This is a genomic window from Actinophytocola algeriensis (genome assembly GCF_014203735.1).
Lineage (GTDB): Bacteria > Actinomycetota > Actinomycetes > Mycobacteriales > Pseudonocardiaceae > Actinophytocola > Actinophytocola algeriensis.
The window spans coordinates 57,672-115,342 of sequence record NZ_JACHJQ010000010.1 but is presented as its reverse complement, the minus strand read 5'-3'; the positions used below and the strand labels follow the sequence as shown (position 1 = coordinate 115,342).

At 74.3% G+C, this 57,671-nt stretch carries 9 protein-coding genes and 2 pseudogenes (2 of these 11 cut by a window edge); 7 read left to right on the top strand and 4 right to left on the bottom strand.

All coding sequences use genetic code 11. From position 1 onward, the window contains the following. The 3 genes and pseudogenes from FHR82_RS38340 to FHR82_RS38330 all read left to right on the top strand — a co-directional run. Positions 1 to 4,491, top strand: partial view of a type I polyketide synthase gene (locus tag FHR82_RS38340; protein ID WP_184815556.1) — the 3' portion only. Its footprint begins 18,297 nt before the window's first position; the window shows 4,491 of its 22,788 coding nt (coding positions 18,298-22,788); its start codon lies beyond the left edge, outside the window; its stop codon occupies positions 4,489 to 4,491. Further along, positions 4,488 to 16,595 (top strand): type I polyketide synthase, encoded by a 12,108-nt coding sequence (locus tag FHR82_RS48295; RefSeq protein ID WP_446471860.1) that lies wholly within the window; start codon positions 4,488 to 4,490, stop codon positions 16,593 to 16,595. The genes FHR82_RS38340 and FHR82_RS48295 overlap by 4 nt, the downstream gene beginning before the upstream one ends. A 47-nt stretch (positions 16,596 to 16,642) precedes the next feature. Continuing rightward, positions 16,643 to 22,369: pseudogene (locus tag FHR82_RS38330) on the top strand (SDR family NAD(P)-dependent oxidoreductase); the annotation flags it as partial. 199 nt (positions 22,370 to 22,568) lie between these two features. Here the strand turns inward: FHR82_RS38330 and FHR82_RS38325 are convergent. The 4 genes from FHR82_RS38325 to FHR82_RS38310 are packed head-to-tail and all read right to left on the bottom strand — an operon-like array spanning position 22,569 to position 27,380. Continuing rightward, entirely contained in the window at positions 22,569 to 23,705 is a 1,137-nt protein-coding gene (locus tag FHR82_RS38325; RefSeq protein ID WP_184815554.1) for a cytochrome P450, read from the bottom strand. A 15-nt stretch (positions 23,706 to 23,720) separates the two neighbouring features. Continuing rightward, complete coding sequence (locus tag FHR82_RS38320; protein WP_184815553.1) at positions 23,721 to 24,908, bottom strand: cytochrome P450; 1,188 nt, start codon at positions 24,906 to 24,908, stop codon at positions 23,721 to 23,723. A 19-nt stretch (positions 24,909 to 24,927) separates the two neighbouring features. Then, positions 24,928 to 25,986 (bottom strand): DegT/DnrJ/EryC1/StrS family aminotransferase, encoded by a 1,059-nt coding sequence (locus FHR82_RS38315; RefSeq protein WP_184815552.1) that lies wholly within the window; start codon positions 25,984 to 25,986, stop codon positions 24,928 to 24,930. Continuing rightward, on the bottom strand, positions 25,983 to 27,380 hold the full coding sequence (locus tag FHR82_RS38310) for a glycosyltransferase (protein WP_184815551.1): 1,398 nt from the start codon (positions 27,378 to 27,380) through the stop codon (positions 25,983 to 25,985). Before FHR82_RS38310 ends, FHR82_RS38315 begins: the two co-directional genes overlap by 4 nt. Before the next feature lie 242 nt (positions 27,381 to 27,622). Here FHR82_RS38310 and FHR82_RS47800 point away from each other — a divergent pair, with 242 nt between their 5' ends. The 4 genes and pseudogenes from FHR82_RS47800 to FHR82_RS38290 form a co-directional block, all read left to right on the top strand. Then, positions 27,623 to 32,182: a type I polyketide synthase gene (locus FHR82_RS47800; protein ID WP_184815550.1), complete on the top strand. Its 4,560-nt coding sequence runs from the start codon at positions 27,623 to 27,625 to the stop codon at positions 32,180 to 32,182. Positions 32,183 to 32,220: 38 nt separating this feature from the next. After that, positions 32,221 to 38,547 (top strand): annotated as a pseudogene (locus FHR82_RS38300) (type I polyketide synthase); the annotation flags it as partial. Beyond that, a complete protein-coding gene (locus FHR82_RS38295) occupies positions 38,540 to 57,367 on the top strand; it encodes a type I polyketide synthase (RefSeq protein ID WP_184815548.1) in 18,828 nt (6,275 codons plus the stop codon). The pseudogene FHR82_RS38300 and the gene FHR82_RS38295, both read left to right, overlap by 8 nt. Positions 57,368 to 57,389: 22 nt before the next feature. Next, positions 57,390 to 57,671, top strand: partial view of a type I polyketide synthase gene (locus FHR82_RS38290; RefSeq protein WP_221464824.1) — the beginning only. Its footprint extends 15,132 nt past the window's final position; only the first 282 of its 15,414 coding nucleotides appear in the window; it begins with the start codon at positions 57,390 to 57,392; its stop codon lies off the right edge, out of view.

Below are 57,671 nucleotides of genomic sequence, written 5' to 3'. Positions count from 1 at the left end.
GCGACCGGGCTGCGGCTGCCCGCCGCACTGATCTTCGACCACCCGACCCCGCGCGCACTCGCCGCGCACCTGGCGGCCGAACTGTCCGGCGACACGCCCGCGGGCCGGACCCCGAACACGACCACGGCGACCGACGAGCCGATCGCGATCGTCGGCATGGGCTGCCGCTTCCCCGGCGACGTGTCCTCGCCGGAGGACCTGTGGGCGCTGCTCGCCGACGGCCGCGACGGCATCACCGGGTTCCCCGCCGACCGCGGCTGGGACCTCGCCGCGCTCACCGAGCGGTCCGCCACGCCGCGCGGCGGGTTCCTCTCCGGTGTCGCCGACTTCGACGCCGGGTTCTTCGGCATCTCCCCGCGCGAGGCCCTCGCCATGGACCCGCAGCAGCGGCTCCTCCTCGAGACCACGTGGGAGGCCCTCGAGCGCGCCGGTGTCGACCCGGTGTCGTTGCGCGGCAGCGACACCGGCGTGTTCGTCGGCACCAACGGCCAGGACTACGTGACCGTGCTGCGGAAGGCGGCCGAACTCGCGGACGGGGACGACGCGGACGCGCTCGGCGGCTACGTCGCCACCGGCAACACCGCGAGCGTCCTGTCCGGCCGTCTCGCCTACGCGCTCGGCCTCGAAGGGCCCGCGGTCACCGTCGACACCGCCTGCTCGGCGTCGCTCGTGTCCCTGCACTGGGCGGTGCGGGCGCTGCGGTCCGGCGAGTGCTCGCTGGCGCTCGCGGGTGGCGCGTCGGTGATGTCCGGCCCCGACTCGTTCGTCGAGTTCAGCCTGCAGGGCGGGCTCGCGCCCGACGGCCGCTGCAAGGCGTTCGGCGCGGGCGCCGACGGCACCGCGTGGGCCGAGGGCGTCGGCGTGCTGGTGCTGGAACGCCTGTCCGACGCGGAACGCGACGGGCACCGCGTGCTCGCGGTTGTCCGCGGCTCGGCCGTGAACTCCGACGGCGCCTCCAACGGGCTCACCGCCCCGAACGGGCCGTCGCAGCAGCGGGTCATCCACGCCGCGCTCGCCGACGCCGGACTGTCCACAGCGGACGTCGACGTGGTCGAGGCGCACGGCACCGGCACCACCCTCGGCGACCCGATCGAGGCGCACGCGCTGCTCGCCACCTACGGTCGCGACCGGGAGACCCCGCTGCTGCTCGGGTCGGTCAAGTCCAACCTCGGGCACACGCAGGGCGCCGCCGGCGTCGCGGGTGTCATGAAGGTGGTGCTGGCGCTGACCCACGACGCGCTGCCGAAGACACTGCACGCCGACGAACCGTCGCCGGAGATCCACTGGCAGGACGGCGCCGTCGCGCTGCTCACCGAACCGAGGGACTGGCCAGAGCACGGCAGGCCGCGCCGGGCGGCCGTGTCCGCGTTCGGCATCAGCGGCACCAACGCCCACGTGATCGTCGAACAGGCCCCGACGGCGCCGGTACACCGTGGCGTGGAGTTCCCCGTCGAGCCGTGGGTGGTGTCCGCGCGCGGCGCCGGAGCACTGGACGCCCAGCTGGACCGGCTCACCGCCTTCCGCGCCCGGCGGCCGGAACTGTGCCGCACCGACATCGCCCGGACGCTCGCGACCAGCCGGGCCGCGCTGCCGCACCGGGCCGTCCTCCTGTCCAGTGTGGACGGTGTGGTCGAGGTGGCGCGCGGGGTCGCCGCCGACGACCCGGGGTGTGCGTACCTGTTCTCCGGTCAGGGCGCCCAGCGGATCGGCATGGGCCGCGAGCTGTACGACCGGTACGACGTGTTCGCCGACGCGCTCGACGAGCTGCTCGCCCACCTCGACGACGGCCTGCGGGACGTGCTGTGGGGCGACGACCCGACGGCGCTGGAACGCACCGGGTGGGCGCAGCCCGCGTTGTTCGCGGTCGAGGTCGCGTTGTTCCGGCTCCTGGAGTCGTGGGGCGTGCGGCCGGGCCACCTGTTCGGCCACTCGATCGGCGAACTGGCCGCCGCGCACGTCGCCGGTGTGCTGTCCGTGCGGGACGCGTGCGCGCTCGTGTCGGCTCGCGCCCGGCTGATGCAGTCGCTGCCGTCCGGGGGCGTGATGGTCGCGGTGGCGGCGAGCGAGGACGAGGTCACGCCGTTGCTCGACGGACAGGTGTCGATCGCTGCCGTCAACGGGCCGGAGGCGGTGGTGCTCGCCGGTGCCGAGGCGGCCGTGCGGCCGATCGCGGACCGGTTCGGCGCGCAGGGCAGGCGCACCACGCGGCTGCACGTGAGCCACGCCTTCCACTCGCCGCTGATGGACCCGGTGCTCGTCGACCTGCGCGCGGTCGCGGCCGGACTGACCTACCACCCGCCCGCCATCCCGGTGGTCTCCGACGTCACCGGCGCGTTCGCCACCACCGAGGAACTGTGCTCGCCGGACTACTGGGTCCGGCACGCCCGCGAGGCGGTGCGGTTCGCCGACGGCATCACCACCCTCGTCGCGGCCGGGGTGCGGACGTTCGTCGAGCTGGGCCCGGACGGTGCGCTGTCCGGCATGGCGCGGGGGCAGCTGCCCGCCGACGCCGTCACGATCCCGTTGCTGCGCAAGGACCGCGGCGAGGAGACCGCGCTCGTCACGGCGCTCGGCACCCTGCACACCAGGGGCCTGCCGGTCGACTGGCACACCTACTTCGGTGACGGCCCGGTCGTGGACCTGCCCACGTACGCGTTCCAGCGGACCCGGTTCTGGCCCGACGTGCCCGCCGGTGCCGCGCGGGCGGCGACGGAGCCGGTGGACGCCGAGTTCTGGACCGCCGTGGAGAGCGCCGACATCGACGGTCTGGCGTCCACTTTGGACGTCGACGGCGCCGCGCTCGCCGATGTCCTGCCCGCGCTCGCGTCGTGGCGGCGCGGGCACCACGAACGCGCCGCGGCGGAGTCCTGGTGCTACCGGACCACGTGGACACCCGTGCCCGTTCACTCCACTGAGCTGCCCGGCACCTGGCTGGCGCTGGTGCCGGAGGGCTGGACCGGGGACGCCTGGCTCACCGCCGCGGTGGCGGCGCTGCACGGCGCGGTCCTGCCCGTCGAGGCGCTGACCGCCGAGGTGGCGGGCAGCTACGAGGGCGTCGTGTCGTTCACCGGCGCCGATCCGGGCGAACTGCTGGAGTCCTTGTCGGAGAACGGGATCACCGGTCCGCTGTGGTGTGTGACCCGCGGTGCGGTGCAGGTCGCCGACGAGGCACCCGACCCGGTGCGGGCCGCGCTCTGGGGCGCCGGGCGCGTCCGCGCACTGGAACACCCGGACCGCTGGGGCGGCCTCATCGACCTCACCGACACCGCCGACGGGCTCACCGCCGCCCTCACCGCGACGGGCGAGGACCAGCTCGCCGTCCGCGCGGACGGGGTGTTCGCACGCAGGCTCGTCCGCGCCAGGACCGGCACGGAGACGTGGACCCCGCGCGGCACGGTCCTCGTCGCGGGCGGCACGGCGCCACTGGTGCGCTGGCTCACGGACTGCGGCGCGGAACGGGTCGTCGTCACCGACGAGGCCGACCTCGAGGACCTGCCCGACGCCACCGCCGTGGTCGTCACCTCGGCCGCCGGGACCGCGACCGCGGCACGGCTCGACGAGCTGACCGGCGACCTCGACGCGTTCGTCGTGTGCGGCTCGATCGCCGGGGTGTGGGGTGCCGCGGGCCGTGCGGACGAAGCGGCGACCAGCGCCTACCTGGAGGCACTCGCGCTGCGCAGGCGGGCCCGGGGCCTGCGCGCCACCGCGATCGGTTGGGGCGCCTGGGAAGACGACGACCAGGCGAACCACCTCCGCCTGTCCGGCCTCCCCGGCATGGCCGCCGGTCCCGCGCTCGGCGTCGTGGGCCGGGTCATCGCGAGCGACGCGGCGTCGACCGCGGTCGTGGACGTGGCCTGGGACCGGTTCGTCCCCGCGTTCACCGCCACCCGGCCGAGCCCGCTGCTTACCGGGGTGCCGGAGGCCCAGGCCGCGGCAGCCGCGGCGGAACGGGCACGCGAAGAACGCCGCACCGCCGCCGAAGCGTTGCGGGACCGGATCGCGGACCTGCCCGCCGCCGACCGGCCCGGCGTGGTGCTCGGCATCGTGCGGGACGAGGTCGCGGCCGTGCTCGGCCACGCGAACGCCACGGCCGTCGAACCGGACCGCGCGTTCTCCGACCTCGGGTTCGACTCGCTGGCCGCCGTGGACCTGCGCAACCAGCTCGCCGGCCGGACCGCGCTCGACCTGCCCGCGACGCTCGTCTTCGACCACCCGACCCCCGCCGCGCTCGCCGACCACCTCCTCGAACTGCTGGTGCCCGGCACGGCCGGGCCAGACGGCGAGGAGGCCGAACTCCGGGCACTGCTCGCGTCCGTGCCGCTGACGCGACTGCGGGACATCGGCGTGCTGGACGCGCTCCTCGATCTCGCGGCGGTGGAACGGCACGGGCACGCCTCCGACCAGGCCGGCACGGGCTCGATCGACGCGATGGACGTCGACGACCTCGTCCGGGCCGCGCTGAACGGCGACTCCGGCCAGTCGCCCGACTGAAGGGTTCGACCATGACCGCACCGAGCGACGAGGTCGTCGGGGCCCTGCGTGCCGCGCTGAAGCAGGCCGACGCCCTCCGCAAGCAGAACCGGCGCCTCGTCGCCGCCGCGACCGAGCCGATCGCGATCGTCGGCATGGCCTGCCGGTACCCGGGCGGCGTCCGGTCCCCGGAGGACCTGTGGCGCCTGGTCACCGACGGAGCCGACGCCGTCGGCCCGATGCCCGACGACCGCGGCTGGGACCTGTCCAGGCTGGACGCGTTCGGTGACACCGTGCCGCGCCAGGGCGGGTTCCTCGACGACGTGGCCGGGTTCGACCCGGCGTTCTTCCGGATCTCGCCGCGTGAGGCGCTGGTGATGGACCCGCAGCAGCGGCTGCTCCTCGAGGTCGGCTGGGAGGCCCTCGAACGGTCCGGGCTCGACCCGACCGCGTTGCGCGGCGGCGACACCGGCGTGTTCGTCGGTGGCGGCACCGGCGACTACCGGGTGCCGTTGTCCGGCATGGACTGGCAGACCGCGCAGTCCGGCAGCCTGCTGTCCGGGCGGCTCGCGTACGTGCTCGGGCTGCGCGGCCCGACCCTGTCGGTCGACACCGGTTGCTCGTCGTCGCTCGTCGCCATGCACCTCGCCGCGCAGGCCCTGCGCGCGGGGGAGTGCGGACTCGCGATCGCGGGTGGCGTGACCGTCATGTCCAGCCCCGCCGGTTTCGTCGAGTTCGCGGCACAGGGCGCGCTGTCCCCCGACGGCCGCTGCAAGGCGTTCGCCGACACCGCCGACGGCACCGGCTGGGCGGAAGGCGCCGGCCTCCTCGTCCTCGAACGGCTTTCCGACGCCCGCGGGCACGGGCACCGCGTCCTCGCGCTGTTCACCGGCTCGGCCGTGAATTCCGACGGCGCCTCCAACGGCCTGACCGCGCCGAGCGGACCCGCGCAGCAGCGCGTGATCCGCGCGAGCCTGGAGAACGCGCGCCTCACCGCGGCCGACGTGGACGTCGTGGAGGCGCACGGCACCGGTACGAAGCTCGGCGACCCGATCGAGGCGCAGTCGCTGCTCGCGACCTACGGCAAGGACCGGGAGCGGCCCCTGCTGCTGGGGTCGGTCAAGTCGAACATCGGGCACACCCAGGCCGCGGCCGGCGCCGCGGGCGTGATCAAGATGGTGCAGGCGCTCCGCCACGGTGTCGTCCCGAAGACGCTGCACGCCGACACCCCGTCGTCCCATGTGGACTGGTCCGCCGGTGCCGTGTCGCTCGTGACCGGGCAGGTCGAGTGGCCCGAGGTGGACCGGCCGCGCCGCGCCGCCGTGTCGTCGTTCGGCGCCAGCGGCACCAACACGCACGTCATCCTCGAACAGGACACCGAGCCGCTGCCCGCCGACACCACGGCCGAGGTCACGCCCGGCGTTCTGCCGCTGGTCCTGTCCGGGCACCGGCCCGACGCGCTGCGGGCCCGCGCCGCCGACCTGCTGCCGCTCGCCGACCGCCCGTCCGCCGATCTCGGGTTCTCGCTCGCCACCACGCGTGCCGCGTTCGAGCACCGGGCCGTCGTGCTCGCACGGGACGCGTCGGGCGTCGCCCGGTCACTGGCCGCGCTGGCCGACGGCGACCGCGATCCCGACACCGTCACCGGCACCGCGGGGACCGGCCGGGTCGCGTTCGTGTTCTCCGGCCAGGGCGCGCAACGCCTCGGCATGGGCCGCGAACTGCACGCGCGGTTCCCTGTGTTCGCCGAGGTTTTCGACGTCGTCGCCGACGAGCTGGACCGCCACCTCGACGGCCCGCTCCGCGACGTCGTCTGGGGAGTGGACCCCGGCCCGCTCGACGAGACCCGGTGGACCCAGCCCGCGCTGTTCGCGATCGAGGTAGCCCTGTACCGGTTGCTGCGGTCGTGGGGAATCCGCCCCGACTTCCTGATCGGCCACTCGGTCGGCGAGATCGCCGCCGCCCACGTCGCCGGGGTCCTGTCGCTGCCGGACGCGTGCGCACTGGTCGCCGCCCGCGCCCGCCTGATGGGCGACCTGCCGCGTGGCGGCGCGATGGTCGCCGTCCAGGCAACGGAGGACGACGTCGCGCCGCTGCTCGGTGACCGGATGTCGGTGGCCGCCGTCAACGGCCCGGACTCCGTGGTGCTGTCGGGAGAGGAGGACGCGGTGGTTGCCGCCGCGGCCGACCTCGCCGCCCGCGGCCACCGCACCAGGCGGCTCACCGTGAGCCACGCGTTCCACTCGCCGCTGATGGACCCGGTGCTCGACGCGTTGCGCGCGGAACTGGACCTCGGTGCCACCGGCGAGCCCGAGATCCCGGTCGTGTCGTGCCTGCCCGGCAGCGACATGTCCACTGTGGACCACTGGGTGGCCCACGTGCGCGCACCGGTCCGCTTCGCCGACGGGATGCGCACCCTCGCCGATGCCGGGGTGACCCGGTTCGTCGAGGTCGGGCCCGGCGCCACGCTGTCGTCGATGGTGCACGCCACCACGGCGGACGCCGTCGTCGTGCCCGTGCTGCGCGACGGCCGGGCCGAGGAACACGCCGCGGTCCACGCGCTCGCCGAACTGCACGTCGCGGGCGTGGAGCTGGACTGGCACAGCGTCTTCGCTGGCACCGGCGCGTCCACTGTGGACCTGCCGACGTACCCGTACCGGCGGGAGCGGTTCTGGCCGGTGGCCGGGGTGCGTTCCGGGGACGCCGAGGGGCTCGGCCTGGTGCCGCTGTCCCACCCGCTGCTCGGTGCGGCCGCCGTGCCCGCCGCGGGCGGCGCCGCGTTGCTGACCGGTGCGCTGTCGACCGCGACCCACCCGTGGCTCGCCGACCACGTGGTCGGCGGCGCGGTGCTCTTCCCCGGGACCGGGTTCCTGGAGCTGGTGCTGCGCGCCGCGGACCAGGTCGGCTGCGACCGCGTCGAGGAGCTGACCCTGTCGGTGCCGCTGGTGCTCGGTGATCGCGAGCAGGTGGCCGTGCAGGTCTGGGTCGGCGAGGAGGACGGCGCCGGCACCCGGCCGGTGCGCGTGTTCTCCCGGCCCTCCCGGCACCCGGACGGCGCGTGGACCGAACACGCCGCCGGCCTCCTCGGCCGCGGCGCACGGGTGTCCGAACTGGACACCACGCGGTGGCCGCCTGCCGGTGTCACCGCGATCGACATCGACGGCCACTACGACACCCTCGCGGACAACGGCCTCGTGTATGGGCCGGTGTTCCGCGGCCTGCGGTCGGTGTGGCGCGGCGCCGGGGAGATCGTCGCGGACCTCGCGCTGCCCGAGCGGCTCGCGAGCCGCAGCCAGGAGGCGGGCGATTTCGGCCTGCACCCGGCACTGCTGGACGCGGCACTGCAGGCGAGCGCGTTCCTGGACGCCAACGAGGGCCGGAACCTGATGCCGTTCTCGTGGCGCGGCGTGAGCCTGCACGCGTCCGGCGCGTCCGCGCTGCGGGTCCGCTGGACCGGTGACGAACGCGGTGCGGCGCTGTCGGCCGTGGACAGCCAGGGCGCGCCGGTGATCTCCGTGGAGTCGCTCGTGCTGCGCGCCCCCACGCGGCAGGTGACCGCGCCCCCTGGGGTGCGGGACGCGATGTTCCGCGTGGACTGGCCGGTCGCGCCCCCGGTCACCGGAGCCGACCGGTCGGCGGCGGTGGTCGACGGGCTGCCCGACGGCACACCCACCGACGTGGTGGCGGTGCCGGTATCCGGCGGCGACCCCGCCGACACGCGTGCGGTCACCGCCCGCGTGCTCGGCCTGATCCAGGACTTCCTCGCCGACGACCGGTTCGCGGCGTCCCAGTTGGCGTTCGTGACCCGCGGTGCCGTCACCGGCGCTGATCTCGGTGCCGCCGCGGTGTGGGGGCTCGTGCGGTCCGCGCAGTCCGAGCACCCCGGCCGGTTCGCGCTGGTGGACACGGAAACCGATGCCGACCTCGCGGTGGCCGTGCCGCTGCTGCACGACGAACCGCAGGTGCTGGTCCGGGACGGCGCCGCCCGCGTGCCGCGCCTGTCCCGGCTGCCTGCCGGGGAACTCACGGTGCCGGACGGGCCGTGGCGACTCGAACCCGGTGCGGGCGGCAGCCTCGACGGCCTCACCCTCACACCGGCCGAGCGGGAACCGTTGCGGGGTAACGAGGTCCGGCTTCGGGTCACGGCCGCGGGGGTGAACTTCCGGGATGTCCTGACCGCGCTCGGCATGTACCCGGGCGAGGTCGGGGCGCTGGGTGCCGAGGCGGCGGGCGTGGTCGTCGAGGTCGGCCAGGACGTGTGCACGGTCGCGCCCGGCGACCGCGTGATGGGCGTCGTGCCCGGCGGGATGGCCGCGGAGGCGGTCGTGCCGCACGAACGACTGCTGACGGCGGTGCCCGACGACTGGACCGACGAGACGGCGGCGTCGGTGCCGCTGGTGTTCCTGACCGCCCTGTACGCGTGGACCGACCTCGGCTCCGTGCGGCCCGGTGACAAGGTTTTGGTGCACGCGGGTGCCGGTGGTGTCGGTATGGCGGCCATCCAGCTCGCGCACTGGTTGGGTGCGGAGGTGTTCGCCACCGCGAGTGAGTCCAAGTGGGAGACGCTGCGGGAGCTGGGGGTGGCCGACGACCACATCGCGTCGTCTCGCACGCTCGACTTCGAGCAGGCGTTCGGTGGTACGCGGATGGACGTGGTCCTGAACTCGCTCACCGGTGAGTTCGTCGACGCCTCGCTCCGGCTGCTGGCCCCGGGCGGCCGGTTCCTGGAGATGGGCAAGACCGACCTGCGCGACCCCGCCACGGTCGACGGCACCTACCGGGCGTTCGACCTCGTCGAAGCCGGACCGCATCGCATCGGCGAGCTGTTCGACGTGCTGGGGTCGCTGTTCGCCGCGGGTGACCTCCGCCCGCTGCCGCTGCGCACCTGGGACGTGCGCCGCGCGGCGGAGGCGTTCCGGTTCATGAGCCAGGCCAAGCACACCGGCAAGCTCGTGCTCACCACGCCACGCACCTGGGACCGGGACGGCACCGTGCTGATCACCGGCGGCACCGGCGGACTCGCCGGGTTGCTCGCCCGCCACCTGGCAGGCCGAGGGCAGCGCGGCGTCGTGCTGGCGAGCCGCCGTGGCCCCGACGCGCCCGGCGCCCTCGCGCTCGGGGAGGAACTCGCCGAACTGGGCACCGAGGTGTCGGTCGTCGCGTGCGACGTGTCCGACCGGGACGCCGTGCACGAGCTCGTCGGCGGGATCGACGACCTCACCGCCGTCGTCCACACGGCCGGCGTCGTCGACGATGGTGTCCTCGAGTCGCTGACCCCGGAGCGGCTCGACACCGTGCTGCGCCCCAAGGCGGACGGCGCCTGGCACCTCCACGAGGCGACCGAGGGCCGCGACCTGGCCGCGTTCGTGCTCTACTCGTCTGCCGCGGGCGTCATGGGCAGCCCTGGTCAGGCGAGCTACGCAGCGGCCAACACGTTCCTCGACGCGCTCGCCGCCCACCGGCGCGACCTCGGCCTGCCCGCCACGTCCCTGGCCTGGGGACCGTGGGAACAGGAACACGGCATGACGGGAGCACTCACCGCCACCGACCTGCGCCGAGCCGACAGCCACGGCGTCGCCCGCCTCGGCGCCAAGCAGGGCCTCGCGCTGTTCGACGCCGCCACCGCCACCGACCAGGCCCTCGTGGTCGCCACTGCGGGCATGGTGCCCGCCGCCGCCACCGACCGCTCCCTGGTCGTCGCCGCTGCGGGCGTGCCCACCACCGCGGTCCCGCCGATGCTGCGGGACCTGGTCCGCGCCGGCAGGCGCACCGCGGGCAACACGACCACCGCCGCCCAAGCGGACCTCACCGCCCGGCTTGCCGGGATGCGGGCCGCCGATCGCGACGGGTTTCTCACCGACCTCGTCCGCGCCGAGGCGGCCGCCGTGCTCGGCCACCCGTCGGCCGATGCCGTCGGGTCCCGTCAGGAGTTCCGCGACCAGGGCTTCGACTCGCTCACCGCGGTCGAGCTGCGCAACCGGCTCGCCGCCGCCACCGGTCTGCGCCTGCCCGCGACGCTGGTGTTCGACTACCCGAACCCCGCCGTACTGGCCGGTTTCCTGCTCGGCGAACTGGGCGACACCGCCGGGAAACCGGTCGCGCCCGTCGCGACGGCCCGCACCGACGACCCGGTCGTCATCGTCGGCATGAGCTGCCGCTACCCCGGCGGCGTGCGGTCCCCGGAGGACCTGTGGGACCTCGTGCTCGCCGAACGCGACGCGATCACCGGCTTCCCGGCCGACCGCGGCTGGCAGGTCGGCGACCATGCCGCGGCCCGCGGTGGGTTCCTCCACGACGCCGCCGACTTCGACGCCGCGTTCTTCGGCATCTCCCCGCGCGAGGCCGTCGCCATGGACCCCCAGCAGCGCGTGGTGCTGGAGGTCGCGTGGGAGGCGGTCGAACGCGCCGGGCTCGACCCGCGCTCCCTCGCGGGTACGGCGACCGGCGTGTACCTCGGTGCCGCCGACGCCGACTACGCGACCCTGCTCGGCGCGTCCGCCGAGGGCTTCGTCATGACCGGCACCACCGCGAGCGTGATCTCCGGTCGCGTCGCCTACGCACTCGGGCTGGAGGGTCCCGCGGTCACCGTGGACACGGCGTGTTCGTCGTCGCTCGTCGCGCTGCACCTGGCGATGCAGGCGCTGCGGCTCGGCGAGTGCTCCCTCGCGCTCGCCGGTGGCGTGTCCGTGCTGTCCTCACCCGCACCGTTCCTCGAGTTCGCCAAGCAGGGCGGGCTCGCGGGCGACGGGCGCTGCAAGGCGTTCTCGGACGCCGCCGACGGCACCGGCTGGTCAGAGGGCGCCGGGGTGCTGGTGCTGGAACGGCTCTCCGACGCCGAACGCAACGGGCACCGCGTGCTGGCGGTGGTCCGCGGGTCGGCGGTGAACTCCGACGGCGCGTCCAACGGGTTGACCGCGCCCAACGGGCCCTCGCAGCAACGCGTGATCCGCCAGGCGCTCGCCAACGCGCGGCTCACCTCGTCCGACGTGGACGTCGTCGAGGCACACGGCACCGGCACGCGGCTCGGGGACCCGATCGAGGCACAGGCCCTCCTCGCGACCTACGGCCGTGACCGGGAGACACCGCTGCTCCTCGGGTCGGTCAAGTCGAACCTCGGGCACACGCAGGCCGCGGCCGGGGTCGCCGGCGTGATCAAGATGGTGCAGGCGCTGAACCACGGCGTCGCGCCGAGGACCCTGCACATCGACACCCCGTCCACGCACGTGGACTGGGAATCCGGCGCCGTGGCACCGCTGACCGAGCGGACCGAGTGGCCACCGGTCGACCGGGCCCGCCGCGCCGCCGTGTCGTCGTTCGGGGTCAGCGGCACCAACGCGCACGTCATCCTCGAACAGGCCGCCCCCGCCGCCGACCGGACGGCCCCTGCCGAGATCCTGGTGCCGCTGCTGGTCTCCGGCCGCACCGAGGCCGCGCTCCAGGCCCAGCTCGACCAGCTGCCCACACACGCCACAGTGGACACCGCGTACTCGCTCGCCACCACCCGCACCGCGTTCGAGCACCGCGCCGTCCTGCTCCCGGCCGAGGACGGCACGGTCGAGGTGGCCCGCGGTGTGGTGGCGGACGGCAAGCTCGCGTTCCTGTTCTCCGGCCAGGGATCGCAACGGCTCGACATGGGCCGCGGCCTCTACGCGCGGTACCCCGCCTTCGCGGCCGCGTTCGACGAGGTCGTCGCCGAGCTCGGCGAACCCGTGTGGCGTGAGGACGTCGATGCGCGTGACACCGGCTGGGCGCAGCCCGCGCTGTTCGCGATCGAGGTCGCCCTGTACCGGCTCGTCGAGTCGTGGGGCGTCGTCCCGGACCAGCTCGTCGGGCACTCCGTCGGCGAGATCGCCGCCGCCCACGTCGCCGGGGTCCTGTCCCTGTCCGACGCGTGCGCGCTGGTCGGCGCGCGGGCCCGCCTGATGCGGGCCCTGCCGCCCGGTGGCGCGATGATCGCCGTTGCCGCCACCGAGCACGAGGTCACCGCGCTGCTCACCGACGGCGTCGCGATCGCCGCCGTCAACGGCCCCGACGCGGTCGTGATCGCGGGGGAAGAGGCGCCCGTCGCCGAGCTGGCCGCGATCCTCGCCGCCCGCGGCCGCCGCACCAGGCGCCTCGACGTCAGCCACGCGTTCCACTCCCCGCTGATGGCACCGATGCTCGCCGAGTTCGCTCGCGCGCTCGACGGCATCACCTTCGGCGAACCGGCCATCCCGATCGTGTCCACGGTGACCGGCGCGCCCGCGGGGCCCGAGTTCCGGACCGCCGACTACTGGGTCACGCAGGTCCGGCACCCGGTCCGGTTCGCCGACGCGCTGCAGGGCCTGGCCGGTGCCGGGGTGACGGCCGCGCTGGAGCTGGGCCCGGACGGTCCGCTGTGCGCGGCCGCGCTCGACGTGCTGCCCGCCGGCGCGGTCGCGGTGCCCGCACTGCGTGCCGACCGGCCGGAGGAGATCGCGATCCTCCACGCGCTCGGCGCGCTGCACGTCACCGGTGTCCGCATCGACTGGCGCGCCTGGTTCGACGGCACCGGCGCGTCCACAGTGGACCTGCCGACGTACGCGTTCCAGCACGAGCGGTACTGGCCCAAGCCGGGACAGCGTGGTGCGGACGCGGCCGGGCTCGGGCTCACCGCGGCCGGGCACCCGCTGCTCGGCGCCGCGGTGCCGCTCGCTGACGGCTCCGGGGTGGTGCTGACCGGACGGCTCTCACCCGCCACCCAGCCGTGGCTCGCCGAACACCGGGTCGGCGGCACTGTTCTGGCGCCCGCGACCGGCCTGCTCGAACTGGCGGTCCGAGCGGGTGACGAGGTGGGGCGTTCGGTCGTCGAGGAGCTGATGCTGCTCGCGCCGCTCGTGGTGCCGGACCAGGGCGTGCAGGTGCAGGTCCGCGTCGCCACCGGCGACCACATCGTGAGTATCCACTCGCGACCGGACGACCATGCACAGTGGACCATGCACGCCACCGGCACGTTGAGCGCCGACGGCGTCCCGCCGACGGTGTTCGCGTGGCCGCCGGAGGACGCCGAGACGGTGGACCTGACCGGCTGCTACGACCGGTTCGCCGACGCGGGGTTCGGCTACGGACCGGCTTTCCACGGTCTGCGTGCGGTGTGGCGCCGCGAAGGCGAGCTGTTCGCCGAGGTCGCGCTGCCGCAGGCGGTCGCGGACGACGCGGGCGCGTTCGCGCTGCACCCGGCGCTGCTGGACTCGGTACTGCACGCGCTGCTCGCGACCCGGCCCACGGACGGCGCGATGCGGTTGCCGTTCGCGTGGGAGGGCGTGTCGCTGCACGCGGGTGGCGCGTCCGCGTTGCGGGTGCGGCTCGTCGAACACGGGGAGTCCGTCAGCATCGAGGCCGCCGACCCGGCCGGACACCCCGTGCTGTCGGTGCGGGCACTGCGCGACCGGGTGGTCACCGACGTGCCCGCGGCGACCGTGTCCACCGACGCCCTGTTCACCGTCGACTGGCCTGCCACCACGACCGAACCGGTCGCGCCGAGGACGGTCGCCGTGCTCGGCACCGGTCTCGGCGGCGTCCCCGGTGCCCGCGCCGCGACGCTCGCCGACCTGCCCCCGGCCGACGTCGTCCTGTGGGCCGCGACCGCGGACGGCGACGGGCCCGCCGCCACCCGCGACCTGGCCGCGCGGACACTCGCCGTACTGCACGACTGGCTGACCGACGATCGCGACGGCCAGCTCGTGGTCCTCACGCGCGGCGCGGTCGCCGAGTCCGTGGTGCACGGCCTGGTGCGGTCCGCGCGGTCCGAGCACCCGGGCCGGTTCGCGCTCGTCGACATCGAGTCCGATGTGGACGTCGCGGTCGCGTTGCCGGTGCTGCACGACGAGCCGCAGGTGCGGGTCCGCGACGGCGTCGCCACGGTCGCCCGGCTCGGCAGGCGCGCCGACGCCGGTGAGCTGGTGCCGCCACCCGGTCCGTGGCGGCTCGACGCGCCGGAACGCGGCAGCGTCGACAACCTCGCGCTCGTCCCCGCGACCGAGGAACCGTTGCGGGGCGCGGAGGTCCGGCTGCGGGTCACCGCGGCGGGTGTCAACTTCCGGGACGTCCTCAACACGCTCGGCATGTACCCCGGCGCCGCCGGGGCCCTGGGCGCCGAAGCGGCCGGTGTGGTCGTCGAGGTCGGCCCGGAAGCCCGCACGCTGCGACCCGGTGACCGCGTGATGGGCATCGTGCCGGGCGGCATGGCGTCGACAGCTGTCGCACCGGACGAACGCGTGCTCGCCGTGATCCCCGACGGCTGGTCGGACGAGACCGCCGCGTCGGTGCCGCTGGTGTTTCTGACCGCCCTGTACGCGTGGACCGACCTCGGCTCCGTGCGGGCGGGCGACAAGGTCCTGGTGCACGCGGGTGCCGGTGGTGTCGGCATGGCGGCCATCCAGCTCGCACACCACCTCGGCGCCGAGGTGTTCGCCACCGCGAGTGGGTCCAAGTGGGACACGCTCCGAGACCTCGGGGTGGCCGACGACCACATCGCGTCCTCCCGCACGCTCGACTTCGAGCAGGCGTTCGGTGGTACGCGGATGGACGTGGTCCTGAACTCGCTCACCGGTGAGTTCGTCGACGCCTCGCTCCGGCTGCTGGCCCCGGGCGGCCGGTTCCTGGAGATGGGCAAGACCGACCTGCGCGACCCCGCCACGGTCGACGGCACCTACCGGGCGTTCGACCTCGCCGACGCCGGACCGGACCGCGTCCGCGAACTCCTCGCGCAGCTGCTGGACCTGTTCGCACGCGGCGAGATCCGGCCGCTGCCCGTGCGGTCGTGGGACGTGCGCCGCGCACCCGAGGCGTTCCGGTTCATGAGCCAGGCCAAGCACACCGGCAAGCTCGTGCTCACCACGCCACGCACCTGGGACCGGGACGGCAGCGTGCTGATCACGGGCGGCACCGGCGGGCTGGGCGCTGTCCTGGCCCGGCACCTCGCCGCCCGCGGCCAGCGCCGCCTCGTCCTCGTCAGCAGGCGTGGACCGGACGCGCCCCGCGCCGCCGACCTGGAGAAGGAGCTGACCGGGCTCGGCGCCGACGTCACCGTCACCGCCTGCGACGTCCGCGACCGGGACGCCGTACACGCGCTCGTCGGCGGGATCGACGACCTGACGGCCGTCGTGCACGCGGCCGGTGTGCTCGACGACGGCGTCCTGGCATCCCTGACACCCGAACGACTCGACGCCGTGCTGCGGCCCAAGGTCGACGCGGCGTGGCACCTCCACGAGGCGACCGAGGGCCGCGACCTCGCCGGGTTCGTGCTGTACTCGTCGGTCGCCGGTGTGATGGGCAGCCCCGGCCAGGCCAACTACGCGGCCGCCAACACCTACCTCGACGGGCTCGCCGCCCACCGCCACAGCCTCGGCCTGCCCGCGACCTCGCTCGCGTGGGGCGCGTGGGCCGAAGGCATGAGCGCCGACGGAACCGGGCTCCGGCGGATCGGCGTCGAGCAGGGCCTCGCGCTGTTCGACACCGCGACCGGCACCGGGCACGCGCTCCTCGTACCGCTGCTCGTGCCGTCGGGCCCCGCACCCGGCGAGGTGCCCGCGATCCTGCGCGGCCTGCACCGCGCCGCCCGGCCCGACGCCGCCGCACAGGCCGATGTCACGGGCCGGTTCGCCGCGCTGCGTGGCGAGGACCGGCGCCGGTTCCTGCTCGACCTGGTGCGGGAGTCGGCCGCCGCCGTGCTCGGCCACGGTTCGGCCAGGGAGATCCGACCCGAGCGCGAGTTCCAGGCACTCGGGTTCACCTCGCTGACCGCGGTCGAACTGCGCAACCGGCTCACCTCGGCCACCGGGCTGCGGATGGCGGCCACCATGGTGTTCGACCACGCCACCCCGGCCGCCCTCGCCGACCACCTGCTCACCGAGCTGTCCGGCGACGAGGTGACCGCGAGCCCAGCAGGCACGCTGCTCGCCGAACTGGACCGCATCGAGGCGAACCTCGCGACCGCGGACCTCGACGACGTGACCCGCGGCGGGGTCGCGGCCCGGCTGACCCGGCTGCTCGCCGGCGTGCACCGCCAGGAGGAGAACGGCCGCGTCGCCGACCGGTTCTCGGCGGCGAGCACCGACGACATCCTCGACTTCATCGACAACGAGCTCGGCCGGGCACGCGGCTGACCCGGCACGAGCACAGGAAGGGCATCGCGATGGCGGAGGACCGCAACCTCGTCGACTACCTCAAGTGGGTGACCGCGGACCTGCACGAGACCCGCAGGCGGCTCGCCGAGGCCGAGTCCGGCAGGCACGAGCCGGTGGCGATCGTCGGCATGGCCTGCCGCTTCCCCGGCGGAGTGCGATCCCCGGAGGACCTGTGGGACCTCGTCGCGCAGGGCCGCGACGCCATCGGCCCGTTCCCCGCCGACCGCGGCTGGGACCTCGACACCCTCAGCGGTGCGGGGCGCGGCACGTCCACGACCCTCGAAGGCGGGTTCGTGGACGGCGTCGCCGACTTCGACGCCGCGTTCTTCGGGATCTCCCCGCACGAGGCGCTCGCCATGGACCCGCAGCAGCGGCTCATGCTGGAGACCGCGTGGGAGGCCCTCGAACGCGCCGGCATCGGCCCGGCATCGCTGCGCGGCAGCCGCACCGGGGTGTTCGCGGGCACCGACGGCCAGGACTACGCCAACCTGGTCCTGATGTCGGCCGACGACACCGACGCGCACGCGGGCACCGGCGTCGCCGCCAGCGTCCTCGCCGGCCGGGTCGCGTACGCGTTCGGGCTCGAGGGACCCGCGATGACCGTCGACACCGCGTGCTCGTCGTCGCTCGTCGCGATGCACGTGGCCGCGCACGCGCTGCGGGCGGGGGAGTGCACGCTCGCGCTCGCCGGTGGCGTGACCGTCATGTCCACCGCACTGCGCTTCGCCGGGTTCTCCCGGCAGGGCGTGCTCGCCGCCGACGGCCGCTGCAAGTCCTTCGCCGACGCCGCCGACGGCACCGGCTGGTCCGAGGGCGCCGGGGTCCTGGTGCTGGAGAAGCTGTCCGACGCGCGGCGCAACGGCCACCGCGTGCTCGCGGTGCTGCGCGGCTCCGCCGTGAACTCCGACGGCGCCTCCAACGGGCTGACCGCGCCGAACGGGCCGTCGCAGCAACGGGTCATCCGGTCCGCGCTCGCGTCCGCCGGGTTGTCACCGTCCGATGTGGACGTCGTGGAGGCGCACGGCACGGGCACCACGCTCGGCGACCCGATCGAGGCGCACGCGCTGCTCGCCACCTACGGCCAGGACCGCGAAACCCCGCTGCTGCTCGGGTCGGTCAAGTCGAACCTCGGGCACACGCAGGCCGCGGCGGGCGCCGCCGGAGTGATCAAGATGGTGCAGGCCATGCGGCACGGCGTCGCGCCGAGGACGTTGCACGTGGACACGCCGTCGTCCCACGTGGACTGGTCGGCGGGCGCGGTCGAGGTACTGGCCGACGCGGTCGACTGGCCGGACACGGGCAGGCCCCGGCGTGCGGGGGTGTCGTCGTTCGGGATCAGCGGCACCAACGCGCACGTGATCCTGGAGCAGGCCCCGGTCGAGGAGATTCCCGAACCCGCGCCCAGTTCAGGTGTTGTCCCGTGGGTGCTGTCGGCGCGGTCCGCGCGTGGACTGGACGCCCAGCGGGACAGGGTGCTCGCCGCCGCCCCGGGAGTGGATCCCGTGCGGGTCGGGTTGTCGCTCGCCACCGAACGGTCCGCGCTGGAACACCGCGCGGTCGTCCTCGCGGGTGACCCCGTCGAGATCGCGCGTGGTGTCGTCGGCGACGGGCGTGTCGCGTTCGTGTTCGCCGGGCAGGGCGCCCAGCGGCTCGGCATGAGCCGCGAGTTGTACGAGCGGTACCCGGTGTTCGCGGCCGCGTACGACGTCGTGGCCGCCGAACTGGGCGTGGTCGTGTGCACCGACGGCGACCCGAGGGACACCGGCTGGGCACAGCCGGCGCTGTTCGCGCTGGAAGTGGCGCTGTACCGGCTGTTCGAGTCCTGGGGTGTGCGGCCCGACCTGCTCGTCGGCCACTCGGTCGGTGAGGTCGCCGCCGCGCACGTCGCCGGGATGCTGTCGCTGGCCGACGCGTGCACGCTCGTGTCCGCGCGGGCCCGGCTGATGGCCGCGCTGCCCGAGGGCGGCGCGATGGTCGCCGTCCGCGCCGCCGAGGAGACCGTGCTTCCCCTGCTGGGCAACGGTGTCGCGGTCGCCGCGGTCAACGGGCCCGACGCCGTGGTGCTGTCCGGTACCGAGGACGAGGTGACGAGGACCGTCGCCGCGCTGGTGGCGCGCGGCCACCGCTGCACCCGGCTCGACGTGCACCACGCCTTCCACTCGCCGCTGATGGACCCGGTGCTCGCCGACCTCACCGCCGCGATCGCCGGGATCACGGTCAAGGCCGGCGACCTCCCGGTGATCTCGACGATCGCCCCGGACGCCCGGTTCGACGCCGACGGCTACTGGGTGCGCCAGGTGCGGGAGCCGGTCCGGTTCGCCGACGCGGTCCGCGCACTGGCCGACGCGGGCGTCACCCGGTTCGTGGAGCTGGGGCCGGACGCGTCGCTGTGCGCCGCGGTCACCGAGACGGTGCCGGACGCGCTCGCCGTGCCGGTGCTGCGCCGCGACGAGCCGGAGGAGACCACCGTCGTCCGCGCGCTCGCGACCCTCCACGTCGCCGGGGTGGCCGTGTCGTGGCGCGACTACTTCCCCGACGTGCCCACCGTGGACCTGCCGACGCAGGCGTTCGAACGCACCCGCTACTGGCCGCGGCCGGTCGACCGCACCGACGCCGCCGGCCTCGGCCAGTCCTCGCCGCGGCACCCGCTGCTGGGCGCGGCGGTGTCCCTCGCCGACGGCGGCGGCGCCGTGCTCACCGGCCGGATCGGCCTCGACACCCACCCCTGGCTCGCCGACCACGCCGTCGGTGGCATGGTCCTGTTCCCCGCGACCGGGTTCCTCGAGCTCGTGCTGCGCGCGGCCGACCAGGTGGGCTGTGACCGGATCGCCGAGCTGACCCTGCCCGCGCCGCTCCCGCTCGACGCACGGTCCCGCGTCGCGGTCCAGGTGCTCGTCGGCGCGGCGGACGACCACGGCCGCCGCGAGGTCGGCGTGTACTCCCGGCCCGCCGGCGCGCTCGAGGAAGCGTGGACCCAGCACGCCACCGGGGTCCTGGACTCCGACACCTCGCCCGTCCCGGAGGGTATGGGGGAGTGGCCACCACCCGGAGCGTCCACAGTGGACATCGACGGGTTCTACGCGACGCTCGCCGAGAGCGGCACCGGCTACGGGCCGGTGTTCCAGGGCCTGACCGCCGTGTGGCGGCGCGGCAGCGAGTACTTTGGCGAGGTCGTGCTGCCCGAACAGGCCCGCGACGCCGCCTACGGCGTCCACCCCGCGCTGCTCGACGCCGCCGTGCAGGCCGCCGCGTTCGTCGACGGCGAGCCCGGCCGAGGGCTGCTGCCCTTCTCGTGGCACGGCGTGCGACTGCACGCGACCGGCGCGACCGTGCTGCGCATCCATTGGACCGAGGGTGCCGACGGCATCGCCCTGTCCGCCACCGACACCCGGGACAACCCGGTGTTCGAGATCGACACTCTGGTCCTGCGTGCCGCCGCCGTCCGGCCCCCGGCCCGCCGCCGCTCGCTGCTGCGCGTGGACTGGGTGCCCGCCGACGGCCCGGTGGTACCCGTGCCCAGCCCGGTCGCGTACGACGAGCTCGGACCAGGACCGGCGCCCGAACTCGTCCTCGTTCCCGTGCCCTCGGGCGGGCCCGGAGCGGTCCGCGCCGCCACCACCCGCGCGCTCGCGATCGTGCGCGAGGCACTCGACGACGACCGGTTCAGCGCGTCCCGGTTCGTGTTCACCACCTGCGGAGACGATCCCGCCGCTGCCGCCGTGCAGGGCCTGGTGCGGGCCGCGCAGGCCGAACACCCGGACCGGTTCGTCCTGGTCGACCTCGATCCCGCACAGCCGTTCCCCGCCGAACTGCCCGTCGGTGAACCACAACTCCGGATCCGTGACGGCGTCGCCGAGGTCGTCCGCCTCGCCCCATTGTCCACAGCGGACGAACCGTGGCCGTGGGACGGCACCGTTCTCATCACCGGCGGCACGGGCGGACTCGGTGCCGTCCTCGCCCGGCACCTCGCAGCCCGGGGCCACCGGCTCGTCCTCGCGAGCCGCCGCGGCCTGGCCGCGGCCGGCGCCGCCGAGTTGGCGGAGCTGGGCGCGGACGTGTCGGTCGTCGCGTGCGACATGACCGACCGGGACGCCGTGCACGCGCTCGTCGCGGGCATCGAGGACCTGACCGCGGTCGTGCACACCGCCGGAGTCCTCGACGACGGCGTGGTCGAGGCGATGACACCCGAACGGTTCGACACCGTGCTGGCGCCCAAAGTGGACGGTGCGTGGCACCTCCACGAAGCCACTCGCGACCGCGACCTCGCCGGGTTCGTCCTGTACTCGTCGGTCGCCGGTGTGCTCGGCAGCCCCGGCCAGGCCAACTACGCCGCCGCCAACGCCTGCCTCGACGCGATCGCCGCCCACCGCCACGGGCTCGGCCTGCCCGCGGTGTCGATCGCGTGGGGTCCGTGGGCGGGGCCCGGCATGGCGAACGCACTGCGTGGCGGCATGGCCGTGCTGGAGCCCGAGCAGGGCCTGGCGATGTTCGACGCCGCTGTCAGCGCCGGGCACCCGCACGTCGTGGCGCTCCGCGTGCGGGCGGGCGACCACGCCGAGCTGCCGCCCCTGTTCCGGGGTCTGCTGCCGCCCGTGCGCCGTGCCGCCGCCGGCGCGCCGGAGGTGTCGGCCGAGGACCTGCTCGGGAGGCTCCGCGGCCGTGGTCCCGCCGAGCAGGACCGCGTGCTGGGTGAGGTCGTCGCGGACCTCACCGCGTCGGTACTCGGACTGCCGGACGCCGCCACCGTCGAACGGGACCGCGAGTTCCTGGAGATGGGTTTCGACTCGCTGCTCGCCGTGCGGCTGCGCAACAGGCTCACCGAGCTGTGCGGGCTGCGGCTGCCCACCACCGCGATCTTCGACCACCCCACCCCGAACCGGCTCACCCGGTGGCTGCGTGACCAGCTCCCCGACCAGGTCGGGGCGGCTGACGGCATCGGCAAGCTGTTCGTCGACGCGGTCCGGGACGGCAAGCCCGTCGAGGCGCTGACCATGCTGAAGGCGGTCGCCGCGTTGCGGCCTACGTTCGCCAATCCGGCCGAGCTCGCTGAGCTGCCTGCTCCGGTCGTGCTCGCCGAGGGGTCTTCGGAGCCGCGGTTGATCTGTGTCAGTTCACCGGTGCTCGCGGGTGGGGTGCACCAGTACGTGCAGATCGCCGCCCAGTTCCGGGGGGCTCGGAAGGTGGTCGCGTTGCCGCTGCCTGGATTCGGGCCCGGCGAGCCGCTGCCCGCGACCGCCGAGGCCGCCACGCGTGTGGTGGCCGAGAGCGTTCTCGACGCCACCGACGGTGCGCCATTCGTGCTTGTCGGGCACTCGACCGCGGGAGTGATCGCGGCTGCCGCGGCTGGGCTGCTGGAACACAACTGGGGTGTCCGGCCCGCTGGGGTCGCGCTGTTGGACACGCTCAGCCTGCGGTACTCGGCTGGCGACAGCACCGACTACATCGGGATGGTGGAGCAGGTGATGGCTCGGTTCGACCTCGACGAGGGGATGACCGACAGCACCCGGTTGTCGGCGATGGCCTGGTGGCTCAACCGGTTGCCGGACATGGTCGTGCATTCCTCTGGTGCGCCCAAGGTTCTGTTGCGCTGTGGGTCTGCTGACCTGCCGCCGGAGCAGCGGGACCTTCTTGGGCCTGGTGACCAGGTGATGCCTCTTGACGCTGATCACTACTCGCTCGCCCGGGAGCATGCTGATCGGACTGCGGCTGCTTTGGAGACCTGGTTGCGGGAGGCGGTGCCGAGTGGGGTTTGACCGGGTTGCCTTCAGCGGCTCCTCTTGGGGAAGGGTAGCTTCCGGAGGCTCGCTTTGTTCGGGTTTCCCTCCGGGGCTCCACGCCGGAGAGGCAGGTCTCCGGGATGGCAGGCAGACAGCTCGTGGTGTGGGCTGTGCGCCCTGGCCCGCACTGCGGAGCGGCCGGGGCTGTTGGCTCCGGCCGCTCTCGTTGTCTTCTTTACCAGGTCACCGGCAGCTTCTCCGGTAGTCCTCCGGTCAATGGGCCGCTGCGGTGTTCCAGTGCGCCCGCCGGGCGCAGCTCGGTCGTGAGCATTGTGGCGACCACGGTTCGCAGCAGGACTCTCGCCAGTGGGGCGCCCAGGCATGTCCACACGCCGTGGCTGAAGGTGAGGTGTCGGTTCGGGGTGCGGTCCAGTCGGAAGTCTTCCGGGCTGTCGAAACCGTCGGGGTCGTAGTTCGCCGCCGTCAGGTCCAGTAGTACCAGGTCGCCGTCGCGGACGGTTTCGTTCGCGATCTCTACGTCGGCTCGTGCGTAGCGGGGCAGACTGAGGCTGCCCGACAGCCGCAGCATCTCCTCCACCGCGTCCGGTACCAGGTCTGGGTTCGCCTGCAGTGCTGCTCGCTGCTCAGTGTTGCCGGCCAGCAACAGGAAACCGTACGCGATCTGCTTCACCGTGGCGCCCAGGCCCGCGAACTGCAGCAGCATCGCTACCTGCACGACCTGTTCGTCCGGCGCACCGGACGCGGTGAGTTTCGACAGCAGCGACTCGTCCGGTTCCGCGCGCAGTCGTACGATCAGCTGACCGAAGTACGCCGCGAGTCCCATGACGTCGCCGCTCTCGACTCGGCGCATCAGCTCCACGCACTGGTCCTGGTCCTCCTCGGGCACCCCCAGCAGTTCGCAGATCACCCGCAGTACCAACGGGATGGAGAAGTCCTCGTTCAGGTCCGCCGGTGCTCCGGCCGTGTGCAGACGGATCACCTGGTCGTCCACCAGCTCCTGCAGCCGGGGTCGCATGGCCAGCATGCGGCGCGCGGTGAAGTGCGGCGCCAGCGCCTCGCGCAGCAAGCCGTGCAGTGCGTCGGCCATCGTGTGGTCGGTGGCGGTCACCTGGTCGTAGCCGGGGTTGCCAGCGTACTGGGCGCGCTCGTCCGGCTTGGGGTGCGAGCGGCCGACCCGGTCGTCGGTCAGCAGTGCCCGTACCTGGGTGAACCCGGACACCAGCCAGGCCTCGTCACCCGCCGGGGTGCGTACCCGCTGCACGGGTGGCGCCTCGCGCGGTGGGCGCAGGTGCGGGCACATGCGCAACTCGAACGGCAGGTCGGACGCCATCAGCACCCGGTCGTCGGTCATCGCTCTCCTCACGGGCTACCAGGCGACCGGCAGCGCGTGCAGCCCGAACAGCGTGCCGTCGTACTTGAACGGGAGGTCGGCCCCGGGGCTCGCGAGCCGCAGCGTCGGCACCCGTGCGAACAGCGTCTCGAACACGGCGTCCATCTCCGCGCGCACCAGGTTCTGGCCAAGGCACTGGTGCACGCCGAACCCGAACCCGACGTGGTTGCGCGCGGTGCGGCCGGGATCGAACCGGTCCGGCTCGGTGAACGCGCACTCGTCGTGGTTGGCCGACGCGATCAGCGGGATGATGCCCTCCCCGGCGCGGATCAGCGTCCCGCCGATGGTCACGTCCTCGACCGCGGTCCGCATCGCGACCAGGTCGGCGACCGAGTGCAGCCGCACGATCTCGTCCACCACCCGGTCCGCGCCGATCCACTCCGGGTTGGCGAGCAGCGTCACCACCCCGAGCGCGATGTTGTTCGCGGTGGTCTCGTGCCCGGCGATCAGCAGCAGCAGCACGACCCCCGCCAGCTCCTCGGGGGTCAGCACCCCGGTGGCGAGGATCCGGCTGATCAGGTCGTCACCCGGCCACTTGCGCTTCACCCCGATCAGCCGCGCCGTGTAGCGCTGCAGCTGGCGGGCGGCGTCCGCGCGCTCGGACTCGGTGGTGGTCGCGATGCTCACCAGCACCTGGGTCTTGGCCTCGAAGAACTCCCGGTCCGCCGGTGGCACCCCGAGGATCGCGGAGATCACCCGCGACGGCACCGGCAGCGCGAGGTCGGCCACCAGGTCGGCGTGGCCGTCCAGTGCGAGCAGCTCGTCGATGCTCTCGTCCACGACCCGCTGGATCGTCGGCACCCACGTGCGGACGCGCCGCACGGAGAACTCGGGGATCAGCACCTTGCGGAACCGGTCGTGGTCGGGCGGGTCGAGGCCGACGAACCAGCCGGGGATCTCCTCCTGCGTCGGCACCCCGCCGGTGCGGGCCACCTTCGGGAAGCCGGGGTTCGCCGGGTTGGCGCTGATCCTCGGGTCGGTGAGCAGCGCGCGCACGTCCTCGTGCCGGGACACCAGCCACACCGGCTGCCCGCTCGGCAGGAGCGTGCGCACGAGTCCTTCGCGTGCACGGAGCCCCGCGTACTCGCACGGCGGGAACGCGGCGCCTTCCTTGCGCAGCGGGAAGTCCACCGTCTCCGCGCCGGACTCCTCGGTGGTCGTCATGTCGGCGTTCCCTTCGCGGTCAGGCGGCTCCGCAGAACTGCCGGACCTTCCCGATCACGTAGTCCTGGTCGGACGCGGTCAGCCCGACGTAGGTCGGCAGGTACAGGCCGTGGTCGCTGAACCGGGTGGCGTTCAGCGACGGCCAGGCCGGGTCGAAGTACTCGGGCTGCTGGCTCATCGGCCGGAAGAACGGCCGGGTCTCGATGCCCTCCGCGGCCAGGAAGTCGCGCAGGTCGTCGCGCCGGTCGGCGAGCAGGTCGTACACCCACAGCACGTCGCGGCCCGGCATCAGCGTCAACCCGGGCACACCGACGAGGCCTTCGTCGTAGCGGCGCTCGATCTCCCTGCGCTCGGCGAGGAACGCGTCCAGCGACTCGGTCTGCGCGAGCGCGACGGCCGCCTGCATGTCGGTCATCCGGCAGTTGTAGGCGAGCTTGCGGTGCAGGAAGTCGTGCTTCTCGGAGAAGCCCATGCTGCGCAGGTGCCGCAGCTGGTCGGCGAGGCGGGGGTCGTCGGTGACGCAGACGCCGCCCTCGCCCGCGGTGATGATTTTGTTGGCGTACAGGGAGAAGCAGGCGATGTCGCCGACCGGCGGCACCCCGTGCGCCTCCGCCGAGTCCTCCACGACACGCAGGTTGTACTCGTAGGCCAGGCGCATGATCCGGTCCATGTCGCACCGGCGCCCGTAGACGTGCACCGGCATGATCGCCTTGGTGTGCGGGGTGATCTTGCGTTCCAGTTCGCCGGTGTCGATGTTGAGGTCGTCGCGGCAGTCCACGAACACCGGTGTCGCGCCGACATAGGTCACCGCCCACGCGGAGGCGACCATCGTGAACTCCGGCACCAGTACCTCGTCGCCCGGCCCGATCCGCAGCGCCCGCAACGCCAGCATCAGCGCCGAGGTGCCGGACGAGCACGCGACGCCGTGCCGTTTGCCGTTGTAGTCGGCGAACGCCTTCTCGAACATCTTCACGTGCGGTCCCTGCGACGAGATCCAGCCGTCCTGGATGCCGTCGGTGACGTAGTCGAGTTCGCGGCCCGTGAGGCTCGGCTTCGCGACCAGGTACTTGAAGCTCATGGGTTCCCTCGATTCGTGGTGAGCGCCGGGAGTGCGAGGAGCAGGTCGGCGGCGGCCGCGACACCCCCGGCGTCGCGCAGCGCCCGCGAGAGGTGCTCCGCGCGTGCACCGAACGCGGGATCACCCGCCACCGCGCGGAGTTTGGCCGTCACGTCGTCCGCGTCGACGGTGTCGGACCGGTCCAGCTGCAGGCCGACCCCGGCGTCCACCGCACGGACCGCGATGTCGTGGCAGTCGACGAACAGCGGCCACAGCACCTGCGGTTTGCCGAAGTAGAGGCCCTCGTGGAAGGAGTTGCTGCCCGCGTGGTTGAAGAACAGCCGCACGTTCGGGTGGGCGAGCACGTCCAGCTGGGAGGGCAGCCAGCTCTCGATCCGCAGGTTCGCGGGCAGGTCCGGGGGCAGCAGGTGCTGCTGCTCGCGCGGCAGTTTCCACAGCACGTGGTGGGTGCCCTCGAGCCGGCGCGCGACGTCCACGAGGGCCGCGACCTCGGCCGCGGTCATCCGGATCAGCGTGCCGAACGCCTGGTACACGATGGAGTCGTGGGCGTCGAGCCACGCCTGCAGACCGGGGTCCGGGTCGGCCTGGGGGAGGGGCGGGATCAGCGGGCCGACGGTGTGGAACCGCTCCGGTGTCTCGAACGGGTAATCCAGGTCGGTGATCGAGTAGCAGAGCGTCAGCGCGGCCCGGTCGACCTTGGCGACCGACCCGCGGACCGACTCGGTGATGCCCAGTGCCCTGAGGAGTTCCTTCTGCCTGCGCATCCTGCGCGTCATGTCCGGCCGGAGGAAGGTCGTGACCGTGCGCAACCGGAAGAGCCGGTTCGTGATCCGCTGGCGCACGGTCATCGTCCCGGGCAGGCCTGAGCGCGGGGTCGGGAAGCCGCGCGGGGTGTATGAGCGGGCGAACGGGATCGCGGTGGAGAGCATGTTGCTCGGCAGGAACGCGATGCCCATGACGTAGGGGATGCCCTTGGCGATCGCCACGTCGAGCGCGGGGTCGCACAGCCCGTCGACGACCATCAGCGCGGGTTTGACCTCGTCCACCGCGGCCGCGATGCGCTCGTACTTGGGCGCCATCGTCGTCGGGTCGTCGCCGAGGCGCAGCCACGCGCGGAACGACCTGATGCGCGACTTCTCGTTCATCACGGCGCGGTAGGTGGCGTCGTCCCAGCTCGACGGGGACAGGCCGGGCGTGGCCTCGCCCAGTGACACGAACCCCACCTTGCTCACCGAGCTCGTGGCCTCGACGTCGTCGCGCCGGTGCTCGTCGGTGGCGAACACGACCCCGTCCACGCCCCGCCGGGCGAGCTCGCCCGCGAGGACCAGCAACGGGTTGAACAGACCACTGTCCGGGTAGGAGGCGAACATGATGGGCCGCCCGGGTTCCGTCATGGTTCGGACACTGGCCGATCGGCGCTGCACATTCCCTTAGTCCTTCGCCGCCCGGGTTTGCCTCCGGCGGCTCCTCACGGGAGGGGCAGGTCGCTGGGATGGCAGGCGGACGGTGCGTCTGTGGGCTTGCGTCCGACTCCCCGCCGCGTTCCTTCACCGCGTTCCTCGGCTCGCACTAAGGGAATGTGCAGTCCACCGTGCGTACGTTCGGCCCCGAGCGGCGACGGGAACGAGGTGGTCGAGTGCGTACTGGTCCTCGCGTGGGTGCCGACCGGGTACGGGACGCGGTGGCGGAGTTGCTGGGTGTGTCCCGCGACTCCGTGGCCGTGGACGTGCCGTTCCGCGAGCTGGGTGTCGACTCGGCCGGTGTGGCGGGGCTCGCCACCCGGCTCGACGTGCCCGTGTGGGCGGTCTGGCAGTGCCCGACGGTAGCGGCGTTGGGCGCGTTCCTCGACGGTGACGAGACCACGCCGCCACCGACCGGGGCGGCGCGGCGGTCCGGGGTGGAGCCGGTCGCGATCGTCGGGCTCGGGTGCCGGTTACCCGGTGGGATCAGCTCGCCGGACGGGCTGTGGTCCGCGCTTCTGTCGGAAGTGGACGCCGTGGGGCCGGTGCCCGCCGGGCGCTGGGACGCCGACGAGTGGTTCGACGCCGACCCCGCCGCGCCGGGGAAGACGACCACCCGGCGTGGTGGTTTCCTCGACGACGTCGCCGGGTTCGACGCCGACTTCTTCCGGATCTCGCCCGCCGAGGCGGAGCGGATGGACCCGCAGCAGCGGATCGCGCTGGAGGTGGCCTGGTCCGCGCTCGAGGACGCACGCGTCGTGCCCGGCGAGTTGGCAGGCACCCGCACCGGTGTGTTCTTCGGGACGATGTGGCAGGAGTACCACCTCGCCACCGGCGCGGACCCGGCCACGGTCGGACCGCAGTCGGCGGTGGGCTGGGACACCTCGATCGTGCCGTCGCGGATCGCCTACGCGCTCGGGCTGCAGGGGCCGGTGCTGTCCGTCGGTTCCGCGTGCAGTTCCTCCCTCGGCGCGGTGCACCTCGCCGCGCACAGCCTGCGGCGCGGCGAGTCCGACCTCGTGCTCGCCGGCGGGGTGAACCTGATGCTGCACCCGCACACCACGGTCGCGATGACCAAGTTCGGCGGGCTGAACCCGGCCGGGCAGTGCCGCGCGTTCGACGCGGGTGCCGCGGGCTACGTGCGCGGCGAGGGCTGCGCGGTCGTGGTGCTGCGCAGGCTCTCCGACGCGCTGCGCGACGGCGACCGGATCTACGCGGTGCTCCTGGGCAGCGCGGTCAACAACGACGGCGCCTCCAACGGCCTCACCGCCCCCAACCCGCGGGCCCAGGTCGACGTGCTGCGCTCGGCGTGGCACGAAGCCGGGGTACCTGCCCACCGGGTGTCCTATGTGGAGGCACACGGCACCGGAACGCCGCTGGGCGACGTGATCGAGGCCTCCGCGCTCGGCGAGGTGTTCGGCCCGGACCGCACCGAGCCGCTGCGGGTCGGTTCCGCCAAGACCAACTTCGGGCACCTCGAACCCGCGGCCGGCGTGCTCGGCGTCCTCAAGACCGCGCTCGCGCTGTACCACGGTGAGCTGCCCGCGAGCCTGCACTTCGACGTGCCGAACCCGGGGATCGACTTCGCCGCACTGAGACTGTCCGTGGTGGCAGGCAGGCAGGCGTGGCCCGCGGGCTTCCGGTACGCGGGCGTCAGCGGTTTCGGGTTCGGCGGCACCAACGTCCATGTCGCGCTCGCGCAACCGCCGTACCGGCGGCGCGTCCCCGTGGCGCTCGCCGAGGACTCGGCCGAGGCACTGGCCGCCCGCGTCGCGGACCTCGACTGGTCGGTGCCGACCCTGCCCACCCGTACCGGTCCGCACCGCGCGGTCGCCTGGCACGACGGTGGCGCCACGACGATCCGCACCGGCTCCGGTGCGCGGCGGCCGGTCGCGTTCTGCTTCTCCGGGCACGGCGCCCAATGGGCGGGCATGGGGCGCGACCTGCTGGCCGAGCCCGCGTTCCGGGCCGCGCTGACCGAGGTGGACGCCGCGCTGGCGCCGCTGACCGGGTGGTCCGTCGTCACCGAGCTGCTCGCCGAGCAACCGAGGTTCGACCGCACCGACGTGGTGCAGCCCGCACTGTTCGCCGTGCAGGTGGCGCTGACCCGCACGCTCTCCGCGTGGGGTGTCGTGCCGGACGTGGTGTTCGGGCAGAGCGTCGGTGAGGTCGCCGCCGCCGTCGCCGCCGGGGCGCTCACCCTCGACCAGGGTGCGCGACTGATCACGGTCTGGTCGCGACTCGTCGCCGAGCGCGCCGACGGCACCGGCACCGTGCTCGTCTGCGCGATGTCCGAAGTGGACGCGGCCCCGCTGGTGCGTGGCAGGCTCACCACCGCCGCGATCCTCGCCGACGGCTGGACCTGCCTGTCCGGGCCCAACGACGCGATCGCCGACGTGGCCGGTGATCTCACTGACGCGGGCGTGCGCGTGCACCGGGTCGACATCGGCTACCCGGCACACAGCGGCGGCCTCGCCGCGCTCGTCCCGGAGCTGGTCGAGCGGCTCGGCGACCTGCGTCCGACGCCCGCCGCGGTGCCGTTCGTCTCGACGGTCACCGGCGCGTTCGTCGCGGGCACGGGCCTCGACGCGAAGTACTGGGCGCGGAACATGTGCGCACCCATGCTCGTCGCGGACGCCGTCCGCGCCCTCCCGACCGGCTGCCGGATCGTCGAGATCGGCCCGCACCCGGTCCTGCGTGCCCAATTGGCCGGCATGACCGACGACGACGTGCTCGCCACCTGCCACCGCGAGAAGGCCGGCAGGCAGACCATGGAGGACCTGGTCGCCGACCTGTGGCTGGACGGCGCCACCGTCGACTGGCCCGCCGTCGCCGGGGTCACCCCTGCCGCCGACGCGGTCCCGCTGCCGCTCTCGGCCGCCACCGAAACTGGTCTGCGGGCCCAGGCGGCCGCGGTGCGCGCGCACCTGCGTGCCCACCCGGAACTGTCGCCCGCCGACATCGGGTACTCGCTCGCCACGACCCGCACCGCGTTCGACCACCGCGCCGTCCTGCTGGCCCGCGACCACACCGACGCCGGCCTCGCGCTCACAGCCGTCGCCGACGGCACGACCGGACCCGGCGTCATCACCGGCACGAGCACCACCGTGGACGACGCGGGCCCGGTGTTCGTGTTCCCCGGCCAGGGCTCGCAGTGGACCGAGATGGCCCGCGACCTCCTCGATGCCGAGCCCGCGTTCGCCGCCCGCTTCGCCGGATGCGCGGACGCGCTCGCCGAGTTCGTCGACTGGGACCCGGCCGCCGCACTCGCCGACGACGACCTGCTCGCGCGCGCCGATGTCGTGCAACCGGTGCTGTGGGCCGTGATGGTGTCGCTCGCCGCGCTGTGGGAGGCGCACGGCGTGCGGCCCGCCGCCGTCGTCGGCCACTCGCAGGGCGAGATCGCCGCCGCGACCGTCGCCGGTGGACTGTCCATCCGGGACGCCGCGCTCGTGGTCGCGCTGCGCGGGAAGATCATCGCGCGGGAGCTGTCCGGGTCCGGCGGCATGATGTCGGTGCCGCTGTCGAGGGACGAGATCGCGTGGCGCCTCGCGGACTGGCACGCCGGGCTGTCCGTCGCCGCCGAGATCGGCCCGCGCGCCACCGTCGTCGCGGGCAGTGCGGCAGCGCTCGCGGTGCTGGTCGCGCGCTGCCACGCCGAGGGGATCACCGTCCGCCGCGTCGCCATCGACTACCCGTCCCACTCGGCCGGGGTCGACCCGGTCGCCGACGAGGTCGTCACCACGCTCGCCCCGATCAGGCCGGGCGAAGGCCACGTCCCCTACCTGTCCACCGTCACCGGCGCGCCCCTGGCGACCACCGCACTGGACGCTGCGTACTGGTACCGCAACCTCCGCGCCCCCGTGGAGCTGCGCGCGGCGGTCGAGCAGCTGATCGCCCTCGGCCACCGCGTGTTCGTCGAGGTGAGCCCCCATCCCGTGCTGACCGCGGGGATCGCCGACACCGGTGCCGCACTCGGCGTGGACGTGGTCACCGTCGGCACGCTGCGGCGCGGCGCGCCGGGCGTGGCCCGGTTCCGCACCTCGCTCGCCGAGGCGCACGTGCGGGGCGTCGCCGTCGACTGGCGGCCCGCGTTCCCGGCGGCGCACACCGTCGACCTGCCCGCGTACTCCTTCCAGCACCGCAGGTACTGGCTGGGCGGCAACCGGCCCGCGGCTACCGCGGACACCGATTTCTGGGACGCCGTCGAACGCGGCGACCTCACCGGTCTCGGCTCCGCGCTGGACCTGCCCGCCGACGCGACGCTCGCCGACCTGCTGCCCGCGCTCGCCGAGTGGCGGCGCCGCACCCGGCCGGAACCGCCACACCAGGAAGCGGAGGAGGCCGGTCCGGGATTCGCCGAGCGGCTCGCCGAACGCCCACCCGGGCAACGCCACGACCTGGTGCTCGACGTGGTGCTGCGGCACATCGCCGCCGTGCTCGGCTACGGCCCCGGCGAGTGGCCCGACGCCGACCGCGCGTTCCGCGAGCTGGGCTTCGACTCGGTCACCGGCGTGCAGCTGCGCAACCGGCTCGGCGCCGAGCTGGGCATCGAGCTGCCGTCCACCCTCGTCTACGACCACCCCGCCCCGGCCGCCCTCGCCGACCACCTGCTGACCGGGCTCGGGTTCGGTGTGCGGCCGGCCGAGCAGGCGCCGCCGGAGCGCATCGAGGACGCCTCCGACGACGAGCTGTTCCAGTTCATCGACAACATCACGAGCAGGAGGGCCAGTTGAGCAGCACCGAGCAGAAGCTGCGGGAGTACCTGCGGCGGGTGACCGCAGAGCTCAACGCCACCCGCGACGAGCTCGCCCGCGCCGAGGCGGGCGCCCGCGAGCCGGTCGCGGTGGTCGCCATGAGCTGCCGGCTGCCCGGTGGTGTCACCTCCCCGAACGAGTTCTGGCGGCTGCTCGCCACCGGCACCGACGCGATCGGCCCGCTGCCCGCCGACCGCGGCTGGGACCTCGACGGCCTCTACGACCCCGACCCCGGCCACCCCGGCACCGCCTACGTGCGCGAGGGCGGGTTCATCGACGGCATCGCCGACTTCGACGCCGGGTTCTTCGGCATCTCCCCGCGGGAGGCCCTCGCCATGGACCCCCAGCAGCGGCTCGTGCTGGAGGAGACGTGGACCGCGCTGGAGCGCGCCAGGATCGACCCGACCACGTTGCGCGGCAGCGACACCGGCGTCTACCTCGGCACCAACGGCCTGGACTACGGCGCGCTCGTCGAGGGCGTCGAGGGGGCGGAGGGCCACACGCTGACCGGTGGCGCGGCGAGTGTCCTCGCGGGCCGGGTGTCCTACGTGCTCGGGCTGACCGGCCCCGCCACCACCGTGGACACCGCGTGCTCGTCGTCGCTCGTCGCGATGCACAACGCGGTCCGCGCGCTGCGCGGCGGCGAGTGCTCACTCGCCATCGCCGGTGGGGTCAACCTGATGGCCACCCCGACGCTGCTGGTCGAGTTCTCCAGGCAGCGGGGTCTCGCGCCGGACTGCCGCTCGAAGGCGTTCGCGGAGGCCGCGGACGGGCTCGCGGTCGCGGAGGGCGCCGGGATCGTCGTGCTGGCGAAGCTGTCCGCCGCACGTGCCGCCGGGTACCCGGTGCTCGCCGTGATCCGCGGCAGCGCCATCAACTCCGACGGCGCCTCCAACGGTCTCACCGCGCCGAGCAGGCAGGCGCAGCAGCAGGTGATCATGGCCGCGCTCGACGACGCCGGGCTCACCACCGCGGACGTGGACGCGGTCGAGGCGCACGGCACCGGCACCGCGCTGGGCGACCCGATCGAGGCCCGCGCGCTGCTCGCCACCTACGGTCAGGACCGCGAGACCCCGCTGCTGCTGGGGTCCGCGAAGTCGAACATCGGGCACACGCAGGCGGCCGCGGGGGTCACCGCCGTCGTGAAGGTGGTCCAGGCGTTGCGGCACCGGGAGCTGCCCCGCACCCTGCACGTCGACACCCCGACGTCCCATGTGGACTGGACGACGGGCAAGGTCCGGCTGCTCACCGAACCGCGGCCGCTGCCGGACGCGGACCGCCCGTACCGGGTCGGGGTGTCCGCGTTCGGGATGAGCGGCACCAACGCGCACATGATCGTCGAGGCGCCGCCGCCCGCCGACCCGGTGCCCACCACCAAGGACGCCGCGAGCCGATCCAACACAGTCGCGATCCCGTGGGTGCTCTCCGCCCGGACCCCGGTCGCGCTGCGGGAGCAGGCCGCGCGGCTGCGTGCGCACGTGACCGGCCTGCACCCCGCCGACGTGGGCCGTTCGCTCGTCACCACCCGCACGGCGTTCGAGCACCGCGCGGTCGTAGTCGGCGCTGACCTCGCCGAGCTGACCGGCCGGCTCGACGCGGTCGCGGCGGGCGAGGACGCGCCCGGTGTCGTCACCGGCACGGCCGGCCGCACCGGCGGGGTCGTGTTCGTGTTCCCCGGGCAGGGCGCCGAGTGGGTCGGCATGGCCAAGGACCTGATGGCGTCCTCGACCGTGTTCGCGGACTCCGTCGCCGAGTGCGCGGCCGCCCTCGCGCCGCACCTGGACTGGTCGGTGCTGCGGGTGCTCGCGTCCGACGACCCGGAGTCGCTGTCCCGCGTGGACGTCGTGCAGCCGTTGTTGTGGACGGTCATGGTGTCGCTCGCGGCGCTGTGGCGGTCCCACGGCGTCGAACCGGCCGCGGTCGTCGGCCACTCGCAGGGCGAGATCGCCGCCGCCGTCGTCGCCGGTGGGCTCTCGCTCGCCGACGCCGCCAGGATCGTCGCCACCCGCAGCCGCATGATCACCGAGGACCTGCCGACGGACGTGCGGATGGCGTCGATCCGGCTGCCGCTCGCCGACGTGGAGGCCCGCCTCGGCGCGGACGTGTCGGTCGCGGCGGTGAACGGGCCGTCCGCCGTGACCGTCGCCGGGCCGCTCGACGCGGTGCGGCGCCTGGTCGACGAGTGCGCCGCCGACGGCGCCCGCGCCAGGATGATCGCCGCCGACCGCGCCACCCACTGCGCCTCGGTCGAGGTCCTCGAGGCCCCGCTCGCCGCCGCCCTCGCCCCGGTGCGGCCGAGGACCGGGACCGTGCCGTTCTACTCGACCGTCACCGGCGCCGAGGTGGACACCGCGTCGCTCGACGCCGGGTACTGGTACCGCAACATGCGGCACAAGGTCGACTTCCGGGCGGCCGTGACCGCGCTCGCCGCGGCCGGGCACCGGTGTTTCGTGGAGGTCAGCCCGCACGCGGTACTCACCGGCTACGTCGGCGACATCCTCGACGAAGCCGGGGTCACCGGGGTCGTCACCGGCACGCTGCGCCGCGACGACGGCGACACGCGACGCTTCGTCACGTCCGCGGCACACCTCTGGGCACACGGCGTGCCGGTCGACTGGACCCCGCGGTTCCCCGCGGCGTCCACAGTGGACCTCCCGACGTACCCGTTCCAGCGCACCAGGTTCTGGCCCTCGACGCGGCGCCGCCCGGCCGAGGTGGGCACGCTCGGCCACCCACTGCTCACCGGCGCGGTCGAGCTGGCCGGTGACGGGGGTGTGGTGTTCACCGGACGCCTGTCCGCCGACAGCCCGGAGTGGCTCGCCGACCACCGCCTCCGCGACCGGAGCCTGTTCCCCGGCACCGGGTTCGTCGAGCTGGCGCTGCGCGCCGGGGACGAGGTCGGCTGCGGGACCCTCACCGACCTGACGTTCTCGACGCCGCTGTTCCTGCCCGGGCACGGCGGTGTTCGGCTCCAGGTCCGGGTCGAAGCTCCCGACGACGACGGCAGGCGCGCCGTCACCATCCATTCGCGCCCCGACGCGGAACCGGGCTGGACCGCGCACGCCACCGGCACGCTCGCACCCGGCACACCCAGCGCGGACACCGGGTTCGCGAAGACGTGGCCGCCCGCGGGAGCCACCGAGGTGGACCTGACCGGCTGCTACGACGCCTTCGCCGAGTCCGGCTACGGCTACGGCCCGTCCTTCCAGGGGCTCCAGCGCGTGTGGCGCCGCGACGGTGAGCTGTTCGCCGAGGCGGTGCTTGCCGACGCCGTGCCCGAGGACGACCACGGCGTCCACCCGGCCCTGCTCGACGCCGTCCTGCACGCGCTCCTGGTGTCCGGGCTCGACCTGCCGCCCGGCGCGCTCCCGTTCTCCTGGAACGAGGTGGGCCTGCACGCGTCCGGCGCCCGCACACTCCGCGCCCGGTTGTCCACAGTGGACGAAGGCGCGGTGTCGCTGGTCGCCGCCGACCCGGCGGGCGACCCCGTGCTGACCGCCGCGTCCGTGCTGCACCGCGCCGCTCCCGGCACACAGCTGTCCCGGCCGGTGGTCGACCCCGGCGGCCTCCACACCCTCGAATGGGTGCCCGTCCCCGCGCCGGAACCCGCGCCGGAAGGCGAGGTCACGGTCCTGTCCGGCACCGATCTCGGCGACCTGGACACCGTCCCGGACGTCGTCCTGGTCCCGGTCACCGGTGGCGAGGACGTCGTCGCGTCCACCCACGACCTCACCGCCCGCGTACTCGGCCTGCTGCGCGACTGGCTCGCCGACGACCGGTTCGCGGGCTCGCGGCTGGTGTTCGTGACCCGCGACGCGGTGGGCGCGGGTGACCTGCCCGCGTTCGCCGCGTGGGGCATGGTCCGCAGCGCCATCTCCGAGAACCCCGGCATGTTCGGGCTCCTCGACGCGCACGACGACGACCTCCCGGCCGCGGTGCCGCACCTGCTCACCGGGCACGAACCGCAGCTGTCCGTCCGCGACGGCGTGGTGTTCGCCGCCCGGGTCGCTGCCGACCCGGCCACGCTGACGGTGCCGGTGGCCGGGCACGACTGGCGCCTCGGCGTCGTCACTCCCGGCACGGTCGACGGGCTCGGCATCGTCCCGGCCGACCACGCCGACCCTGAGGACAGGCAGGTTCGGGTGGCCGTGTCCACCGCAGGCCTGAACTTCCTCGACGTGCTCGGCACGCTCGGCTACGACAAGGTCCGCGACGCGTCCGCCCGCTACCACGGCGCGGGCGGCGGGCTGGGAGTCGAGGTCGCCGGTGTCGTCACCGCCGTCGGACCCGACGTGTCGTCGGTCGCGGTGGGGGACCGGGTGATGGGACTGGTCACCGGCGGGTTCGCGCCCGTCGCCGTGACCGACGAACGCCACCTCATCGCCGTCCCGGACGGCTGGTCCGACGAGATCGCCGCGGGGGTGCCGTCGGCGTTCCTGTCCGCGATGTACGGACTCGTCGACGTCGCCAAGCTCGGCGAGGGCGAGCGGGTGCTGATCCACTCCGCCGCCGGCGGGGTCGGCATGGTGGCCGTGCGACTCGCCCGGTGGCTCGGCGCGGAGGTGTTCGCCACCGCGAGCGAGTCCAAATGGGAGACGCTCCGTGCGCTGGGGGTCGCCGACGACCACATCGCGTCCTCCCGCACCCTCGACTTCGAGCAGGCCTTCCGCGAGGTCACCGGCGGCCACGGCGTCGACGTCGTGCTGAACTCACTGACCGGCGACTTCGTCGACGCGTCACTGCGACTCCTCGCGCCCGGCGGCCGGTTCGCCGAACTCGGCAAGAACGACGTCCGCGACGACCTGGGCGACACCTACCGCGCGTTCGACCTGACCCAGGTGGCGCCGGACCGGGTGCGGGAGATGCTCACCGAGCTGACCGACCTGTTCGCCCGCGACGTCCTGCGACCGCTGCCGACCCGGTCCTGGCCGATCCGCCAGGCCACCGCGGCGTTCCGGCACATGAGCCAGGCGAAGCACACCGGCAAGATCGTGCTCACCGTCCCGAAGCCGTGGGACCGCGACCGGCCGGTGCTGCTCACCGGCGGCACCAGCGGCCTCGGCCGCGAACTGGCGCGGCACCTCGCGCGCCAGGGTTTCCGACACCTCGTGCTCGCGAGCAGGCGCGGCCCGGCCGCCGACGGCATGACTGAACTGGTCGCCGACCTCGTCGCACAGGACTGCCGCGCGGACGTCGTCGCCTGCGATATGACCGACGCGACCGCGGTGCGGGACCTCGTCGCGGGCCTCGACCTGACCGCGGTCGTGCACGCCGCGGGCGTCCTCGACGACGGCACCGTCGAGAACCTCACCGCCGCGCAGCTGACCGGCGTCCTGCGCCCCAAGGTTGACGCGGCCTGGCACCTCCACGAGGCGACGAAGGACCGCGACCTCGCCGGGTTCGTCGTCTACTCGTCGGTCGCGGGGGTGCTCGGCACGACCGGGCAGGCGAACTACGCGGCCGCCAACGCGTTCCTCGACGCGCTCTGCCGCCGCCGCAGGGCCGACGGGTTGCCCGCGGTCGCGCTGTCGTGGGGGCTGTGGGACCACGCGACCGGCATGACCGGCGGCATGTCCGACGTGGACCACGCCCGCATCCGGCGGCAGGGGCAGCGGCCCATCCCGCTCGACCGCGGCCTCGCGCTGTTCGACGCCGCCGTGGCGAGCGACGCCGCACAGTCGGTGATCATGCTCGTGGACCAGCCCGCGCTGCGCGCCCGCGAGGACCTGCCCTCGATCCTGCGGGGCCTCGTGCCCACGGGCGGGAGGCGGGTCGCGAGCCAGGCCACCGCCTCCGCGCGCTCCCTCACCGAGCGGCTGCCCGAGCTGCCGCCCGCCGAGCGCCGCGACGTGCTGCTGGACGTGGTGCGCCGCCAGGTCGCCGTCGTGCTGGGCTTCGGCGACCCGGACGCGATCGACGCGAGCAGGCCGTTCAAGGAGCTGGGCTTCGACTCGCTGACCGCGGTGGAGCTGCGCAACAAGCTCGGTGCCGCGCTCGGCACGAAGCTGTCCGCGACGCTGGTGTTCGACTACCCGACGGCGTCGGCGCTCGTCGACCACCTCCTCGGCACGCTCGTGTCCGCCGGGGACACCGGACCCGCGGCGCTGCCGGACGTGCTGGACCGGCTCGAGGCCGCGCTGTCCGGCCCCGTGTCCGCCGACGAGCGCCGCGACGCGCTGACGCGGCTGGCGGACCTGACCGCGCGGCTGCGCGGCGCCGAGGACGAGCGGAGCGGTCCGTCGGAGGACGACATCAACTCGGTCTCCGTCGGCGACCTGTTCCGGCTCATCGACGACAACTTTTCCGCTCAGGACCGAAGGATGGGTCGCAGCAGCCATGGGTGAGGATTCGGACCAGGTCGTCGACTACCTCCGTCGGGTCACCGTCGACCTGCGGCGGGCGCGGCAGCGGGTGGCGGAACTGGAGTCCCGGCAGCACGAGCCGATCGCGATCGTGGGCATGGCGTGCCGGTACCCCGGCGGGGTGACCTCCCCGGAGGACCTGTGGCGGCTGGTCGCCGACGGCCGCGACGCCGTGTCGCCGTTTCCCGCCGACCGCGGCTGGACGTACGAGGAACCCGGCGTCGGCGGCTTCCTCGACGGCGCCGCCGACTTCGACCCCGGCTTCTTCGACATGTCCCCGCGCGAGGCGATGTCCACCGACGCGCAGCACCGGCTGCTCCTCGAAGTGTCGTGGGAGGCCCTCGAACGCGCGGGCATCCCGCCGAACTCGTTGCGCGGCAGCAGGACCGCCGTGTTCACCGGCGTGGTCTACAGCGACTACGGCGACCTGCTCGACCCCGACGAGTTCCGCGGCTACCAGGGCATCGGCAGCAGGCCCGGCATCGCGTCCGGCCGCGTCGCCTACGCGCTCGGGCTCGAAGGTCCCGCGGTCTCGGTGGACACCGCGTGCTCGTCGTCGCTCGTGGCACTGCACCTCGCGGCCCGCGCGCTGCGCGACGGCGAGTGCTCGCTCGCCCTGGCGGGCGGAGTCACCGTCCTGTCGACGTCCGCGCAGTTCGCCGAGTTCGCGCGGCACGGCGGGCTCGCCGCCGATGGCCGCTGCAAGGCGTTCTCGGCCGACGCCGACGGGGTCGGCTGGGCGGAGGGCGTCGGCGTCGTCGTGCTGGAGAAGCTGTCCGACGCGGTCCGCGACGGCCACCGCGTGCTCGCGGTGCTGCGTGGCTCGGCCGTCAACTCCGACGGCGCGTCCAACGGCATGACCGCACCCAACGGTCCCGCGCAGCAGAAGGTGATCCAGGCGGCGCTGGCCGACGCGCAACTGTTCCCGTCCGATGTGGACGTCCTGGAGGCACACGGCACCGGCACGCGGTTGGGCGACCCGATCGAGGCGCAGGCGGTGCTGCGCGCCTACGGCCAGGACCGCGCGCACCCGCTGCTGCTGGGGTCGGTCAAGTCGAACCTCGGCCACACCCTCGGCGCCGCCGGGGTCGCCGGCGTCATCAAGATGGTGATGGCGCTGCGGCACGGCGTCGCGCCACGCACCCTGCACGTGGACACCCCGTCGTCCCATGTGGACTGGTCGGCGGGGGCGGTGGAGCTGCTGCGCGAGGACACGCCGTGGCCCGAGGTCGGCAGGCCGCGGCGTGCCGCGGTGTCGTCGTTCGGCATCAGCGGCACCAACGCGCACGTGGTCCTCGAACAGGCCCCGGAACCAGAACCCGCCCCGCCCGGCGAGATCACGCCCGGCGTCGTGCCCCTGGTGTTGTCCGCGCGCACCGAGACCGCGCTGCGCGACCAGGCCCGGCGCCTCGCCACCGACTCCGTCTCGTTGTCGGACCTTGGTTTCTCCCTCGCCGCCACGCGGGCCGCGCTGGAGCAGCGGGCCGTTGTGCTCGCCGACAACCCGGCGGACGTGACCCGTGCGCTCGCCGCCGTCGCCGCGGGTGAACCGGACGCCGCGGTCGTCCGCGGCACCGCCGTCGACGGCAAGACCGCGTTCGTGTTCTCCGGTCAGGGCGGCCAGCGCCTCGACATGGGGCGCGAGCTGTACGAGCGGTTCCCGGTGTTCGCGGTGGCGTTCGACGAGGTCGTGGCCGCGCTGGGCACGCCGGTCTGGTGCGACGACGTGGACCCGGCCGACACCGCGTGGGCGCAGCCCGCCCTGTTCGCCGTCGAGGTCGCGCTGTACCGGCTTGTCGAGTCGTGGGGCGTGCGCCCGGACGTGCTCGTCGGGCACTCGGTCGGTGAGATCGCGGCCGCCCACGTCGCCGGGGTGCTGTCGCTGGCCGACGCGTGCACGCTCGTCACCGCACGGGCCCGGCTGATGGGTGCGCTGCCCGCCGGTGGCGCGATGGTCGCTGTCCGCGCCAGCGAGGACGAGATCGCTCCGCACCTCACCGTCGGCGTGTCGATCGCCGCCGTCAACGGGCCGGACGCCGTGGTGCTGTCCGGCGAACGGGAAGCCGTCGAGGCGGTCGCCGCGCGCTTCGCCGAGACCACGTCCGTGCGGACCAGCCACGCGTTCCACTCGGCGCTGATGGACCCGGTGCTCGACGAGTTCGCCCGCGCCATCGCGGGACTCACCTTCACCACACCGCGGATCCCCGTGGTGTCCACGGTCGGCACCACCGAGCGGATCGACAGCGCCGCGTACTGGGTGCGGCAGGTCCGCGAGCCGGTGCGGTTCGCGGACGCCGTCCGCGCGCTCGGTGCCGTGCGGGTCCTCGAACTCGGTCCGGACGGCGCCCTGTGCGCGGCGGTTCGCGAGACCCTGCCGGACGTCAGCGCCACTCCAGTGCTGCGCCGTGGCCAGCCGGAGGAGGCCACCGCCGTCCGCGCGCTCGCCGCGCTGCACGCGACCGGCGCGGGCGTCGACTGGGCGGGGTTCTTCGCGGGCACCGGCGCGACGACTGTCGATCTGCCGACGTATCCGTTCGAGCACCAGCGGTTCTGGCCCGCCGCCACGGTCCGCCGTGCCGACGCGACCGGTCTCGGGTTGGACATCGCCGGGCACCCGCTGCTCGCGGCGCGCGCCACGATGGCCGACGCGAACGGTGTCCTGTTCACCGGTCTGCTGTCGACGGCCACGCACCCGTGGCTCGCCGATCACGTGGTGGACGGGCAGGTCGTCGTCGCGGGCACGGCGGTGCTGGAGCTGACGATCCGCGCCGCGGACGAGGTCGGCTGCGCCCGCGTCGCCGACCTGACGCTGCTGACCCCGCTCGTGCTGCGCGACGACGGTGTCCAGCTGCACGTGTGGGTCGGCGCCGCGCAGGACGACGGGACCCGCCCGGTCGCCGTGTACTCGCGGCCCGCCGACAGTCCGGGCCAGGACTGGACCCGCCACGCCACGGGGCAGCTGGCCACCGACGAGCGGTACGCCGAGACGGGCGTGGGGGAGTGGCCGCCACCGGGCGCGACCGCACTCGACGTGAGCGACTTCTACGACCGGAACGCCGAACCCGGCTTCGACTACGGCCCGGTGTTCCGGGGCCTGCGCGCCGCGTGGCGGCGCGACGGCGAGTTGTTCGCCGAGGTCGCGCTGCCAGACCAGGTTCGCGACGCCGACGCGTTCCGCCTGCACCCGGCGCTGCTGGACGCGGCGATGCACGCGCTGCCGTTCGTCGACCCCGCCCGCGCCGGGGAACGCAGGCTGCTGTTCGGGTGGGAGGACGTGTCACTGCACGCCGTCGGCGCGGCGGTGCTGCGAGTGCGGCTCACCCCGCACGACGGCGGTGTCGCGCTGGTCGCGGCCGATGCCGAGGGCGCGCCGGTGCTGTCGGCCGCGTCGGTGTCGCTGCGTGCGGCCACTCCGGCCGAAGCCGGACCCGCGGACGCGTTCTTCGCCGTCGAGTGGGTGCCGGTCCGCCCCGGCACGGACCAGGACCCGGCTGTCGAACTGGTCGAGGTCCCGCCCGCGGGCCCGGATCTCGTGGCGGCCGTGCACGAGTCGACGTGGTACGTGCTCGACCGGCTGCGGAACTGGCTCACCGACGGGCCCGCCGACACCCGGCTCGTGTTCGTCACCCGCACCGACGACCCGGTCACCGCCGCCGTCACCGGGTTGCTGCGGTCGGCCGCCGCCGAGCACCCCGGCCGCTTCGGTCTCGTCGCGGTGACCGACGACGACGAGATCCCCGTCGCTGTACGGCACCTGCGGGCCGACGAACCCGAGGTCGCCGTCGTCGACGGGGCCGTGTGCGTGCCCCGGCTGCGCCGCGCCACCCCCGGCACCGACGCCGAGCCGTGGGACCGCGACGGCACCGTCCTGATCACCGGTGGCACCGGCGGCATCGGCCGCGAACTGGCCCGCCACCTTGCCGTACAGGGGTTTCGGCACCTCGTGCTCGTGAACCGTAGCGGCGGCAACCCTTCCGACCTCCCCGGCACGGTCGTGGCCTGCGACCTCACCGACCCCGACGCCGTGCGCGCGCTGGTCGCCGGGCTGGACCGGCCGCTGACCGCGGTCGTCCACGCCGCCGGTGTGGTCGCGGACGGTGTGGTCGCGGACCTGACCCGCGACCGGCTCGACGCCGTTCTCGCCCCCAAGGTCGACGCGGTGTGGCACCTCCACGAGGCCACCCGCGACCTGCCGCTCGCCGACTTCGTGCTGTTCTCCTCCGCCGCGGGCGTCTACGGCGCGCCCGGCCAGGCGAACTACGCGGCCGCCAACGCGTTCCTCGACGCCTTCGCCCGCCACCGCCGCGCTGCCGGTCTGCCAGCCCGCTCGCTGGCCTGGGGCGCCTGGGACGCCGGCCTCGCCGCCGCCCTGTCCGAGGTGGACCGGGACCGCGTCGGCCGGATCGGGTTCCGCACCATGTCCACCGCCGAGGGCACGGCCCTGTTCGACACCGCCACCGGCACGGACGGCCCCGCCGCGCTGCTGGTGTCCCCGGTGGACCTCGCCGCGCTGCGCGCTCACCCCGCGGTGCCGCCGCTGCTGCGCGACCTCGCCGGGGTGCGCCGCCGTGCCGTGGCCGGCGACTCCCGCGCGGACGTGCTGGTGCGGCGCCTCCTGGCCACACCGCGGGAGGACCGTGCCGAGACCGTGCGGCGCCTGGTCCGCGACCGCGTCGCCGCGGTCCTCGGGCACGCCGACGGGGACGCCGTGTCCGCCGACCGCACGTTCCGCGAGCTGGGCTTCGACTCGCTGATGGCCGTCGAGCTGCGCAACGAGCTGTCCGCCGCCACCGGCCTGCGGCTGCCGACCGCGCTCGTCTTCGACTTCCCGACCACCGAGGCCGCCGCCGACCACCTCCTCGCCGAACTGCTCGGCGCGGGCGATGCGCTCGCCCCGGCGACCGAGCAGGTGCACATGACCGACGACCCGATCGTGGTAGTCGGCATGGCGTGCCGCTACCCGGGAGGCGTGCACGGGCCAGCCGACCTGTGGCGGCTGGTCGCCGACGGCACCGACGCCACCGGCACGTACCCGGCCGACCGCGGCTGGGACCTGTCCAGCCTCGACGAGAACGCCCGCGCGGGTGGTTTCCTGTACGACGCGGGCGACTTCGACGCCGGGTTCTTCGGCATGTCACCGCGGGAGGCGGTCGCGACCGACGCGCAGCAGCGGCTGCTGCTCGAGGTGTCCTGGGAGTCCCTGGAACAGGCGGGCATCGACCCCCGCACGCTGCGCGGCACCCGCACCGGCGTGTTCGCGGGCGTCATGTACAGCGACTACAAGTTCGGGCTGGGCCCGCAGTTCGACGGCCACAAGGGCACCGGCAGCGCGCACAGCGTGGTGTCCGGCCGGGTCTCCTACACCCTCGGCCTCGAAGGCCCGTCGGTGAGCGTCGACACCGCGTGCTCGTCGTCGCTGGTGTCGCTGCACCTCGCCGCGCAGTCGCTGCGGTCCGGCGAGTGCACGATGGCGCTCGCCGGCGGCGTCACCGTGATGGCGAACCCCAGCTCGTTCGTCGAGTTCGCCCGCCAGGGCGGCCTGTCCTCCGACGGGCGTTGCAAGTCCTACTCGGACGACGCCGACGGGGTCGGCTGGTCCGAGGGGGTCGGGATGCTCGTGCTGGAACGGCTCTCCGACGCGGAACGCGACGGGCACCGGGTGCTGGCAGTGCTGCGTGGGTCGGCGGTGAACTCCGACGGCGCGTCCAACGGGCTGACCGCGCCGAACGGGCCGTCGCAGCAACGGGTCATCCGGTCCGCGCTCGCGTCCGCCGGGTTGTCACCGTCCGATGTGGACGTCGTGGAGGGGCACGGCACGGGCACCACGCTCGGCGACTCCATCGAGGTGGATGCGCTGCTCGCGGCCTACGGCCAGGACCGGGCACACCCGCTCCTGCTGGGCTCGGTGAAGTCGAACCTCGGGCACACGCAGGCCGCGGCCGGGGTCGCGGGTGTCATCAAGATGATCATGGCGTTCCGGCACGGCTCGGTGCCGCGTTCCCTGTACGCGGACGCGCCGTCGGGCCGGGTCGAGTGGGACGCCGGTGCGGTGTCCCTCGTCGCCGAGGAGACCGCGTGGCCCGAGGTGGACCGGCCGCGACGGGCGGCGGTGTCGTCGTTCGGCATCAGCGGCACCAACGCGCACGTGGTCCTGGAGGCCCCGGCGCCCGCTGACGTCGAACCGGTCACCGAGACCACGGGCCTGGTGCCGTGGCTCGTGTCGGCACGCACGGAAGCCGCACTGGACGACCAGGTCGCCCGGCTGTCCGAAGTAGACGGAAGTCCGGTGGACGTTGGCTGGTCGCTCGTGTCGACGCGGACCCTGTTCGAGCACCGCGCGGTGTTGCTGGCTGGTGTCGGTGACCCGGTCGAGGTGGCGCGGGGGCAGGTCGGGGGTGGTCGGGTCGCGTTCGTGTTCTCTGGGCAGGGTGGGCAGACCGTGACGATGGGTCGGGAGTTGTATGCGCGGTTTCCGGTGTTCGCGTCGGTGTTCGATGCGGTGGTCGCGGAGTTGGGTGTTCCTGTTTGGGATGGCGTTGATTCGAGGGGTACGGGGTGGGCGCAGCCTGCGTTGTTCGCTGTTGAGGTGGCGTTGTTCCGGTTGTTGGAGTCGTGGGGTGTGCGGCCGGATTATGTGGTGGGTCATTCGGTGGGTGAGCTGGCTGCGGCGCATGTTTCTGGGGTGTTGTCTCTCGAAGATGCGTGCGCGGTGGTGTCGGTTCGTGCGCGTCTGATGGGTGCGTTGCCGGCTGGTGGTGCGATGGTGGCGGTCCGCGCCACCGAGGACGAGGTGACGCCGCTGCTGTCGGACGTGGTGTCGATCGCGGCGGTCAACGCGCCGAACGCCGTCGTCGTCGCGGGGGAGCGGGACGCGGTCCTCGCCGTCGCGGCGCACTTCAGCGAGACCACCGAACTGTGCACCAGTCACGCCTTCCACTCGCCGCTCATGGACCCGATGCTCGGTGAGTTCGCCCGCGCGATCGACGGCATCACCGTTGCCCCGCCCCGGATCCCGGTCCTCTCGACCGTGACCGGTGCGCCCGCCGACGACTTCGGCACCCCCGCCTACTGGGTCGCGCAGGTCCGCGCCACCGTCCGGTTCGCCGACGCGATCCGCGCCCTGGACGGCGTGACGACGTTCGTCGAGGTGGGCCCGAGCGGCTCACTCTGTGGCGCCATCGCGGAAACCGCCGCCGACGCGCTCACGGTGCCGGTGCTGCGCAAGACCGGCGCCGAGGACGAGGCCGTACTGCGTGCTCTCGCCACCGTCCACACCGCGGGCGTGCCCGTCGACTGGTCGTCGTTCTTCCCCGGCGCCCGTGTCGTCGAACTGCCCACCTACGCGTTCCAGCACGAGCGGTACTGGCCCGCGCCGCTCACGGACACCGGTGACGCGACCGGGCTCGGGCTCGTCGCCGTCGGGCACCCGCTGCTCGGCGCGGCCGCCGTGTCCGCCGACGGCGGCAGCGTCCTCGTCACCGGCAGGCTCTCCGTGCCGACGCACCCGTGGCTCGCCGAGCACGCCGTCAACGACACGATCCTGTTCCCCGGCACGGGTTTCCTCGAGCTGGTGCTCACCGCGGCGGAATCCGCCGGGTGCGACCACATCGAGGAGCTGACCCTTGAGACCCCGCTCGTGTTCGACCACCATGAGCAGCGCGCGATCCAGGTGGCGATCGCGGCGCCGGACACCGACGGCCGCCGCGCGGTCGGCGTGCACTCCCGGCCCGCGCACGCCGTCGACAGCCCGTGGACCCGGCACGCCACCGGCGTCGTCACCGCGGGCGCCGCCAGCCCCGGCACCGTCGACTGGCCCCCGGACGGCGCCGAACCGGTGCCCGTCGACGGCTGTTACGACCGGCTCGCCGACGCCGGTTTCGGCTACGGACCGGTGTTCCAGGGCCTGCGGGCCGCGTGGCGCCGCGGCGACGACGTGTTCGCCGAGGTGGAGCTGCCCGACCACGCCGACGGCTTCGGCCTGCATCCGGCGTTGCTCGACGCGGCCCTGCACGCGGCCATCGTCGCCGGGCCGGGCAGCGACGAGCAGCGGCTGCCGTTCGCGTGGGAAGGCGTGACACTACACGCCTCCGGGGTCACCGCACTGCGCGTCCGCCTGCGCGGCCACGGTGCCGACGGCACCGCGATCGAGGCCGTCGACCCCACCGGCGCGCCGGTCATCACCGTCGACCGGCTGCGCGACCGCGTCCTCACCGACCTCCCCACACCGTCCACACCGGATACCCTGTTCACGGTCGAGTGGCGGCCCGCCAGCACCCCCGGCCCCACCCCGGACGTCACCCTCGCCCATCTGACCGGGGACGACCCGCACACGCTGGCGTCGGAGGCACTCGGCCTCCTGCAGGACTGGCTCACCGACGACCACGGCGCCGACAGCCGCCTCGTGTTCGTCACGAGCGGCGCGGTCGCGGGCGTCACCAACGTCGCCGCCGCCACCGCGTGGGGCCTGGTCCGCTCCGCGCAGACCGAGCACCCGGACCGCTTCTGCCTCCTCGACGTCCAGTCCGACGACGACGTGGCCACCGCACTGCCGTTCCTGGCCGCCGAAGCCCAGCTCGCCGTCCGCGACGGCGTGCCGCTCCGCCCGCGCCTCACCCGTGCCGCCGCGACCGGCGACCACCCGGCCTGGGACCCGGACGGCACCGTCCTCATCACGGGTGGCACCGGCGACCTCGGCATCGAGCTGGCCCGCCACCTGGTGCGGAACGGGCACCGCGACCTGGTGCTCGTGAGCCGCCGCGGTGTCGCCGACCTGGACGACGAGCTGGTCGCCGCGCAGGTGACTGTCATGGCGTGCGACCTGGCCGACCGCACCGCCGTGCACGACCTCGTCGCGGGCATCGACCGGCTCACCGCCGTCGTCCACGTCGCCGGGGTGCTCGACGACGGCGTGCTCGCCGCGCTCACCCCCGACCGGCTCGCCACCACGTTCGCCCCCAAGGTCGACGCCGTCCGCAACCTCGCCGAGGCCACCAGCGGGCACGACCTGGCCGCGTTCGTCCTGTTCTCGTCCGCCGCCGGGGTGCTCGGCAGCGCTGGTCAGGGCAACTACGCCGCCGCCAACGCGTTCCTCGACGCGTTCGCCGAACAGCGCAGCGCCACCGGGCAGCCCGCGCTCTCGATCGCCTGGGGCGCCTGGGAAACCGGGCTCACCGGCAGCCTCACCGACGCCGACTGGGACCGCGTCGCCCGCACCGGCTTCCGGCCCCTGACCGTCGAGGCGGGCCTCGCCGCGTTCGACCGCGCCGTCCGGCACACCGACGGGGCGGTGCTCGCCGCCCCGCTCGACCCCGCCGCGCTCCGCGCCCTGCCCGAGATCCCGCCGCTGCTGCGCGACCTCGCCGGGGTGCGCCGCCGCACCGCCGCCCGCGCACCGCAGGCCACCGGGCTCGCCGCACTGCCCGTGGCCGACCGCGCCGACGCCGTGCGCGAGCTCGTGCGGGCCCGCGTCGTCGCGGTCCTCGGGCACGCCGACGACACCGCGGTCCGTCCCGGCATGCGGTTCCGCGACCTCGGTTTCGACTCGCTGACCGCCGTCGAACTGCGCAACGAGCTGGCCGCCGCGACCGGCCTGCGGCTCCCGGCGACGCTGGTGTTCGACTACCCGACGATCGACGTCCTCACCGACCACATCGTCACCGAGCTGACCGGCGCCACCGACTTCGCACCCACGACGACCGCCGCGGTGGCCGACGACCCGATCGCGATCGTCGGCATGGGCTGCCGGTTCCCCGGCGGAGTCCGGTCCCCGGAGGACCTGTGGCGCCTGGTCGTCGACGGCGTCGACGCCACGGGCCCGTTCCCCGCCGACCGCGGGTGGGACCTCGGTGCACTGTTCGACCCCGACCCGGACCGGCCGGGCACGTCCGCCGTCCGCACCGGCGGCTTCCTGCACGAGGCCCCGAACTTCGACGCCGCGTTCTTCGAGATGTCCCCGCGCGAGGCGATCGCCGCCGACGCGCAGCAACGCCAGCTGCTCGAGGTCACCTGGGAGGCGCTGGAACGCGCCGGGATCGACCCGAGGACGCTGAAGGGCAGCAGCACCGGGGTGTTCGCGGGCGTCATGTACAGCGACTACGGCACGCTGCTCGGCCCCGAGTTCGAAGGGCACCTCGCCACCGGCACCTCGCCGAGCGTCGTGTCCGGCCGCGTCGCCTACCACCTCGGGCTGGAAGGTCCCGCGGTCACCGTCGACACGGCGTGCTCGTCGTCGCTGGTCGCGCTGCACTGGGCCGCACAGGCACTGCGGTCCGGCGAGTGCACGCTCGCGCTGGCGGGCGGCGTGACCGTGCTGTCCACCCCGACAGCGTTCGCGTCGTTCTCCCGGCAGGGCGGCCTCGCCCCCGACGGCCGCTGCAAGGCGTACGCGGACGGCGCGGACGGCACCGCGTGGGCCGAGGGCGTCGGTGTCGTCGTGCTGGAACGCCTGTCCGACGCGGAACGCCACGGCCACCACGTCCTCGCCGTCCTGCGCGGTTCCGCCGTCAACTCCGACGGTGCCTCCAACGGACTGACCGCGCCGAACGGCCCGTCGCAGCAACGCGTCATCCGGTCCGCGCTCGCCGCCGCCGGGCTTTCCACAGCGGACGTCGACCTCCTGGAGGGGCACGGCACCGGCACCGCGCTCGGCGACCCGACCGAGGTCCACGCGCTGCTCGCCACCTACGGCCAGGACCGCGAGCACCCACTGCTGCTCGGCTCGGTGAAGTCCAACCTCGGGCACACCCAGGCCGCCGCCGGTGTCGCGGGCGTGATCAAGTCGGTGCAGGCGCTCCGGCACGGTGTCGTGCCCGGCACGCTCCACGTCGGCGCCCCGTCCAGCCACGTCGAGTGGGACACCGGCGCGGTGTCGCTCGCGACGGAGGCGACCGCGTGGCCGTCGGTGGACCGGCCGCGGCGGGCGGCGGTGTCGTCGTTCGGCATCAGCGGCACCAACGCGCACGTGATCCTCGAACAGGCGCCCGACGCCGGTGCTCCTGAACCGGCTGCCGGGGGCACCGTGCCGTGGGTGTTCTCCGCCCGCACCGCACGTGCCGTGCGGGCGCAGGCGGCGAACGTCGTCGCCGCCGTCCGTGACTGTCCGCGGTGGACGGACGGCGACGTCGCCGCCACGTTGCTCGGCCGGACCGCGTTCGAGCACCGCGCTGTGGTCGTCGGCGCGCACCGGGACGACCTGCTCGCCGCCGCCATGACCGTCGGCGACGCCGGGCCGGGCGTCGTCGAGGGCGTCGCCGACCTCGACGGCAGGACCGTGTTCGTGTTCCCCGGCCAGGGCTCGCAGTGGCCCGGCATGGGCGCCCGCCTCCTCGACGACTCGCCGGTGTTCGCCGCCCGGATCGCCGAGTGCGCCGCCGCGCTCGCGCCGTGGGTCGACTGGTCGCTGACCGACGTGCTGCGCCAGGTCCCCGGCGCGCCGACGCTGGACCGGGTCGACGTCGTCCAGCCGGCCACGTTCGCCGTGATGGTGTCCCTGGCAGCGCTGTGGCAGGCCCACGGCGTCACCCCGGACGCGGTCGTCGGGCACTCGCAGGGCGAGATCGCCGCCGCCTGCGTGTCCGGTGCGCTGTCCCTCGAGGACGCGGCACGCGTGGTCGCGGTCCGCAGCCAGGCCATCGCGGCCCGGCTCGCCGGGGGCGGCGGCATGATGTCGGTGTCGATGCCCGTCGCCGACGTGACCGCCCGGATCGCGGAGTACGAAGGCCGGGTGTCGGTGGCGGCGGTCAACGCGCCCGCCGTGGTCGTGGTGTCCGGCACCCCGGAGGCGCTCGACGACCTCGCCGCCGCGCTGGCGGCCGACCGCGTCCGGTACCGGCGCGTCGCCGTGGACTACGCGTCGCACTCCGAGCAGGTCGAACTCCTGCGTGACGAACTACCGGAACGGCTCGCCGGGATCACGCCGCGCCCGGTGACCGTCCCGTTCCACTCGACCGTCACGGGCGACTGGCTCGACGGCACCGAGGTGGACGCCGAGTACTGGTACACGAACCTGCGGCAGACCGTCGGGTTCGAGCGGTCCGTGCAAGCGCTGCTCGAGGCGCGGCACACCCTGTTCGTCGAGGTGAGCCCGCACGCCGTGCTGACCGTCGGCGTCCAGCAGACCATCGACGACACCGGGGCCCGCGCCGCCACCACCGGCACGCTGCGCCGTGACCACGACGGCCCCGAGCGCTGGCTGACCTCCCTCGCGGAGGCGTGGGTGCGCGGTGCCGAGGTCGACTGGGGCACCCACCGCACCGCGGGCAGGCTCGTCGACCTGCCGACCTACCCGTTCCAGCGCGAGCGCTACTGGCCGGAACCACTCGCCGCACCTGCCCACCGCGCCGAGGACCCCCTGGACGCGTGGCGGTACCGGGTGGTGTGGCGGCCGGTGCGCACCGCGTCCGCACCGGTCCTGTCCGGCACCTGGCTCGCCGTGTCCACATCGGACGGTGAGGACGTCACCGCGGCACTCGCCACGCACGGCGCCGACGTCCGGCACGTCGTCCTCGACGCGACCTGTGCCGACCGCGCCGTGCTCGCCGACCGGCTCGGCGACCTCGACGACGTGGCCGGGATCGTGTCCCTCCTCGCCACCGACGAGGACCCGCACCCCGACCACCCCGCACTGACCACCGGCCTCGCGCTCACCGTGGCGCTCGTCCAGGCGCTCGACGGCACCACCGCACCGCTGTGGTGCCTCACCCGCGGTGCCGTCTCCACCGGTGACGGCGACCGCCTCGACCACCCGCTGCAGGCGCAGGTCCACGGCCTCGGCTACGCGGCCGCGCTCGAACACCCGTACCGCTGGGGCGGGCTGGTCGACCTGCCCGCGACCCTCGACGACCGCGCCGCCCGCCGCCTCGCCGGGCTCCTCGCCGACGCGGACGGCGAGGACCAGCTGGCGATCCGCGCCACCGGCGTGTTCGCCCGCCGCGTCGTTCGCGCCACCGGCGGCACCCACCGTCGCGACTGGACACCGCGCGGCACCACGCTCATCACGGGCGGCACCGGCGTGCTGGGTGCGTTCGTCGCCCGCGACCTCGCCCGCCGAGGCGCCGAACACCTCGTGCTGGTCAGCCGCAGCGGCATGACCGCCCCCGGCGCCGACGACCTCGTCGCCGAACTGACCGAGCTGGGGGCCCGCGTCACGGTCGAAGCGTGTGACATCGCCGACCGCGCCGCCCTGTCGGGTCTGCTCGACCGGCTCGCCGCCGACGGCCACGAGCTGCGGAACGTCCTGCACGTCGCGGTGTTCGTGCGCCTGGCGATGCTCGCCGACACGACCGCCGCCGAGTTCGCCGACGTCGTGGCCGCCAAGGTCGACGGCGCCCGTCACCTCGACGCGCTGCTCGACACCGACACGCTCGACTCGTTCGTCCTGTTCTCCTCCACCACCGGCGTGTGGGGGAGCGGTGAGCACGCCGCCTACTGCGCGGGCAACGCCTACCTCGAAGCACTCGCCCGCGACCGCCGCGACCGCGGCCTGCGTGCCACCTCCGTGTCGTGGGGCACCTGGCGCGACGGCCTGGACCGGCTGCCGGTCGAGCGGATCGAACGCAGCGGCCTCGTGCTGATGGACCCCGAACCCGCGCTCGCCGCGCTGCACCGCGTCCTCGACGACGACGAGACGCTGCTGACCGTCGCGCACATCGACTGGGACCGCTACCACCCGGTGTTCACGTCCGTCCGGCCCACGCGCCTGTTCGACGAGGTGCCCGAGGTCAAGGCACTCCGCCGTGTCGAGGTGTCCACCGACGGCGAGTTCACCGCCCGCCTGCGGACCGCGCAGGACCCCGGCCGCACCCTCCGCGAACTGGTCCGCACGCAGGCCGCCGCCGTGCTGGGCCACGACACCGCCGGCGCGATCACCGACTCCCGCGCGTTCCGCGAGTTCGGGTTCGACTCGCTCACCGCCGTCGACCTGCGCAACCGGCTCGCCAGGATCACCGGGCTCGCCCTGCCCGCCACCATGGTGTTCGACCACCCGACCGTCACCGCGCTCGCGGACTTCCTCCAGGCCACCGCCTTCGGCGCCACACCAGGAGCCACCGCGGCGACCGGCGCGGTCGCGGCCGACGAACCGGTCGCGATCGTCGCGATGAGCTGCCGCTACCCGGGCGGTGTCCGCGACCCCGAGGACCTGTGGCGGCTGCTCACCGAGGGCGGCGACGCGATCTCCGCGCTGCCAACGGACCGCGGCTGGGACGTCCCCGGGCTCTACCACCCGGACCCCGACCACCCCGGTACGTCCTACGTGGACTCCGGTGGGTTCCTGGCCGGTGCGGCCGACTTCGACGCCGCGTTCTTCGGCATCCCGCCGCGTGAGGCGCTCGCGATGGACCCGCAGCAGCGGGTGCTGCTCGAGACGACGTGGGAGGTGTTCGAACGCGCCGGGCTCGACCCGGCCACGCTGCGCGGCAGCCGCACCGGCGCGTTCATCGGCGCCAGTTACCAGGACTACGGCGCACGCCCGGCGTCCGGCGACGAGGGCTATCTCGTCACCAGCACGATCGCGAGCGTCCTGTCCGGGCGGCTCGCGTACCTGTTCGGCCTGGAGGGCCCGACCGTCACGCTCGACACGGCGTGCTCGTCGTCGCTGGTGGCGCTGCACATGGCGTGCCAGTCGGTGCGCAGCGGGGAGTCCGACCTCGCGCTCGCCGGTGGCGTGACCGTGATGCCGGGCCCGGACGCGTTCGTGGCGTTCAGCCGCCAGCGCGCGCTCGCCGCCGACGGCCGTTGCAAGGCGTTCTCGGACAGCGCGGACGGCATGGGCCTCGCCGAGGGCGCGGGTGTGGTGCTCGTCGAACGCCTGTCGGACGCGCGCCGCAACGGGCACCCCGTGCTGGTGGTCGTGCGCGGGTCCGCGGTGAACTCCGACGGCGCGTCCAACGGCCTCACCGCCCCGAACGGGCCGTCGCAGCAGCGGGTCATCCGTCAGGCGCTCGCCAACGCGCGCCTCACGCCGTCCGATGTGGACGCGGTGGAGGCGCACGGCACCGGTACCGCGCTCGGCGACCCGATCGAGGCGCAGGCCGTCCTCGCCACCTACGGGCAGGACCGGGAGCGGCCGGTGCTGCTGGGGTCGGTGAAGTCCAACATCGGCCACACCCAGGCCGCCGCCGGCGCCGCGGGTGTGATCAAGATGGTGCTGGCGCTCCAGCACGGCGTGCTGCCCAGGACACTGCACGCGGAAACCCCGTCGTCCCACGTCGACTGGTCCGCGGGTGCTGTCGACCTGTGCACCGAGGCGGCGGACTGGCCGTCGGTGGACCGGCCGCGCCGCGGGGCGGTGTCGTCGTTCGGCATCAGCGGCACCAACGCGCACGTCATTCTGGAACAGGCCGACGAGACCCCCGCGGACCGCGAGGAGCCGACCGTGGTCCCGGCGATCGTGCCGTGGGCCGTGTCCGCCAGGACCGAAGCGGCGCTGGACGCACAGCTCGCGCGGCTCACCGGACTCGGCGCGGACCCGCTCGACGTCGGGTTCAGCCTCGCCACCGGTCGCACGACCATGGACCACCGCGCGGTGGTGACACCGGACGGGCGGGTGCTCGCCCGTGGCAGTGGTCGTGGCGGGGACCTGGCGGTGGTGTTCGGCGGTCAGGGCACGCAACGCGCCGGGATGGGCCGCGAACTGGCCGCCCGCTTCCCGGTCTTCGCGGCCGTGTGGTCGGAGATCACGGCGCTGCTGGGTGTTCCGGACACCGACGACCAGGACGTGCTCGACCGGACCGGGGTCGCGCAGCCCGCGCTGTTCGCGTTCGAGGTCGCGCTGTTCCGGATGGCCGAGTCGTTCGGGCTGCGCCCGGACGTGCTGGTCGGCCACTCGATCGGCGAGATCGCCGCCGCGCACGTCGCCGGGACGCTGTCGCTCACCGACGCGTGCCGCCTCGTCTCCGCACGGGCCCGGCTCATGCAGGCCCTCCCGGCGGGCGGTGCGATGGTGGCGCTGCCGGGCGCGGAGGCGGACGTGGCGCCGCTGCTGGGCGAGGACGTGTCGATCGCCGCGGTCAACGGGCCCCGGTCCGTGGTCATCGCGGGTGCCGAGGACGCGGTCGCCGCGATCGCCGGGAAGTTCGACCGCGCGAAGCGGCTGCGCACGAGCCACGCGTTCCACTCACCGCTGATGGCGCCGATCCTCGACGAGTTCCGCGCCGAACTGGCCGATCTCGCCTGGCACGCGCCGACCATCCCGGTGATCCCCACCGCCACCAGCGACGCCGACTGGGGTTCACCTGGCTACTGGGTGGACCACGTGACGAGCACGGTCCGGTTCGCGGACGCGGTTACCGCCACCACCGGGACCACGTTCCTGGAGCTGGCGCCAGACGCCGTCCTCACCGGACTGATCGCCGACCTCGCCCCGGACGCGGTCGCGGTGCCGTTGCTGCGCCGCGAAGTCGGCGACGAGGAGGCCGTGGTGACCGCACTCGCCCGCCTGCACTGCGCCGGTGTGCCGGTCACGTGGGCGGAGCTGTTCACCGGTACCGGCGCGTCCACTGTGGACCTGCCAACGTACCCGTTCCAGCGCACGAGGTTCTGGCTCGCCCCGGCGCGCGCCGGGCACACCGGAGGCGTGCACCCGGTGCTGGGGAACGGAATCGAGCTGGCCGGATCCGGGGACGTGGTGTTCACGGGCCGCCTGCCCGACGGCGAGTTCCCGTCCGCCAGGCTCCTGGAACTGGTGCTGCACGCGGGCGCCGAGGTGGGCCACCCGGCGATCGCGGACCTGACCGTCGAGCACCCCGGCGCCCTGACGGGCCACCAGGTGCAGGTCGTCGTCAGCGGCCACGAGGTCACGGTGCACGCCCGCCGCCACGGCGACTGGTTCCGCGTCGCCACCGGCACCCTCGGCGCCGCCACCGAAACGGTCGACCGGCGCGACGAGGAGTTCACCGAGGTCGTCCTCCCCGCGTCCGATCGTGCCGACGCCTCCCGCTACGTCCTGCACCCGGCCCTGCTCCAGGCCGCCACCGGCACCGCGGCGGCCTGGTCCGGGGTCACCGTCCACACGACCGGCGCGACCGGTCTGCGCGTGCGGGTCACCGACAACCCGGACGGCACCCTGTCGGTCTCCGCCACCGACCTGTCCGACGCCCCCGTCGTCGACATCGCGTCCGTGGTCCCCGGCGAGCAGCGGGAAACCCACGAGGACGCCCTGTTCGGCCTCCACTGGACACCCGCGCCGACCGCCGCGCCGACCGCCGACGTGCGGATCCTGCGCGCCCCCGGCTCCATCCACCAGGTGTTGGCACACCTGCGGACCTGGCTCGACGACACCCCGCACGACACCCTCGCCGTGGTCACCCGCGACGCCGTCGCCGCCACCGACGACGACCGCGTCGACGGGATCGCCGACGCCGCCGTGTGGGGTCTGGTGCGGTCCGCGCAAGCCGAGTACCCCGGCCGGTTCGTCCTGGTCGACACCGACACCGACACCCCCGACGACACGATCTCCGCCGCCGTGGGCACCGGCGAACCCCAGCTCGCGATCCGCGGCGGCACCGTGCTCGTGCCCCGCCTCACCCGTCCCGAACCCGCCGAACCGGCCTGGCGGTGGCCGACCACCGGCACCGTGCTGATCACCGGCGGCACGGGCGCCCTCGGCGGCGTGGTCGCGAGGCACCTGGTCGAACGGCACGGCGTCCGGGACCTCCTGCTCCTGAGCAGGCGCGGCCCGGACGCCCCCGGCGCGGCAGCCCTGACCGAGGACCTGACCGCACTGGGCGCGACGGTCACGACCGTCGCCTGCGACGCGGCCGACCGCGACGCCCTCGCCGAAGTCCTCGCCGAGCACCCGGTCCGCGGCATCCTGCACCTGGCCGGGGTCCTCGACGACGCGCTCCTCACCGGCCTCACCGCCGACCAGGTCGACAACGTGCTGCGCGCCAAGGCGGACAGCGCCGCCCACCTCGACGGGCTGACCTCGGACCTCGACCTCGACGCGTTCGTCCTGTTCTCCGGGTTCGCCGGCATCGTCGGCGCCCCGGGACAGGCCAACTACGCCGCCGCGAGCACCTACCTCGACGCACTCGCCGCCCGCAGGCGGGCCCGAGGGCAGCGGGCGACGTCGATCGCGTGGGGCCTGTGGACCCCGGGCATGGGCGACCTGCCCGACACCGAGCGGACCCGGCTCCGCCGCGCGGGCATCGTGCCCATCGAACCGAAACAGGGCCTCGACCTCCTGGACGCGGCCGCCGAGGTGGCGGGTCCACTCGTGGTCGCCGCACCACTGGACCTGCGTGCCATCGCCCGCAACACCGTCCCCGCCGTCCTCCGCGACCTGGTCCGTCCCATCGCCCCCGCCGCGCTGAACGGCCACATCGGGGGACTGGCGGACCGGCTCGCCGGGCGCGACGCCGACGGACAGCACGCCGTGCTGCTGGACCTGGTGACCGGCGCGGCGGCGACCGTGCTCGGCCACGACTCGCCCGCCGCGATCGACCGGCACCGCGGGTTCCTCGACCTCGGCATGACCTCCCTCAACGGGGTCGAGCTCCGCAACCTGCTCACCGAGGGCACCGGGCTGACGCTGCCCACCACGCTGATCTTCGACCACGCCACCCCCGACGACCTGGCCGCACACCTGCGCACGCTGGCAGGCACCGCCACCGAGGACCCTGCCCTCACCGGGCTGGCCCGGCTGGAGGCACTCGTGTCGGCGGGTGACCTGAGCACGGATACCAGAACAAAACTGGTCAAACGTCTGTCCGCGGTCCTGTGGACTCTCGAAGGCGGCGCGGAGGCCCCGGAGGACGACGACGGGCTGTTCGCGCTGATCGACGAGGAACTTGGCCTCGACTGAGCACAGCATGGGGAACTGCCACATGACGAGCACCGAGAACAGGCTGCGTGACTACCTCAAGACGGTCACCGCCGACCTGCGCCAGACGCGTCAGCGGCTGCGCGCGGCGCAGGCGAGGGAACGGGAACCGATCGCCATCGTCGGCATGGCCTGCCGCTACCCCGGCGGGATCGCCTCGCCGGAGGACCTGTGGCAGGTGGTCGCCGACGGCCGCGACGTCATCGGCCCGCTGCCCGGCGACCGCGGCTGGGACCTCAGCGGGCTCTACCACCCCGACCCCGACCACCCCGGCACCGCGTACGTC

Coding starts and splice junctions, on each gene's coding strand:
- FHR82_RS38315 (WP_184815552.1), bottom strand. CDS start 25,986: ATGAGCTTCAAGTACCTGGTCGCGAAGCCGAGCCTCACGGGCCGCGAA.
- FHR82_RS38310 (WP_184815551.1), bottom strand. CDS start 27,380: ATGACGGAACCCGGGCGGCCCATCATGTTCGCCTCCTACCCGGACAGT.
- FHR82_RS38325 (WP_184815554.1), bottom strand. CDS start 23,705: ATGACCGACGACCGGGTGCTGATGGCGTCCGACCTGCCGTTCGAGTTG.
- FHR82_RS38295 (WP_184815548.1), top strand. CDS start 38,540: ATGGGTGAGGATTCGGACCAGGTCGTCGACTACCTCCGTCGGGTCACC.
- FHR82_RS38320 (WP_184815553.1), bottom strand. CDS start 24,908: ATGACGACCACCGAGGAGTCCGGCGCGGAGACGGTGGACTTCCCGCTG.